Raw genomic sequence first — 49424 nt, forward strand, 5'->3', positions numbered from 1 at the left:
CTCAATTGGTAGAGCAACTGACTTGTAATCAGTAGGTTGGGGGTTCAAGTCCTCTCGCCGGCACCATCTTTACTTTTTTGAAATGTGGAGGGGTAGCGAAGTGGCTAAACGCGGCGGACTGTAAATCCGCTCCCTCCGGGTTCGGCGGTTCGAATCCGTCCCCCTCCACCATTTATATTTTTGAAAAAGTTGGACATACTTAAATTAATTACATCTTTGGGCTATAGCCAAGCGGTAAGGCATCGCACTTTGACTGCGACATGCGTTGGTTCAAATCCAGCTAGCCCAGCCAAAGAGCCATTAGCTCAGTTGGTAGAGCATCTGACTTTTAATCAGAGGGTCGAAGGTTCGAGTCCTTCATGGCTCATTTATTTTTAAATTAATATTACCGAATGTTGCGGAAGTAGTTCAGTGGTAGAACATCACCTTGCCAAGGTGGGGGTCGCGGGTTCGAATCCCGTCTTCCGCTCCATTGGGGTCTTAGCTCAGCTGGGAGAGCGCCTGCTTTGCACGCAGGAGGTCAGGGGTTCGATCCCCCTAGACTCCACCATCACACTACATATTTGCCTTAAATCATGTCAATGGTTTAAGGCTTTTTTTATTGGTTTACAGCCTCTAGACTAACAAGCTGCTCCATTCCATATTATCAATTCTCCTTTTATGCAGGTAATAAACTTAGATGCAACCACTTACCTACAGAATATTCAAAAAATAACGTATATATATACAACACTTTGTCGAGTTGAGTCATCTATATCAAAACAGTTAAAATAGTCAGTATATTAGGTAAAAGGGGAGAATGGAGATGACTAGAAAGCTGTCAATTATCGGAATGCCGATGGACTTAGGACAAATGAGACGTGGAGTAGATATGGGGCCAAGTGCCATTCGTTATGCAGGTATAAATGAACGCCTAAAGCCATTATTTGATGAAATACATGACTGGGGGGACATCCCGGTTGGCAGACCCGAAGTAGTCATTGATAAAGATTCCAATCTTAGAAACCTAGATTTAGTTGCGGAGAAAAGTGCTTTGCTTGCAGAAAAAGTTGATGAAGCTGTTCAATCGGGAGACTTTCCACTAGTACTTGGCGGGGATCACAGCATTGCGATTGGTACATTGACAGGTGTTTCGAAACATTATAAGAACCTTGGTGTCATTTGGTATGACGCACATGGCGATTTAAATACTGCTGAGACCAGCCCATCAGGAAATATCCACGGTATGCCTCTAGCAGTGAGCATGGGATTGGGGCATCCTCTATTAACTGAAATCGGAGGATATCATCCAAAAATTAAACCAGAAAACATTATAATTATTGGTGCAAGAGCACTAGATGATGGAGAGAAAGAACTAATAGAGGAAAAGGGAATGAAAGTCTACACTATGCATGAAATTGACCGTTTAGGAATGACTAAGGTAATGGAAGAAACTATTGCCTACCTAAAGGCAAATACGGATGGAGTACATTTATCACTAGATTTAGATGGTCTAGATCCAACTGATGCGCCAGGAGTAGGTACTCCCGTAATTGGAGGAATCAGCTACCGTGAAAGTCATCTTGCCATGGAAATGCTAGAGGAGGCAGGCATTATCACTTCTGCTGAATTTGTAGAAGTAAATCCAATACTGGATGAGAAAAATAAAACTGCCATCTGTGCGGTTGAATTGATGGGTTCACTTTTTGGAGAAAAATTACTATAAAAATTGACAGCTGCATATTAGCGTATGCAGCTTCCCTATTTTAACGGGTTAATAATGAATGATATTTGTTCAGTAAGCCATCAAGTTTCCTACTTACTTCAATTACCTTGTGATTAGACAGGGAAGTATCGGATGCTAATTTTACCATATGATTTCGTAGAGCCTCTATTTCCTCTTGTAATCCACGGAATGGAACGGACAAAAATCCCACCTCTTTCAGGTTTATATTATCTTTTTCCCCTGAAGTAAAATCTTTAAACATATTTTGTCCACATTAGTAAATTTTTGTTAATATAATAGATGTTGAGAAAAGTCTCTTTAAAAATTGAAACTTTTTTGGCTAGCATTCGTATATCGAATAGCGACATTGGAGCTGAGGAAACTTAATGGATAAAATAGTGAAAAAAAGAATAAAACAGGTCATCAAAGGAGATCAAGACGCCTTTGGAGAGATAGTGGAAACTTACAAAAACAGTGTTTACCAATTATGTTATAGAATGCTTGGTAATCGCCATGAGGCAGAGGATATTGCGCAGGAGGCATTTCTTAGAGCATATGTGAACATCAAGTCATTTAACCAGGATTTGAAATTTTCAACTTGGCTATTTCGAATTGCCACTAATCTATGTATTGACCGATTGCGTAAAAAGAAACCTGATTACTATTTAGATGCCGAAGTATCAGGCACCGAAGGGTTAACGATGTATTCACAAATCTCTTCAGATACTCCGCTGCCAGAGAATGAGGTAGAAAGCTTGGAGCTCCAAGAGACCGTTCAAAAGGAAATCTTAAAACTCCCAGAAAAGTATCGATCGGCCATCGTCCTGAAATACATGGAAGATATGTCCCTAAATGAAATTAGTGAAATTCTTGACCTTCCCCTAGGAACCGTTAAAACAAGGATTCATCGCGGGCGGGAAGCATTAAGGCAGCAATTAAGATACGTATAAAGAGGTGAAAGGATAAATGTGTCCTGAACAGATCATCGAACTCATGCATGATTACTTGGATGAAGAACTAGACCTAGAAAAAGAACAAATCCTAAGAGACCACCTCAAGGAATGTAAAGAGTGTGATAGCATCTTTATTGAATTGAAAAAAACAGATGCATTTGTTAAAGGAATTACACATATGCACGCACCGCCGGATTTTACAGCAGGGGTGCTTGCCCGTCTGCCGAAGGAAAAGAAAAAGGTGTGGATGCAGAGGTGGTTTACGAACCATCCTATGCTCACTGCAGCTTCTGTTTTCATCGTATTAATGATGGGAAGCTTGTTCTCTAGTTGGAGCCAGGATCGTGAATTCTCCGTTTCTAACCAAGAAAATTTAGTGGTTAAAAATCATACTGTTATCGTTCCTAAAGGTGAAACGGTTAAAGGGGATGTCGTTGTCCACAATGGTGATGTACGGATAGAAGGAGAAGTCCAAGGTGATGTGACGGTTATAAACGGAGAAAAGTATCTCGCTTCTGCCGGGCATGTAACCGGGCAAATCGAAGTAGTGAATGAAGTTTTTGACTGGATTTGGTATCATATGAAGAGTACAACTCAAAATGTGATTGATATCTTTCATTAGCCGGAGATAAAATAAAAACAAATCACTCCACCTTGAGTGATTTGTTTTTTTTAACAAGTAGATATAATAAGTTGTATGGTGAATTTATGATATAATAATTAGGTTCTTGAAATAAATGTTCTTAGAAGTTACGGAGGAAGAGACAATGCAGTTTGCAGATCTCAGTATATGGAAGTATCTAGCTAGTATTGTTGATATTGCCCTCGTATGGTACGTCATTTACAAACTGCTCAATGTAATAAGAGGCACTAAGGCCGTTCAGTTATTAAAAGGGATCATTGTTATCCTTCTTGTCAGGGTGGTCAGTGAGTGGCTTGGCTTAATTACATTAAGCTGGATGATGCAGCAGGCCATAAATTGGGGATTTCTTGCAGTTATCATTATTTTTCAGCCTGAGGTGAGGAGAGCGTTAGAGCAGCTAGGAAGAGGCCGATTCTTCTCGAGAAGCAGTACGCAGGATGATGATAACCAGGAAAAAGCAATCGAAGCCATAGTAAAGGCAACTGATTATATGGCCAAACGCCGAATTGGGGCCTTAATTTCAATTGAAAGAGAAACAGGAATGAGTGATTACATAGAAACAGGGATACAATTAAATTCTAATATCTCGTCAGAATTGCTCATAAATATCTTTATTCCAAATACACCTCTTCACGATGGTGCAGTTATACTCCAAAAAAATACTGTAGCAGCTGCGGCATGTTATCTTCCTTTATCAGAAAGCCCCTTTATCTCAAAGGAGCTTGGTACAAGGCATCGGGCTGCGCTGGGAATAAGTGAGGTCACCGATAGCTTGACGGTCATTGTTTCCGAGGAGACAGGAAGTATCTCCCTTACGAAAAATGGAGAACTCCACCGTGAGCTGAAGTTGGAGGAATTAAAGGACCTGCTTACGCGGGAAATGGTTATTCAGAATAAGTTAAAACAAGCTTCTTCAGCTCGATGGAACTGGAGGGGAAAACAAAATGGATAAATTGTTTGATAATCCTTGGTTTATAAAAATACTGGCTTTATTATTGGCAGTCTTATTATATTCCTCCATACCTCATACATCTAGTAAGTTTACGGATGTTAACGTCCCGGGGGAACAATCAACTGAAACTATAAAAGATATCCCAGTGAAAGTTTATTATGACACAGAGAACCTGGTTGTATCGGGGATACCAAACACAGTGGATGTGACCATTAAGGGGCCAATCACACATGTTCAGTCGGCAAAGGCTTTGAAGAATTTTGAGGTATATGTTGACTTGACAAATGCTAAAATTGGAAAGCAAAAGGTAAAGCTAAAGATAAGAGATCTTTCAGATAAATTAACGGCAACGATGAAGCCGACATCTGTGACTGTTAACGTTCAGGAAAAAATCACTCAAGAATTTAAGGTCGAAGCCGAATTTAATTCAGAACAAATAGCGGACGGCTATTCTGCCGGACAGCCGGTGGTAGAACCTAACAAGGTGAGAATCACCGGGGCTAAAAGTGACGTCGATCAAATTACCTATGTAAAAGCAACCCTTGCGGTCAATGGGGATTTAAAATCAACTACCACTAAAGAGGCACAGATTCAAGTACTTGATAAATCACTTAATAAGTTGAATGTAACAATCGAACCGGAAACAGTAAAGGTAACCATACCAATTAAGGCAAACAGCAAAACAGTTCCAATCAATATCGTTAAAAAAGGAACGCCTCCTGAAGGTGTGACAATTGAATCGATTGAGCTTGATGAAACGGAAGCCAAAATAACTGGAAGCGAAAGCGTCCTGGATAGTACAGAGAGCGTCCGAGTGGAAGTAGACCTAAGTAAAATAACGGAAAATACGACGCTGACACTGCCAGTGATTATATCAAATGGGGTAACCAAAGTGTCTCCGCAGCTGGTAAAAGCAACTGTTGTGGTCAAAAAAGAGGAGCCGAAGACGGAAACAAAAACCAATGCAGAAGTCCAGAAAACAATCTCAGCTATCCCGTTAAACATTCAAGGGTTAGCGGAAAATGTTACAGCGGAGATTAATGACCCTGCTGATCAGTCCGTTAATTTAGTTGTTAACGGGCCGAGTGAGTCGGTAAATGAATTGGGACCTGACGATTTTACTGTTACTATTGACTTATCTGGTCTGAACGAAGGGACTCACGATGTGGACATTCAGGTGAAAGGTCCGACAGATGTAGAATGGACCTCAGACAAATCAACAGCAAATATAACAATAACTGATAATGCCTAAAATCTAGCAATACACATGTTGAAGGAGAGATTTTTTAAGATGGGTAAATATTTTGGTACCGATGGGGTACGTGGAGTAGCTAACAGCGAATTAACACCGGAGATGGCCTTTAAGTTAGGCCGCTTTGGCGGTTATGTTTTAACAAAGGATAAGGATCGCCCTAAAGTACTAATAGGCCGGGATACACGTGTCTCAGGTCATATGTTAGAAGGCGCACTCGTAGCAGGACTCCTTTCTATTGGTGCCGAGGTTATGCGTTTAGGTGTAATCTCCACTCCAGGGGTATCATACTTAACTAAAGCGTTAGGCGCACAAGCAGGTGTCATGATTTCAGCTTCACATAACCCTGTTGCAGATAACGGAATTAAATTCTTTGGTCCAGATGGTTTTAAGCTGTCAGATGATCAGGAGTTAGAAATCGAGAATTATATTGATATGCCGGAAGATCAACTGCCACGTCCTACAGGAGAAGAACTTGGTCAGGTGATGGATTATTTTGAAGGTGGTCAGAAGTACTTGCAATATCTGAAAAATAGTGTCGATGAAGATTTCTCAGGCATTCATATTGCCTTGGATTGCGCGCACGGGGCAACCTCTTCATTAGCAAGTCATTTATTTGCTGACTTGGATGCTGACTTATCGACGATGGGTGCTTCACCAAACGGATTAAATATAAATGCAGGGGTTGGATCAACACATCCAGAAGCACTTGCCGCACTTGTTAGGGAAAAGGGAGCGGACGTTGGTCTTTCCTTTGACGGAGATGGAGATCGTTTAATTGCAATTGATGAAAAAGGGAATATCGTTGATGGCGATCAAATTATGTATATCTGCGGGAAGTATTTAAAGGAGCAGGGCCGCTTAAAGCATGGAACCATTGTTTCAACAGTGATGAGTAATCTTGGTTTTTACAAGGCGCTTGAAACTCATGGAATCCATAGTGTTCCAACAGCGGTAGGTGACCGCTATGTTGTAGAAGAGATGAAGAAGAATGGTTTCAACCTGGGCGGGGAACAATCAGGACACATTATTTTCTTGGACTACAACACTACAGGCGATGGGTTGTTATCTGGATTGCAATTAGTAAATATCATGAAGGTAACCGGGAAATCATTATCTGAGTTAGCCGGTGAAATGAAGAAATATCCGCAAAAGCTTGTCAATGTACGAGTAACGGATAAAAATCATGTGACTGACAATGAAAAGGTTAAAGCTGTCATTGAACAAGTTGAAGCAGAGATGGCTGGAAACGGAAGAATTCTTGTCCGCCCAAGCGGAACAGAACCGCTTGTTCGCGTGATGGCAGAGGCTGCAACCGAAGAGCAGTGTGAATCTTTTGTCAGCCGGATTGTTGAAGTTGTAAAAGAAGAGATGGAATTAAAGGAATAAATTCCAGAATTCGTGTGGTTTAAAAAGCAGGAAGCGTCTTCTTAGCTGAATAGAAGTGAGTTTGGATATGCATAAGGGAACGGAACGATTCCCTTATGCATATTTTATTATGTAAAGTTTATGATATGTGATGTAGTCTATTTTATTATTGACTACGATTGACAAATCGTGTAAGATTAACATGCTTGTTTCTTATAGCGAATATTTGAAGGAGGGCAGAGGTTGTTTCCGGAAAAAATAAAGCGCCTGAACTAATCAAAAGACGGTTTGATTAGTTGACGAGGAGGAGGAGTATCGAATGTTCGGCGGATACCTCCCGGTTGAAAGTGCACAACCGAAAATTCTTCTTTAAAACATAGAGGTAACTCTGTGCACAAAGAGAGGAATATGCGCATAATAACTGTAATGTTTAACAAGGTATAGACAGATGCCTTTATCAAAAACAGAGATGAGGGGGCAGGCATTGCCTCCAGAAGCATACTTGCCCCCTGAATCCAGGGAGGAAAAAGAAAATGTGCGGAATTGTTGGATATATTGGAAATAGCGACTCAAAGGAAATCTTGTTAAAAGGTTTAGAAAAGCTTGAATATAGAGGATATGACTCTGCAGGAATCGCTGTAAAAAATGAAAATGGGATTCATGTCTTTAAAGAAAAAGGCCGGATTGCGGATTTACGTGAAATTGTAGCTGAAGAGGTCAAAGCGAATATCGGAATTGGTCATACTAGATGGGCAACACACGGTGTCCCAAGTAAGTCAAACTCCCATCCACACCAAAGTGCGTCAGGACGTTTTACACTTGTTCACAACGGTGTAATCGAAAACTATGAGCTCTTGAAGCGTGAATATTTAACAGATGTTCCATTTAGAAGTGAGACCGACACTGAAGTTGTGGTACAGCTAATTGAAAAATTTGTTAATGAAGGCTCAGAGGTTATTGATGCATTTCGTAAGACACTGACCCTTTTACATGGATCATACGCAATTGCCCTTTTAGATGAACAAGACAATGAAACCATTTATGTTGCTAAAAACAAAAGTCCTCTTTTAGTCGGCCTTGGTGACGATTTTAATGTGGTTGCCAGTGATGCAATGGCGATGATTCAGGTAACAAATCAATACCTTGAATTAATGGATAAGGAAATTGTCCTTGTTACAAAAGATGAAGTGACCATTCAAAACCTGCAAGGTGATATCATTAGCCGTAAGCCATACACTGCTGAATTGGATGCCAGTGACATCGAAAAGGGAACCTATCCGTACTATATGTTAAAAGAAATCGATGAACAGCCGCTAGTCGTGCGTAAAATTATTCAAACTTATCAAAATGAGCAAGGGGCATTGACCGTTGACTCTGAAATCATAAATGCTATGAATGAATCTGACCGTGTATATATTATCGCGGCAGGTACTTCTTATCATGCAGGTCTGGTTGGAAAGCAGTTCATTGAGACGATTGCAAAACTGCCAGTTGAAGTTCATATTGCGAGTGAATTTGTTTATAATATGCCGCTTCTAACGAAGAAGCCGTTATTTATCTTCATCTCACAAAGCGGTGAGACTGCTGACAGCCGTGCTGTACTTGTAAAAGTGAAAGAACTGGGTTATCGTACCTTAACGATTACGAATGTACCAGGTTCGACGCTTTCACGTGAAGCAGATTACACGCTATTATTGCATGCTGGACCTGAAATTGCGGTAGCTTCTTCTAAAGCTTATACAGCACAATTGGCTGTGTTAGCGATCTTAGCGGATGTAACAGCGAAGAGCCAAGGAATTCCTGTTGGTTTTGACTTGGTGCATGAGCTGGGTATTATTGCTAATGCGATGGAAGTATTATGCGACTCAAAAGAGCTGATTGAACATATTTCAAGAGAGTTCTTATCTGTCACACGCAATGCCTTCTTTATCGGCCGCGGGGTTGATTATTATGTTGGGCTTGAAGGTGCATTGAAACTTAAGGAAATTTCTTATATTCAAGCAGAAGGCTTTGCTGGCGGTGAGTTAAAGCATGGTACGATTGCATTAATTGAAGAAGGTACACCAGTTATTGCCCTTGCAACTCAAGAAAGTGTAAACCTAAGCATTCGCGGAAATGTAAAGGAAGTTGTAGCCCGCGGAGCAAATCCATGTATTATTTCTATGGATGGTTTAAATATGGATGACGATAGTTTTGTTATTCCAGAAGTACATGAATTACTAACACCACTTATCTCTGTTATACCACTGCAATTAATTGCTTATTACGCAGCCTTGCACCGTGATTGCGATGTTGACAAACCACGTAATCTGGCTAAGTCTGTTACGGTTGAGTAAAAGTAATTCTATAGGCTTGGAGATGAATCAGCATTTGATTCGTCTCCAAGCCTTTTTTGTTTTTTTAAAACATTAATGTTGGCAACATCAAGATGACAAATTGAAAGTTAGTATAAATTGAACATGTACTGAAAACGTTTTATTCTAAAAACAGAAAGAAAATAAATAGCATGAAGGGAGAAAAACATGCCTTAATTCATTGCTAAAAAGAGTAGGTGAATATTTCATATTCTTCGAGAAACAATATGTTTGTCACTTTGGTTGTGACAAATATCACTTTCTACTTTATTGAATACAGAGGACTAGTACTTTACTATATATAGGGTAATAAAACAATGAAGGGATGAGAGCAAATGGCTCAATCAAATATAAAAGTAGGGGTCCAGAAATTTGGTAACTTCCTAAGCTCGATGGTTATGCCGAATATTTCCGCTTTTATAGCGTGGGGTCTTATTACGGCATTATTTATTCCAACTGGTTTCTTTCCGAATGAAAGCCTTGCCAAAATGGTCGGCCCGATGGTCAGTTACCTACTGCCGCTCTTAATTGGTTACACAGGCGGTAAGCTTGTACATGACCAGCGCGGAGGAGTAGTTGGTGCGATTGCAACGATGGGTGTTATAGTGGGGGCACCAGATGTTCCTATGTTCTTAGGTGCCATGATTATGGGACCATTCGGCGGCTGGGTGATCAAGAAATTTGACCAATTAGTAGAAGGCAAAATTAAAGCTGGCTTTGAAATGCTGGTTAATAACTTTTCAGCAGGTATTTTAGGTGGATTGCTTGCCATTCTATCATTCTTGGCAATCGGACCGGCAGTAGATGTGTTTACAGGCTGGCTTGTTGCGGGTGTGGATTGGTTAGTAAGTACAGGATTATTACCACTAACAAGTATCATCATTGAACCTGCGAAAATCTTATTTTTAAATAATGCTATCAACCATGGAGTTCTATCACCAATCGGTGTAGAGCAAGCGAAAACAGCAGGAAAGTCTTTACTATTCCTTCTAGAAGCGAACCCAGGACCTGGTATTGGTGTCTTGCTTGCCTACTGCATTTTTGGAAAAGGTACAGCGAGAAGAACAGCACCGGGTGCTGCAATTATTCAATTCTTTGGCGGGATTCATGAAATTTACTTCCCATACATTTTAATGCGCCCTATGTTGTTCTTAGCCGTTATTCTAGGCGGTATGAGCGGCGTATTCACTTTAGTTCTATTAGGCGGAGGATTACTTGCGCCAGCATCACCAGGCAGTATCCTTGCGATTATGGCAGTTACTCCGCATCATGCAGGAACATACCTAGCCAACCTAGCGGGAGTACTTGTAGCAGGAATCGTATCTTTCGTTATTTCCTCTTTTATTTTAAAAACAGGTAAAGAACAAACAGAAGATATTGAAGAAGCAGCAAGAAAAATGCAGGAAATGAAAGGGAAAAAGAGCTCAGTCTCTAATGTATTTGCGTCTAATGCCGGCACAATGCCTGAAAAAGTAAACAAAATTGTGTTTGCTTGTGATGCAGGAATGGGTTCAAGTGCAATGGGTGCTTCTCTGCTCCGTAAGAAAGTAAAAGAGGCAGGACTGAATATTTCCGTTACCAATACGGCGATTAGTAACTTGCCAGCAGATGCACAAATTGTTGTTACTCAAGAAGAGTTAACACCTAGAGCACAGAATAAATTGCCAAATGCTTATCATATTTCAGTGGATAATTTCCTCTCAAGTCCAGAGTATGATAATTTAATTAACCAACTTAAAAATCCGGAAACGGCTCAACTGCAAGAAATCGTTGAGGATGCTGAAACGAATGTTCCTGAAGCAGACAACCAAGCGGACGATGCGCTGCTTCTTGAGAAAAATATTTTCTTAAATCAAAGCTTCTCTTCGAAGGAAGAGGCGATTCGTTTTGCTGGAAGAGCGTTGGTTAATGCGGGATATGTAAAGGAAAGTTATATTGAGGCCATGATTGCGAGAGATGAAATGACATCGACTTACATGGGTAACGATGTAGCGATTCCCCATGGAACAGAGGATGCGAAAAAAGATGTCTTAAATTCTGGTTTTACCGTTCTTCAAGTACCAGAGGGCGTGGATTTTGATGGCCAAAAGGTTCGTCTTATTTTCGGTATCGCAGGGAAAGACGGTACGCATCTTGAGATTCTTTCAGGAATTGCTGTAACATGCTCAGATATGGCTAATATTGAAAAATTAGTTGAAGCAAAATCTGCTAAAGAAATTATGGATATATTAAATACTAAATAATAGGGTTATGAATAGAAAAATCGGCACCGCCGTTTTTTCTATTCAGTTTTTTATTATTTTTCCTCATTCGTCACTGAAAGGACATGCCAGACGGATCGTCCCTTTATGTTACTTTACAGAAATGAGTTGGTAGCGTGTATATTACTACAAGGGAAAAGGCAATTATTGAGCTGCTGGTTAAAACTTCGGGGAAACATACGGTAGCGTCACTTGCCAATCATTTAAATGTTAGCGTAAGGACCGTTCATCGAGATTTAACCGGGGTAGAAAAGATCCTTCAGTCGTTTGATCTTCACTTACTTCGTAATATGGAAACAGGGCTTAAAGTTGAGGGGAAAAATGAAAGTATCTTTCGTTTGATCCAAAACATAATGACTATGGATCCAATTGATCAAACTTCGGAAGAAAAGAAATTACAGCTGCTGATTGCTTTGATGCAAGAGGAAGCCTTTAAAATACAATCATTAGCAAGTGAACTTGGGGTTAGTAATGCAACGCTAACAACTTATTTAGAAGATTTGTCAAAATGGTTAGACCCTTTTCATGTGACAATCACAAGAAAGAGGGGCGTTGGTGTTGATCTCGTCGGGACGGAGTCTGCTAAACGGAAAGCACTGGCTGGCTACTTCTTTACCCATTTTAATGAGGAATTAATCGAAAGCCTATTCTTGTTGGAAAATGAAAAGAATACCCAAGAGGTGATTCTTTACTATTTTCAGCCAGAATACATTTCTGTGATTGACCAGCTGGTAAATTCTATTTTTAATCAGACACAGCAGCGCCTTGCAGATAATGATTATATTGGCCTTATTGTACATACAGGTATAACCATGCAACGGACAGAGGCTTCATATTTACTAGAAGAAGATGCAGGGACGTTCAATCATCTGACGAATGAATATAACTTAATTAAAGAAATATGTATACAGCTTGAAGCTGCCTTTTCAGTGTCGTTTACGGAACAAGATATCATCTATCTTGCTGCCATTTTAAAAGGATCTAAACTACAGTCTGTAGATGTTGTACCATATGATAGTTTAGTTTTAAGTAAAATGGTAAAAACCCTGATACAGGATGTTTCTTCCCAGCTCCATATTGATTTAACAAATGATTTTTCCTTGTATCAAGGGCTCCTTGCACACATGGAACCGTCCCTTTATCGAATGAAACAACAGATGGGATTGTATAATCCCCTCAAAGAGGAAATAAAACAGAAATATCCCTTTTTATTTTTAGCGGTAAAAAATAGCGTTGAAAACTTGTTTAGGGATACGATTTCCATACCAGATGATGAAATTGCTTTTATTGTCCTTCATTTTGGATCGGCTCTCGTATTACGGGAAGAGAAATTATCGATCCATGCTTTAGTCGTCTGTCCAACAGGTATTGGGACATCAAAAATGCTTGCAAGCAGGATAAAAAAGGAAATTATCGGCATTGATCAGATTGAAATCAAGTCTATTAAAGAAATAAAGGATCAAACAAATTTAAACAATTATGATTTGATTATCTCGACTGTAAAACTCTCATTTTTAGATATTGATTATCTCTTGGTTTCTCCGCTTTTGACAGAGGAAAATATAGCTGCCATAAAAAGTCACTTAAGAAATAATCTAAGAACCTTAACCGAAAAAAAGGAGTATTTGCCTTTTACAGATTTGACTGGTGTCTCACAGACAGCCATTACACCAAGTGGAACCATATACGATGTGCTAAATCAGCTAAAAACAGTGCAAGAAAGTATAGAGTTCATACTAACAAATTTCAGGGTTTATCGGATGGACCAATTGAATGAACACGAGAAAGTGTTAGCTGAAATGGTTATCGCCGCTCAAAAAGAAAATCTTTTAAACTCTGCTATAGATGTCCTGACCACGTTAAGGGAAAGGGAAAGAAAAGGCGGCTTAGGGATACCAGGGACTGGAATGGGGCTTTTTCATTGCAGGGATAAAAATGTTCAAACACTCATTTTTCGAATTGCCCATTTAAATGAACCAATTATGATTAAGGGGATGGATGGCAAGGATATGTTTATGAGGAATCTATTATTGTTGCTGGCTCCGGAAGAGATGCATGTCAAAGAGCAGGAAATAGTCAGCTTAATCAGTACAAGTTTGATTGAAAACAATGAATCGATGATGATTTTTTCATCATCAAATGAACAAATGATCCGCGCAAAGTTAGAGGAAATCTTTATGAATTATCTACAAACAAATTTATTAAAGGGATGATAAGAATGAAGCTAGCAGTTCATTTCGGAGCAGGGAATATTGGAAGAGGATTTATCGGAGCGCTATTTTCACAGTCTGGCTACCATGTTACTTTTGTTGATATTGCAGATCAAATTATTGATCTGTTAAATGAAAAAAAACAGTATCAAGTGAAATTAGCCACTGTTGAACAAGAAAGCATGACCATTAATAATGTTTCTGGCTTAAATAATAAAACACAAGAAAGCGAAGTAGTCGAAGCAATCAGACATGCGGAATATGTAACCACTGCAATAGGGCCAAATATCCTTCCGCATATTGCTCCGCTCATTGCCAAAGGATTAGCTGAGAGAGTAAAAACCAGTGATGAGAAGTTGTACGTCATCGCATGTGAGAATCAGATTTCAGCTACCGACCTATTAAAAGGATATATTCTTGAACATTTAGATAGTGAGACGAAGGAGAAACTAGAAGGCAGAGTGTACTTCTTTAATTCCGCAGTTGACCGAATCGTTCCACTTCAAAACAATCAAGGCTCACTTGATGTATTAGTAGAACCTTATTATGAATGGGTAGTAGAAACAAGTGAAAATATCCCTCAAGTTGAAGGAATGAGTATCGTTGCTGACTTGGCTCCATTTATTGAAAGAAAGTTATTTACTGTAAACACAGGTCATGCAGTTATTGCCTATCTGGGTTACTTAGGGAAAAAGCCTACTATTGACCAAACATTAGCAGATGATGAGATTCTAAAACAAGTTCAAGCAACCTTAGGTGAAACCGGTGCCTATCTTATCCATCAATATGGGCTAAATGCTGAAGAGCACAGCCAATACATTGATAAAATCATTCATCGTTTTGAGAATGCCTATTTAAATGATGATGTAACAAGGGTAGGACGGTCGCCAATCCGTAAGCTTGGACCTAATGACAGACTTGTTCGTCCTGCAGTTGAAGCCCAAAAAGCTGGATTATCATACACAAATTTAGCGAAGGCAATTGCTTCAGCATTACTTTTTGATAACCAGGAAGATCCGGAAGCTGTAAAACTTCAAGGGATGATCAAGGAAAATGGCCTCCTTGCTGTTTTAAAAGAGGTAAGCGGTTTGGATGAGAATAGTGAAATCACCAAAGAAGTCATTAAATCATATGACTTACTGAAGAAATAAGAAAAAGGGTCAGTCCTTCCACGGACTGACCCTTTCATGTTATGACTTACTTGTTCTCACTAACAGTTTTCTCCTTTTCAATTAGAACAATCAAGCCAGGCAGCAGGATCCCTCTGATTAAGAATGTATCTAATAAAATCCCCACCGCAACAATAAATCCAAATACAAATAACAATTGAATCGGCTGGGTCATCAAAACGGCAAAGGTGGCAGCTAGAATTACACCCGCGGATGAAATCACCCCGCCTGTCGAGGCAACGGCAATTCTAACAGCTTCTTTAACCGTATGTGTTTTTTGTTCTTCCTGAAATCTTGAGATTAACATAATATTATAGTCAATGCCGAGAGCTACTAAAAAGACAAATGCATAAAGCGGCACGCGGTCACTGATGGTGCTGATATCAAAGAACAGACTGCTTAAAAACATCCCTAATCCAAGGGCGGCAAGGAATGAAATTAAAATCGTTCCCATCATATAGATTGGCATTTTAAATGATTTGGTTAAGATAATTAACATCGCAAAAATCAGCACAGTTTCCAGCAGGACAATGATGATGACATCTCGATTATTGGTCGCGCGATCGTCCACTTTTGTGGCAGTTTCACCAGCAAAATACATTTTGCCATCCAAACCGTTATCAGCTGTGATTTTTTCCGCCTTATCAATGATTTTCTCCATTGCATCAATGGTAGAAGTGGAATATGGGTTTCCTTTAAATGTAAGGCTGTAATTAACCACTTTCTGATCCTCTGTCAAGCCGTTGACACGTACGCTGCTTACGGAAGGCTGCTCTAATAAGGCTGTCTGTAATTGTTGCTGCTGTTCGGCTGTAACTGCCTTTTTTGATTCAAAAAGGACAGTGGTTGGGGCAAGGTCGCCTTTTTCAAATTTTTCCTCTAAAATTTCATATCCAAGACGTGAAGGCATATCCTTAGGGAATGACTTCATGGTATCGAATTCATATTTCAAATTAAACATGTTACTTGCGGCGAGGAGAAGAAATACGCCGATGACAGCGACAGAAAGCCCTGGCTTTTTCGCTACAAAGCGGCCAACTTTACTCCAAAGTGAATGCTGGTTAACCGCTGAGTCTCCTACCTTTGGCACTTTAGGCCAGAAAGACTTTCGGCCAAACAGCGTAAATAAGGCTGGTACAAGGGTAATGGACGCAAGCATAATGATCAACATTGTGGTCGCAAAGGTTGGGGCAAAGTTATGATAATCACCTGATTTTGCAAAGAACAATACAAGCATTGCTGCTAATACGGTGCCCCCGGAAAAGAAAACGGGCGTGCCTGTTTCTCTCATCGCTTCTTTCATGGCATCATACTTATTCTCATATGCTTTAAGCTCCTCGCGGAAACGAGAAAAAACAAATAAAGAATAATCAATAACGGCAGCGAATAGAAGAATCGACATAATTGAAACCGTTTGGCTGGTCATTACAAGACCTGCTTTTCCCATTAGCCCCAGCGTCTGTGTAACAACTTCATAGACAAAGGCGGCTGCAAGGAGTGGAATGAGCGCCAGTAAAGGAGAACGGTAAATGACAATTAATAAAATGAGAATGAGCCCGACGGTAGAGAAAATTAACACCAAATCTGCCCGGGAGAACAGGTCAAGGGTATCAGTTGCAATGCCGGCAGGGCCTGTCACGTATAATTTTAAAGCGGTTGTTTCGTTAGTAATCTTTGTAATCTCTCCAATGGACTTTTTAATTTCCTTTGTTTCTAAGGCGGAATCAAAGGTCAACGGAATCAATGCGGTCGTCTTATCCGCAGAAAAGAAGCCAGCAGCAGCTTGAGGAGGCAAAGCAGATAGAGAGACGACTTGCTGAACTCCATTTATCTTTTTATTCTTTACTTGATCTAAAACTTGGGTGAGGTCTGAAATTTGAACCTCATTATCTTTAGCTTGGAAAACTAGAATGGCTGGAAGTCCATCATTATCCTTAAAATACTGATCTACTTTCTTTTGGGCAATGACAGATTTGGCCTCATTTGGAAGTGAAGCAATATTAGAAACCTCGTAATCTCTAACACTTGGGGCAAAGACCGCAAGTATCATGGTAACAATCAGCCAGGCAGAGAGTGTAATCCACATTCCTTTCTTGGTGGTCACACGATCGGTCAGTTTTTGTAGAAGGTTTTTCATTTTTTTGCTCCTTTCATATCGTTGGCTTTTAAAGTGACACAACTGTCACTTTAGGGGTGAGACACTTAAATCACTCAACCTCATTATCGGTTAAGGTGACATAAGTGTCAATTATTTGTTTAACATCCCGTGCTGAATCATTTCCTTGATGGAATCGACCCATTGTGAGTGGGGAATACCAAAGTGATTTGGAATCAGGATCGTTTGAAAGATGAAGCCAAGTATGAGCGGATCCGGCAGGGTTTCTCTTAATTTTGATTCCTGTCTTCCTAGGGAGATGAATCCTTGTAAATGTTCGTACATTTTCAGGTGAAGTTTCTCCCGTTTTTCATTATTTTCCTGAACCTTTTGATTGCCATTAATCGGAATGCGCCGGCCTATTTCAATCATATGCGGAATGGTTGAATTTTTGAAAATAATTTTTATTAAAAAATCAAATTTGGCATCGAATCCTTCCACTGCTTCTATTTCTTTTAATTCAGTCAGGAAGTGCTCCATCTCATAAAGCATATAATCGGTAATCAATTCTTCTTTATTTTCATAATACTTATAGACAGCCCCTCGTGAGATGTCTAATTGCTCGGCGATAAGGCTAATGGAAAACCCTTCGTATCCGTGTGTTAAAAGCATTTGTTCGGTTTTTTGAAATAGATCTTCTGTAGAGAATTTGCGTTCACGTGCCATAAACTTCACCTCACTCCTATTATAGTCCATTATTAGGGTACCTGAAAATTTTTCGCTGTTGAAAAGACTGTGAACCAGCAGTTACCTGTTTATGGTAATCTAGATTGAGGTTATACCTAAGGTTGAATTTTTTTAACTAATCGTTTGATTAAATTTTGTTAGTGGAAAAAACTAACTAAACGTTTGATTGAATTTAATTTTGTGAGAGAAAAAACTAACTAAACGTTTGTTTAAATCTACGCGAGGAAAAAATTTAAAAATAAAATCGGCCTGCTCCGATTATAAGCCATAAACTAAAGCGAAGGATGGTGTGTTAGATGAGCAGATATTCAATAGAGGAATTTGTCAATCAAACAGGGCAAGAGGATAAAGGAGAAGGCTTTTTTGAATTAGAGACACCCAGGATGCTTGAGGTGAATCTTGATGGTTTAGTTTGGGCAAAAGCGGGGTCGATGGTTGCCTACCACGGTGCCATCAAGTTTGAGCGGGAAGGGATATTGGAGCATGGTCTGGGGACGGCTTTTAAAAAAGCACTCACCGGTGAGGGTGCTGCGTTAATGAAGGCGAATGGGCAGGGGAAATTGTATTTAGCTGATGAGGGGAAAAAGGTTATTATTTTAAACCTTCGGAATGAGTCGATCTTTGTTAACGGAAATGATTTGCTGGCTTTTGAACCGAGTATCAAGTGGGAGATTAAGTTGATGAAGAAGGTTGCGGGGATGATGGCGGGCGGTTTATTCAATATTCGCTGTGAAGGAACAGGCATGATTGCGATTACGACCCATTATGAGCCGCTGGCCTTAAGGGTGACCCCAGGGCAGCCTGTTGTGACGGATCCGAATGCGACGGTGGCTTGGTCTGGAAACCTGCGGCCAGTGTTTCAAACAGATATCAGTTTGAAGACCTTTTTTGGCAGAGGCAGCGGTGAGTCGATTCAGATGAAGTTCGAGGGGGATGGGTTTGTTGTGGTGCAGCCTTATGAAGAGGTGCGTCGGGTGGAAAAAGGATGAATTCCTATCGATATGGGTGAACTGAAGGTTATAGAGGTCAAACTGGATAAGAGATTGATAGGAATATATTTAGTAAGGTTTCTTGAGGACAAGACTGATAATTGCAATAGACTGAAGTGTCTCTAATAAGGAGGGTAGAGGACAAAATTGGTGAGGAAGTGGAAGGAAGTGCCTTCAATAAGGATGGTAGAGGACAAAATTAGAGAAGCGGTGGAAGGAAGTGTCCTCAATAAGGATGATAGAGGACAAAATTAGAGAAGAAGTGGAAGGAAGTGTCCTCAATAAGGATGATAGAGGACAAAATTAGCGAAGAAGTGGAAGGAAAGTGTCCTCAATAAGGATGGTAGAGGACAAAATTAGAGAAGAAGTGGAAGGAGGTGTCCTCAATAAGGATGGTAGAGGACAAAATTGGTGAGGAAGTGGAAGGCAGTGTCCTCAATAAGGATGATAGAGGACAAAATTAGCGAAGAAGTAGAAGGAAGTGTCTTCAATAAGGTTAATGAGGACAAAACCATTCATGAAAACAATAGATTTTCCTCATTAACCCTCTCGTAGAAATGATTTTATTTTTCTTCTATCATTCGTAGTATGACCACTGACCATATCCATTTATGTTAAAGTTTCTTTCTAATACTCTTGCAATTCTCCTCTTAGATCCACCCAACCCGCACCACTCAAAAATACTATTCGTAGTAACCTTGCTGTCCGGAAACAAAAGCTGAAATTCCCTCACACTCCGTAAAACAGCTGAAGCAAGAGGTTCTTCATTACCGCAGTCCTTACAAACGCACCTGTTTCCTCGAACAAAAACAGTAAAAGAGTCACACAAAACACAAGTAATCCCTTTATTCAACTGTTCTAATGAATATTGTGGAAGGTTATTGTAAGGGGACACTTCAATGTGAAGTGAGATTAATTTGTCAGCCAGCTTTTTGTGCCCTCCATTGAGCCTGGAGGTGATACCGTCTAACCTTTTTAAATACCGATTTAATTGAGTAGGAAGAATAATAGGTTTGTCGAGAGGAGCTTGATAGAGGGTAAATTCGGGATTGATAAAAACCACCCAAGCTTCAATAGTGTAATTGTATCCGAGATTATGGAGTAATTGACGGAGCAGAGATTCGCTGCGGCTGAGCTGATTGAGGGGATTACTATATTCTATTCTAGGTCTTTTATACAATCTGTCTAACTCATAATAATAATCACCCTCAAAATTCTTTACCTCGTGTGGGATAAGAGTTTCTGCGGTAATAATCAAAGAGTCTATTTGAAACAAGTTGTTGTTTACTTTCAATAGCAAATCGTTAAGGATAAGACAATCACAAGTTAGCTTTTCAGTCATTTCATCAAACATTACCTCCCCCTCGAAGCCCTTCTTAAGTCTTAAATATTGCTTCTTGTCAGTTTCAGATAAAATCATTCGTTTGTTTAAATACCCAAGAATTCTTAATTCAGTTGATTCAAATCGGGGCTTATAGATCATATGTCACAGCCTTTCTTAAAATGTAACTTCAACTGAATTTTACAAAAAGTAACAAGCAAGTATAGTTCCTAACAATGAATTTTTTGTTAAACTTTTATCAATCAGAAAACAATTGATAAACTATTATCATTAACTTGAAAACGTTGGTTATATTGGATTAGGTGCCTGTCACCATCAATGTGTCACCATCAATGGCACTCAACAGGATCATAGTTTGTAACGGGGTCTAACCTATGTTATAGTTAAATAAAGAACATGACTGAAAAACTAATTTAGTCAGTTATTAGGAGGACTAATCGCATGGCCCCCGATAGAAGATCAATGATCGTACAAGCAGCCACAAAGTCTTTTTCTCTTTTCGGCTATAAAGCCACCACAATGGACCAAGTAGCCAAGCTCGCAAATGTCGGAAAAGGTACCATATATACCTTTTTTAAAAATAAAGAAGAACTGTTTGAAGAAATCATCTCATCACTTGTAAAAGAAATGATCGCAGAGGCTGAGGCTGTAATTGAACCGGACTTACCGTTTACAGAAAATGTACATCTAGCCCTATCCCGCTTATTAGCCTTTCGCTCCCAGCACCAGCTGATGATCAAGCTCATCCAAGAGGAAAAGGAAATGGGAACCATGGCTGTATCCGATATGCTACGGCATGTGGAGGATGAAATTATTGCTTATTTAAGAACAAAAATAGACACTGCGATTGCAAAGAAAGCTATTCCTCCGGGAAATACAGAAATCATCAGCTTTCTATTATTAAAAATGTATATTGCTCTTGTGTCTGATTGGGAAAGAAACCATGAACCATTAAGCTCAGAACAAATAGCTGACGTGATGAAAGTATTTTTACTAAAAGGTCTGCCATAATAAAAAGGACTTGCAAAAGCCACAAGTCCTACGGTCCAGCTTTACCCCCAGCGGCTAATAAATCCGCAGTGGCAGGCCGGTTAGTGTATTAATAGAAAAATTGACGTGATGAACGTGCCAGCGCTGTATTTCCTTTACTAGCCAGAGTGTACTCTTCCATTAACCCTAAAAAGATTCCAAGAAGGAAAAGAACAACTGAAGAAGCGGTTAAGCCGATGCCCAATCCGAGCGCAAGGTTGAAACCGTTTACAAAAAGGCTGAATAAAAGAAAAATGATTCCGGATCCCCCAACGTAGGCTGATGCCGTTTTAAAAGTCTGTAAATTCTTTACATATTTTTCATGCATATCCACCAACTCCTTATACTGAATATTCTACCAATTGTCACAAATTTGTCAAACTTTTTTTAAAATAATTTAGGAGCCTTGACAAGTGGCTCCATTCATTTACTGTCTTTTACTTAAGTTTTCCTGTGCCATCTTAACGAGCTCCCGGACCATGCTGCCGCCCAGTCTGCCGCCGACCCTTCCGGCCTGCTCGGATGTAAGCTGGCCGTTGTAGCCTTTTTTCAGAGGAACTCCAACTTCTTCTGCCGCTTCAAATTTAGCATCCTCAGGATTGCCTGATTGAACCACCCTTGCTTTCAGGGCATCTAACCCGTTACGGGCTCCAGGAACAAGTATTTTATTGCGTCTGGCCATTAATATCCCCCCTTTAACAGTAAGATTCCCAAATAATCAACATCTATAGATAAATCGGCGGGGCTTTTTAATTTTAGAGAAACTACGGGAGGTTAATAAAAAGGACTGGCAGCCAATCTCCATGAACTGCTTCATCAGGAAATATCTAAATGCAGGTGCATCCCGTTTAATAATTACCTATTGATGGTATAAAATAGAATCGTTGGTTTTAAGTAAGGATGCAGAGCATTTATTTAAGAATGTTCAACTTAAAAGGTCGTCTCTATTGTAAGAAAAAACGACCTTTCATCCATCCGTGAGAAGGAGAATTCAATTTATATGGAAAAACAACTGCAGAAAGAAAAGATATTTACCAAAGACTTTGTTCTGATCTGTTTGGCGAATTTCTTTATCTTTCTTGGGTTCCAAATGACACTGCCGACCATTCCGCTGTTTGTGGAAGAACTAGGCGGTAATGATCAACTAATTGGCTTTGTGGTTGGGATTTTTACATTTTCTGCGTTATTGCTCCGTCCTTATGCCGGTAATGCGCTCGAAACTAAGGGAAGAGGCTTTGTTTATTTACTTGGCCTGGCTATCTTTGCTCTTTCAGTTGGTTCGTTTGGCTTTTTAACGAGTATCGGCTTGTTATTTTTAATGCGGGTTGTCCAAGGTGTTGGCTGGGGCTTCTCGACTACAGCTTCAGGTACAATCGCCTCAGATTTAATTCCTGTAACAAGGAGAGGGGAGGGGATGGGCTATTACGGGCTATCGGGTAATTTAGCCTTGGCATTTGGCCCCTCACTAGGGTTGATTTTAACAGGAGTCATCTCCTTCAGTTCATTTTTCCTTATCTGCGCAGGATTAGGGTTAGTAGCACTCATCTTATCTTCAAGAATTACTTATAAAAAAGTAGAGCAAAAACCTGTAAAAGAAAAAGGAAAACTTGACCTTTATGAAAAAGGGGCCTTAAAGCCATCCATTCTTATGTTTTTCATAACGGTCACCTTTGGGGGGATCGCCGCTTTTCTCCCGCTCTTTGCTGCCGATAAGCATATTTCGGGAATTCAAATTTATTTCCTTTTATATGCGCTGGCACTGATGATAACGAGAACGTTTGCCGGACAGCTGTATGACAGAAAAGGCCATCAAGCAGTCTTTATACCGGGGACATTACTTATTTTAGCAGCGATGATTCTCTTAGCTTGGCTGCCTAATAGCCTGGTTTTATATGTTGCAGCGATTTCTTATGGATTAGGGTTTGGGATGGTTCAGCCGGCGCTCCAAGCGTGGTCGATTGAAAAAGTACAAGTAAATAGAAGAGGCATGGCTACCGCTACCTTTTATTCCTTCTTTGATCTGGGAGTTGGTATTGGGGCTATGGCTTTCGGGCAAATAAGCCATCTGTTTGGCTATAGCAGCATCTATCGTACATCTGCTGTCTCCATTGTTATCTCGATGCTGCTTTATTATATATTCTTATTTAAAGACAGGAGAATAAGTAAATAATAGAAAGGGTAACTAAGAGGCAGGGGAGCTATTCCCTGCCTCTTTTATAATTGATGGATGATTCCTTCTGGAACGGGGAAAGTAATGATAGCTATTGGACAAAGCTGCAGGGCGCTTACATGAAAATCGTTCATGGAAATGTAAAATATTCCACCGTTTTTTTACGAAAGGCTTCATATTGTTTATACGGTTATGATAAAATCAATCGGTAATTCTACTTTAAAAATTGGTAGGTGAAATCACGTGCTATCTGCATTTAAGCGGTTTTTAATCGGCAGGCCGTTAAAATCAACCGAATTAGGCGAACAAAAGTTAAGTATTTTAAAGGCACTAGCGATACTATCTTCAGATGCTTTGTCATCAGTAGCATACGGAACCGAACAAATACTGATTGTATTAGCAACCATTAGTGTGATTGCCTTTTGGTACTCTGTCCCGATTGCTGTCGGGGTTTTATTCCTTTTAGCTGCACTGATTTTATCTTATCGGCAGATTATTTATTCGTATCCTATGGGCGGAGGGGCCTATGTCGTTTCAAAAGAAAATATTGGGGAAAAAGCAGGTTTAATCGCCGGAGGCTCCTTATTAGTAGACTACATACTAACGGTGGCGGTAAGTGTGACGGCCGGTACCGATGCGATTACATCCGCTTTTCCGGCCTTACACACACACACAGTTTCTATTGCATGTGTATTGGTTGTTTTTATAACCATCTTAAATCTGCGTGGGATAACCGAGTCAGCCTCCATATTGGCTTATCCTGTCTATTTATTTGTCATTGCACTCTTTCTATTAATAGGTGTAGGTATTTTTAAAATTATGACGGGGAACATATCTCCGGCCGTGAATCATGCGCCAATTGGTGCTCCTGTTCAGGGGATTACTTTGTTTTTACTGCTTCGTGCGTTTGCATCTGGATGTTCGGCTTTAACGGGAGTTGAGGCGATCTCTAATGCCATTCCGTTTTTTAAAGATCCTGCACCAAAAAATGCAGCAAAAACCTTGGTTTTAATGGGCAGTCTGCTAGCGCTATTATTTTCAGGTATTACGTATTTGGCCTATTATTATGGAATAGCACCAAAGGTTGAAGAAACGGTAGTCTCGCAAATTGCTGAAGAAACCTTTGGCAGAAATTTTGTTTATTTCTTTGTGCAGGGTACAACTGCCCTCATCCTGGTTTTAGCTGCAAATACCGGCTATTCAGCCTTTCCACTGCTGGCATTTGCCTTAGCAAAAGATAAATACATGCCAAGGATGTTTACGATTCGCGGCGACCGTCTCGGTTATTCTAACGGGATTGTATCCCTTGGAGTCGCATCCATTATTCTTATCATTGCTTCAAAGGGTCAGACGGAACACTTGATTCCGCTGTATGCGGTAGGGGTATTTATTCCATTTACCCTATCACAAACGGGAATGATCATTAAATGGCTGCGTGAAAAACCAGCTGGCTGGGTGGCCAAATTAACGGCTAATTTAATTGGTGCTCTTATTACTTTAACCGTATTAATTATTTTCTTTGTTACAAAATTCGGCCAGGTTTGGTTTGTGGTAATCTTCTTGCCAATCATTGTCCTTATGTTCCTTCGGATTCATTCCCATTATGATTCCGTCGGGGAACAATTACGGATGCATCCAGAAGATGTCGCACCCCCTATCCAAGGGAATGTGATTATCGTACCAGTAGCGGGTATAACCAAGGTGGTTGAAAACTCGATAAGTTATGCGAAGTCATTAACCGATCAAATCTTTGCTGTTTATGTTTCTTTTGACCGGGAGGACGAAAAGCGCTTCGAAGAAAAATGGCAAAAATGGCAGCCTGACGTTCGGCTGGTAACCTTACATTCGCACTATCGCAGCATTCTGCAGCCTTTATCAAAATTCATTGATACAGTTGAACATAAAGCGAGTGAAAACAATTATCGTGTGACTGTGCTGATTCCGCAGTTTATTACGAAAAAAAGCTGGCATAATATTTTACACAACCAATCCAGTTTTTTAATTCGTGCCTATTTAATTTTTAAGAAGAGGGTCATTGTATCGACACTTCCTTACCATTTTAAAAAATAGGTATTATATAAGTGCAGAAGCGAAATAATCTTATAAAAAAGTTTTCTAGGGTTCCGTGGCAGGATGCCAGGCTGGTCCGAGAGGAAACGTACAGAAAACCTGCTTTTCTGTATACACGGAAGGAGAAAAGCCTGGGAGAAATGATCGTACATCGATCTTTCTTTCAGGTTTTTTTATTATGGGGAGGAGTTTACCTTTGGAATTTTTGGTGGAGAACAAATGGCTGATATTAGTTAGTCTTGAGGTACTGGCATGGGCATCGACGTTTTTTCTTTTATACGCAAGGTATCGATTAAAATCAAACCTTTGGTTTAAGGTGGCGACTGTTTTGTTTGCCTTAACAGGCGTGATCCCGCAAGTATTAATGGGGATCATCAACTTTATCTCAACAAGAAAGGTCGATTTGTATACACTTATTATTGTCTTACTGCTTTTATATGGTTTTACGATTGGGAGAAAGCATGTGAAAAAGCTCGATGCCTGGGCCCAGAAGAAATTTACTAAGCAAACAACTGAAAACCACCGGCATTAGTCGGTGGTTTTCTTCGTTCTTTTTACTAAAAAATAGATAGCTGCTAAAACAATAGCGGCAATTATGAGCGGCAATACATATGGATGTGCAACCTCTTTGATATGTGACCAGTTGCTGCCTAACACCTTTCCAAGGTAAAGGAAAATGATTGACCAAGGAAGTACGGCTGCCACCGTGTAGAGAGTAAATTTCCCAGCAGGCATTTTAGCGATCCCTGCAGGTATTGAGATTGCGTGTCTGACAACGGGGATAAAACGGGCTGAGAAGATAACTCCAGCTCCATACTTTTTAAACCATCCTTCGGCTACATCGATATGTTTCTTTTTAATAAGTACGTATTTTCCGTATTTCTCAAGGAAGGGCCTTCCGCCATAATAACCGGCCCAATATAGGAAGAGCTGGGCAATCGTCCCGCCTATGGTCCCGGCAATGACAGCACCAATAAAATTCATATGTCCCTGTGACACCATATATCCGCCATAGCCTAAAACAATTTCACTAGGAATGACTTCCAGCATTAGTCCCAAAGCAATCCCCAAGTAACCTAGCTGTGATAAAAATTCCAAGATTGAGTTAATATATTCTGTCATAGTTCACCTTCGCTTATTTCGTGTTTAACTTATTTTATACCAGTTTGTCTCATATTGAAATTAATATGGCGGAACGGACGGAATCATGCTTATTAATAACTGTCATGCGGCTAAACTGAACGTTTCCGTTATATTACTAACGAATAGACAGAGGAAAGGTTTCATATTTTTTCATTAATCTCTATTTCCTGCAGAAATAAAGGCTGCTTAGATAGCAGCCTGGCGCAGAAGCCTGTTTACATTAAATGCTTCAAAAACATCGTTGCAATCCCGAAGTAAGTCATTAGTGAAAAAATATCATTTAGAGTAGTAATCAGCGGCCCTGAGGCAACAGCGGGGTCAATATTCACTCTATATAAGATCAGCGGTATAATCGTACCGGCAAGGGTCCCGATAATTAAGGTGAAGAAGAGTGAGGCGCCAACAACAGCCCCAAGAATCAAATTTCCCTGCCAAATATAAGCAATAATTGCAATAATAATTGCGCAAATGATCCCTATTGTAATACCAACACCAAGTTCTCTTGAAATTAATCGCTTAATAACCCTGCGGTCTATATCTTGTGTAATCAGGCCTCTCACTACCACCGCAAGAGATTGAGTGCCGGTGTTCCCTGTCATCCCGGCAATCATCGGCATAAAAAAGGCAAGGGCCACCACTCGCTGCAAGGTCTCCTCAAAACTGCTGATAATCCTTCCTGAGATGACCCCGATAAATAGCAGTAAAATCAGCCAGGGCAGGCGCCTGGCGGCAGCTACTAATGTCTTTGTTTCAAAGTCAATCGACTTTCCTGAAGCAGATAGCTTCTCAATGTCCTCATTGGCTTCCTGGATAACGACATCAATGATGTCATCAACCGTTACAATCCCGACCAAAATATTATTCTCATCAACAACAGGAACAGCTAAGAAATCATACCGCTCAGCGGTTTGGGCAACGACTTCCTGGTCTGTGGTGACCGAAACGGAAATGACCCGTTCGTACATGATCTCGCGAATCTTTTCCTCAGGTTCTGCCAGTAGTAAATCCCGGTAGGACACAACACCAACCAGCTTCCTGGCTTCATCTATCACATACAAATAATTAATTGATTCAGCAAACTCGGCAAATATTTTAAACTTGTCAACGGCTTCCCTGACAGTAAAATAGTCGCGGATCCACACGAATCGGTTGGTCATAATTCGCCCGGCTGTTTCCGGAGGGTAATTCATAATCCCTTGAACCGCACTGGATTCCTCCTTTTTCATCCCGGATAACAGTGAGTCCTTTTTCTCAGGGGACAATTCATTTAATAGCAGCGCCAAGTCGTCATTATCCATTAAATCCAAGACTTCGCTGGATTTTTCAATTCCAAGGATATTTAATAATTCGAGCTGCTCCTCTTTATCCAGCTCTTCCATTAAATCGGCCAGCTCATCCGCACTTAAAAAAAGTAAGAATCTCCCTTTGTGCTTTTCTGGCAATTCTTCATAAATTTTAGCGATATCGTAGGGCTGAAGCTCCTTAAGAATCGTTTCAAATTCTAACCTTTTGTTTTCCTTTAAGGTTTTAATAATATAAAGATTTATTTCATCCGCTGTCATATCTTTTATCATATAAATGCCCCTTTCTGTGGGTGCCGTTTAAAAATGATAGATGAACAAATAATAAGAAAGAAGATATATTACTTAGTATGTGTAACTGATGAAAATTTTTTGTAAAAGAAATGAAATATGCTATTTGGCCTATTATTTGATAAAATAAGGAAGTGATTTAAAAAGTATTTGGAAGTTTCTTGGAAACTGTCCATTAAGTATATTACATATGGCTGATCGGAGGAGTTTGGCTTTGAAAAAGCATCATCAAGACATACGGGATCTCATCTATGTACATTTAAATCAATCAGATCAGTATGTAATGTCCTACGGTATCGAATTCAGCGAATTTGCTGCTGCTTTTTCAGGTTCATTAAATCATTTGCTTTTATTAAAGCACCGTTTTGATGATGCTGATTTTAATATGCATACACTGCTCGAATATTGCCCGGATGATCGAATTGATAAGTTAGCAGCAGAAGATGTCTATGGGTACGGAGACTTTTGCTGGATCGATTTTACCGAAGAAGAGGGTCTGAATGAACTATCTGGCCAAGAATTGGCAGAATTGTTATATCTCGGACACCAAAAACAGCATTTAAGAGTACCCTTTTATAATAAACTAGGCAATCGTTTTGTGTATTTGGCCCATGATGATGGCTGGTTTAATAAAATCTATTATCGAAGCTTTAAAGACTATTTTCACTTGCTTAGTGAAGTGATTGCAGGTAAGATGGGTGAATTGAAACTTGAAAAAACCATCTTGGGAATCAGAAAAAAACGGACCTATCCGCAGGTTAATAAGGAAATTCTGCTTTCATTAACACCATTTATGAAAGAGGGAATTTGTTTCTCCTTGCGTGATGCGGAACACCAGCGGACACGAATTGATATACCAATCTGGGTCATGGGTGACTTTGACAATATGGACGACATGTATGAGGAATACCAAGAAATAGCCAACAAGCCTTACCATGCCAAATTAATCTTTGATAAAAGAACAAAAGAGTGGAAACTCAATGTAATCTAAAGAAAACAGTCCTTTTTATCAAAGGGACTGTTTTTTTATACGCTTGTTAGATTTTACAAAATGCTTATCGGTTGTATTGAAGCAAGCATGAAGTATCATAGAATATGGAATAAGAAAAAACATTTAAAAACCTGTTTGCTACATTTCCTTTCTTAATTAGTAAAATGTTAAAATAAACTGTGAATGAGAATCTGGAGGAATAAAAATGAAAACAAGATTAGGTTTGTTATATGGGGGAAAATCTGCTGAGCATAAGGTTTCTCTGCAAACAGCACTTGCTGTTATTCGAGCATTAGACCTAGAAAAATTTGAAATCTATCCTATTTACATAAATGTTGAGGGTCAATGGATTAAAGGACCTCAGTTACTTGAACCGGTGGAAAATGTTCAGGCATTGGAATTTACAAGTGCAACGCCATTATCACCATTAGCATTGGCTCCATCCCTTTTCCAAGCTAATGAGCAAGAGGCTGCTCCTCTTGATGTTATTTTTCCATTATTACATGGCCCAAATGGCGAAGATGGAACGGTCCAAGGCGTCTTAGAGCTGCTTAATTTACCATACGTAGGAAATGGTGTTCTAGCCTCAGCTGCTGGAATGGATAAAGTCCTGATGAAGAACATTTTTGCACAAGCAGGGCTGGCTCAAGTAGACTATGTTTCTTTTATCAAAAGTGAATGGGCTAAGGCGAAGGAAGAGGCCTATGCTCGTGTAGAAGAACAGCTTGGTTTCCCGTGCTTTGTAAAGCCTGCCAACCTCGGTTCTAGTGTGGGCATTAGTAAATGCACGAATCGTGCAGAATTAGATGCCGCTTTTTCTGAAGCTTTCCAATTTGACCGTAAAGTCATTATTGAGGAAGGTGTCGTCGCCCGTGAGGTAGAAATTGCTGTGCTAGGCAATGATGAGCCTGAATGTTCCGTAGCAGGTGAAATCGTTCCGAAGAAGGATTTTTATGATTATAAAGCGAAATATGAAGATGGGGATACTGCGTTGATTATCCCAGCGGATATAAGCCAAGAGGAATATGCGCAAATGAAGGAGATGGCCGTTCGTGCGTTTAAGGCGCTGGATTGCTCCGGACTTGTTCGTGCCGATTTCTTCTTAACAAAGGATGGCAAAGCGATAATTAACGAGGTAAATACGATGCCAGGATTTACACCGTTCAGTATGTTCCCATTACTGTGGAAGCATTCCGGATTAGAGTATCCGCAATTGATTGAACGTCTTGTTCAGCTTGCACAAGAACGACATGCGGAGAAACAGCAGATTAAGTATACGTTTTAGTGAAAATACCAATAGACACGGCTTATCTGCCGTGTCCGTTTTCAATTTAAGAAATGCAGGATAGATTTAGTAAAACAAAAGGAGGGTATCCAATTGATCAAACGTTCTTTAAAACAGATTTCAGAAATGGCCTCCGCCATAAATGATATCACCCCTTTTGCAGATGTTCTTATTCAAGGGGTTACCATCGATTCAAGAAAAATACTGCCAGGAAACTTATTTGTACCCTTTAAAGGCGAACATGCAGACGGTCATAAATATGCAGCTGAAGCCATCAAACAAGGTGCAGCAGCGGCTCTTTGGCAAAGTGACGTTCCGAATCCGCCGCAAGGATTACCTATCATCATTGTCGAGGACTGCCTGACAGCCCTGCAAGAGATGGCGAGAAAATACCGCCAGGAATTATCCGTAAAAGTAGTTGGCATTACTGGAAGTAATGGGAAGACAACTACGAAGGATATGACCGCAAGTTTACTTTCGACCCAGTATAAAGTTCAAAAAACTGAGGGTAATTATAACAACCATCTCGGTCTGCCATTAACGGTTTTAGGGTTGAAGGAAGATACGGAAATTGCTGTACTGGAAATGGGGATGAGCGGAAGGGGAGAGATTGCCTTCCTAACAAAACTTGCTTGTCCAGATGCTGTTGTGATTACGAATATAGGAGAATCCCACTTACTTGACCTTGGTTCAAGGGAAGGGATCGCTGAGGCGAAGCTTGAGATTCTGCAGGGGCTGCGAGCAGACGGACTTGCTGTTCTTCATGGGGATGAACCTCTATTAATGGAGCGGATTTTCAAATATAAAGGCAATATCAATATTCAAACGTTTGGCCGAAATGCGACCAACGATCTTTACCCAAAGGATATCACCCAAATTGAACAGGGCAACTCCTTTAAGATCAGTGCTTCCGATACAGTTTTTGAGTTACCGGTCCTTGGTACTCATAATATTTTAAATGCACTTGCCGCTATGCTGATTGCCCATTATTTTTCTATTCCTTATGAAAAAATGAACGCTGGCTTAACTGGGATTAAGTTAACCAATATGAGAATGGAGCTTGTCGAGGGAAAACATGGCGAGAAGATTATTAATGATGCATATAATGCCAGCCCTACGTCTATGATGGCGGCAATTGAACTAGTATCAAACCTACAAGGTTATAAACGGAAAATCCTGGTATTGGGTGATATGCTTGAACTTGGTCCACAGGAAGAACAGTATCATTTGCAAATTGGTACGGGGCTTGATCCGGAAAAGATTGATTATCTATTCACTTATGGAGAGTTAGGTGGACATATCGCTAAAGGAGCGAACGAGTCCTTAGGTGATGATAAAGTGTTTGCTTTTAAAGATAAAACGAAACTTATTGACCAATTAAAGAAGTATGTAGATGAATCCACCCTTGTTCTTGTTAAAGCTTCCCGCGGTATGAGACTGGAAGATATTGTTCAAGCTTTGCAAAAAAAGTAAAGGGGATTGGCAGGTGAGAATATGATTGGCTGCTTACTGATCCATGGCTTTACAGGTGCTCCTTATGAAGTAGAGCCGCTGGCAGAGTATTTAAAGGAACGAACAAATTGGAAGTTTAAGGTTCCGACACTGCCGGGACATGGTGTTCCCGGCTCCTTAAAGGGAGTAGAGTACCACGAGTGGATTGACCATGCTGAAGCTGAATTGACAGAACTGATAGATTCCTGTGATGTGGTATATGTCATTGGTTTTTCAATGGGCGGAATGATCGCAAGCCTGCTCGCCGCCAAATACCCTGTGGACAAGCTTATTCTTTTGAGTGCCGCTGCTTATTACCTTAACCCAAAACAGTTATTTGCGGATATTAAAGACATGATTAAAGATTCCCTCCACGGAAACTTGCTGGAAAATGAATTATTTCTCCGTTATAAAAGAAAAATAACAGAAACACCTTTTGCGGCGATATTACAATTCCGTAGGCTTGTTTCTTTTATTAAACCTCTCTTGCATCAGGTAAATGTGCCAACCTTTATTGCACAAGGGGAATGTGACGGGATTGTTCCGCCAAAAAGTGCTGAATATTTATTCCATACCATAAGTGCCAAGCAAAAAAAACTCACCTATATCAAACATTCCAAGCACCATATATGTCACTGTGAGGAAAGGGAAACCTTATTTTCTCAAGTGTGGGACTTTTTAAACGAGAAAAAGTCTGTTTAAGGCTTGAAGCTCTGTTTAAAAGACAACTTTATTGCAAAATACTAGTAACAGTGGTATGATATTCATCAACGTGTCTAAAGAACGATGATTGAAGGCATACTCTTTTGGAGAGTGTCTTTTTTTTGGTAAAATAAAGAAGTAAAATTACCGCATGTTGATGCGTAAATTTGTATATATTCAGCAATTATATACCAAATATTTTCATATAGATGAAGGAGAATGAAAACATTGACAAAGTTTGAAGATTTAGGCCTAAGTCAGGCCACATTAAAAGCTGTTCTCAAAATGGGCTTTGAGGAAGCTACACCAATCCAATCAGAAACAATTCCGTTGGGGCTAAAAGGTATAGATTTGATCGGGCAAGCTCAAACAGGAACAGGTAAAACAGCTGCATTTGGAATTCCGTTGGTGGAAAAAGTTGATACAAAAATGGATGCGATTCAAGGGATTATTATTGCGCCAACTCGTGAATTAGCGATTCAGGTTTCAGAAGAGCTATATAAAATTGGGTCAGGAAAAAGAGTCCGTGTACTTCCAATTTATGGAGGGCAGGATATCAGCCGCCAAATTCGCTCATTAAAGAAAGCACCACATATCATTGTCGGAACTCCTGGACGTGTGCTAGACCATATTAACCGTAAAACCATGCGTCTTGATACTGTAAATACGGTCATCCTTGATGAAGCAGATGAAATGTTGAACATGGGATTCATCGAAGATATTGAATCCATCCTTGCTGCAACACCTGCAGAGCGCCAAACGCTATTGTTCTCTGCGACCATGCCGGGACCAATTCAAAGAATGGCAGAAAAATTCATGAAGGACCCGCAAATTGTTCGTGTAAAAGCGAAAGAAATGACCGTTCCTTTAATTGAGCAATATTACATTGAAGTGCAAGAAAGAAATAAATTTGACGTGTTAACAAGACTTCTTGATATTCAATCACCGGAACTTGCCATTGTTTTTGGTCGGACCAAGCGTCGTGTCGATGAATTATCGGAAGCATTGACTTTAAGAGGATATACTGCAGAAGGTATTCATGGTGATTTAACCCAAGCGAAGCGTATGTCGGTCCTTCGAAAGTTTAAAGAAGGAACAGTTGATGTCCTTGTTGCAACTGACGTAGCGGCAAGGGGTCTGGATATTTCCGGCGTTACACATGTATATAATTTCGATATTCCGCAGGATCCTGAGAGCTATGTTCATCGTATCGGCCGTACAGGTCGTGCCGGAAAGACTGGTGTTGCGATGACTTTCATCACACCACGTGAGAAATCTTACCTTGCCGTTGTGGAAAAAACAACGAAGAGGAAGATGGAAAGAATGCATGCTCCAACCCTTGATGAAGCACTAGAAGGTCAGCAACGTGCAGTTGTAGATAAAATTGTTCAAACAATTGAATCCAACAACCTTCATTATTACAAAGCAGCAGCACAAGAATTACTAGATGGCAATGATGCTCAAACGGTTGTGGCTGCAGTGTTGAAGATGTTAACAAAAGAGCCGGATACTACTCCTGTAAAATTGACAGAAGAAGCCCCTATGCCACAAAAAAGAGATAGAAAACAGTTTGACCGTGGGGACCGTAGAAGAAGAGACGATTCAAGAGGCTCATACTCTGACCGTAACCGCAAAAAGGCACCTGTAAAGCCAAGAAGTGGCGAAAAGAGAACAGGCGGCAAGTCATCAAAGCCAAGAAGCTATAATCATCAATAAAAACCAATAGTACGACCTCAAAGCATGAACATTTTGTTCATGCTTTTTTTGCCTAAAAGGGAATAGTAAAAAAGAGTCTTTTCTATGGAGTGATATTTATGACGATTGTCCGTCTGGGGTATGTAGCGATGAGTGTCGAACTGCAGCAGGCATCACCCTCCCAAACAATGACGTTTGCTCAATTTTCAAAGATCAAAGACCGTGATGCGGCGATTCGCAAGTTAGAACGTATTGCCGTATCCAATTTAGAAAATTGTTTACGTCTGTTAAAGCATAATGCAGGGAATGATATTCAGTTTTTTCGATTTAGTTCTCGGCTTATTCCGCTTGCCAATCATGAGGAGCTGCGGGATTGGAATTATATTAAACCTCTTAAGGAGGCATTAGCGAACCTTGCTGAGTTTTTACGGGAGCATCCGATAAGGGTTGATTTCCATCCGGATCACTTTGTTGTGCTAAATTCTTTGGACAAGGATATTTTAAAAAACTCGCTAAAGACATTAAGTATGCATGAGGCGTTGTTGCGAGGGATGGATATAAATCCGGAGCACCGCTGTGTATTGCATGTCGGCGGGGGATATGATGATAAGGAGAAGGCATTAGAGCAGTTTATTCATAATTGGGCATTTATTAGGCCGGATATTCAAAAGATGATTATGCTGGAGAATGATGATACCACTTTTACGGTTAAGGAGGCGTTATATCTTTGTGAGAAGTTAGGAGTTCCCTTTGTTTTTGATTACCATCATCATTTGGCCAATCATGAAGACGAAGATTGGGTGTCAGATTGGGAGCGGATGGTGTCTACTTGGAGTCATTCGCCGCTTCCTGTTAAAATGCATATTTCGAGTCCCCGTTCCGAGAAGGAGTTTCGAGCACATGCCGATTATGTTGATCCTGAGATGTTTCTGAGGTTTTTACATGAAGTAAAAGGAAGTGTACCGGAGATTCATTGTATGATTGAAGCGAAACAGAAGGATGCTGCATTGTTTCAATTGGTTAGGGATTTAAAGGAGCGCGGAGGGGTAAAATGGCTGGATCAGACGAATTTTGTGATGGAATAGGTTCCATTGATAAAAAGCTGAAACGGTATCGTGCAAGGTTGATTTTAAATAGTTGTATTGAGGACAGTTTAAGCGGGATGAAGAATGAGATTTTCCTCAAGAGGATGCATTGGAGACAGTTCGAGTTGAATTGAGGAAAGACCTGTCCCCAAGCCGTTGTATTGAGGACGGTTCACGCGGAAGTGAATAGAGGAATGTCTCCAAGCTGTTGTATTGAGGACAGTTTACGCACAATCTAGAAGGGAATTGTCCTTAAAAAGAGGTATTGAGGACAGTTCACGCGGAAGTGAATAGAGGAATGTCTCCAAGTAGTTGTATTGAGGACGGTTTACGTACAATCAAGAATAGAATTGTCCTTAAGAAGAGGTATTGAAGACAGTTCACGCGGAATTGAATAGGGGGATGTCTTCAAGCCGTTGTATTGAGGACAGTTCATGCGGAATTAAAGAGGAGGTTGTCCTCAAGGAGTACGATTAAAAGAAATCCTCCTAGCCTCAACCTAAAGTGCATCTCCCCATAAAACGAAAAAGCCCTCCACGATGAAGGGCATCTTCAAAAAACAATCTTTAAGCACGATAACTCCGGCTGTATACCGTAAACTTATTAATTTTCTCAATACTAGGTTCATAACCAATTCCCGGTGAAGTCGGAACGGTAATCGTTCCGTTCTGGACAGTGACCTCAGGCTCAATAATATCCTCCGCCCAATAAAGCGAAGAAGCCGCCGTATCACCTGGGAGAGAAAAATTTGGCAGTGAAGTAATTGCGATATTATGGGCGCGGCCCACCCCAGATTCAAGCATGCCGCCGCACCAAACCGGGATATTGTTAGCCTGGCAAAAATCATGCAGCTTCCTTGCTTCCGTTAACCCGCCAACACGACCAATCTTGATATTAATGATCTTGCAGCTTCCAAGCTTTAACGCCTTCCGTGCATCTTCCACAGAGTGAATACTCTCATCCAAACAAATAGGAGTCTTCATCCGGGCCTGCAAGTCAGAATGATCAATAATATCATTATGAGCCAGTGGCTGTTCAATCATCATTAACTGATAATCATCTAAAGCCGCTAACCGATCTGTGTCATCCAAAGTATAAGCTGAGTTAGCATCAGCCATTAGAGGAATATCAGGGTAAACTTGACGAACACGGTCAATTAATTCGACATCCCAGCCGGGTCTGATCTTTAATTTAACCCGCTTATAGCCTTCCTCTAGACGCTGCCCAATCGTTTCAAGCGTTTCTTCGATTGAATCCTTAATTCCAATGCTGACGCCGACATCAATCGCAGATCGTTCACCGCCCAGAGCGCTCGCTAAAGAAATATTCTGCTCTTTTGCATACAAATCCCAAACAGCGCCCTCAATGGCTGCCTTAGCCATGTAATTGCCTCGGAGATGGGCAAACCATTTCTCAAACAATTCATCAGGATGCTGAATCTCATTTTTTAAAACGATCGGAATTAAATAATCCTCTAGGATATGCCAATTGGTTTTGACAGTTTCTTCATTATATAACGGATCCAGCATGGCCACCGATTCAGCCCAGCCAGACAGGCCATCATCGTTTTTAACTTCCACCAAAATAAAATCCTTGTCATACTCCGTTCCAAAGCTGGTGGTAAAAGGATGCAGTAAATCAAGCTTGAGATGCCTCAAAATGACTTGCTTAATCTTCATTACAAAAATCTCCTTTAGGCGCAGGTCTAGTAAGAATATAGAAATTGACAGGAATCCCCGGATCGTTGATTTTTTTAAACCCGCTGACTTGCCAGCCTTGCTTAAACAGCTCAGAAAAAGCCATTCTGGTGTGCATTCGCCAATTGGTGGCAAGCTCGAGATTCGTTTCGCGAATGATGCGATAGTTCTTTGGGATGGGTACAAATTGAACGTGATTGTTATGTAAGCCTTCAAGTTGTAAAGGGGCTGTAACCGGCTGCCCATTTTCATTGATATCCCACTTTAGAAACGAGCTTCCTAAAACAAAATCTTGTTCGTATTCTGTTCCAAAAGTATCGACTTGTGCAGTATCACCAAAATGCCATTCGACAAGGAAGCGGTCAGAAGGGAGCCCGCTATTTAATAGATCTTCCATCTCCCCGTAGCAGTTTGGAATATAAGTTGAAACAACTCCGCCAAGTTTCCCGATATTTAAATATCCATTGATGCTCTCAAGCGGATCATAAGTCCAAGTGATCAGTGAGTAACCAAGCTTTAACGCCTCATCGCGCTGGGCTTGCTTTAATTTCTCTCCTATCCCTTTGTTACGAAATTGTTCATCTGTCCCTAATATATGTGAGCAGAGATAGACAGACTGGCCGTTAAATCCGGGAAAGCTGTATTGAAAGGCAATCAATTTTCCCGCGTAATAGGCACCAAGCACTAAACCGCCGTTTTTGACGGCGGTAATCGTTTGGTGTGTGGGAATGGAGTCAGACTCCCCCCAAATTTTACTTTCTAGTCTGCGAACCTCTTCAAGCTCTTCAATCGTAGATAGGGAACGGATTTCAATTGCCTCTGTTCTCAAAGCAATTCCCCCTTTAAAAATTATTCACGGCTGAAATCAGCATCTTGCAATGGGACCAACTTTGTCTTTTTTACAACCTTATAGCCAAAATAAGCTAACAGGAACAGCGGAAGGCCAATATATGAAACCAATGCACCGTACCAGTCAATATTTGGACCAAAGAAGGCGCCATAATTTTGTCCGAAAACAGCAACTAAGCATAATACAGTAGCTAAGATGGGTCCAAGCGGGAACCATTTTGCTACGTATGGTAAATCTGATAAGCTTCTGCCTTGGGCAATGTAAGCTTTACGAAAGCGGTAATGTGAGATCGAAATTCCTAACCAAGATAAGAACCCTGCTAAACCAGAAGCGTTCAATAACCAGCCGTAAACTGTACCATCACCGAACAGAGAAGTTAAAAAGCATAACATACCAATCACTGTTGAAACTAACAAAGCATTTGTTGGCAACCCTTTTTTACTTACTTGCTTTAAGAAAGCAGGGGCTTTTCCTTCCTTCGCCAATACCCATAACACACGGGATGCAGCATACAGGGCAGAGTTACCTGCAGAAAGTACAGCAGTAAGAATAACGGTATTCATTAAGGCAGCAGCAAAAGCAAGGCCGGCATTTTTAAATACAAGTGTAAACGGACTAACTGCAACATCTTTGACATCCGTGCTTAATAATAATGGATCTTTATAGCTAACTAAACAGCCAATAATAAAAATCGCTAAAACATAGAACAATAAAATTCTCCAGAAGATTTGTTTGATTGCTTTTGGCATGTTCTTTTCTGGGTTCTCACTTTCACCGGCCGCAACTCCGACAAGCTCCGTTCCCTGGAACGAAAAACCTACAATCATAAACACGCTTAAAATGGAAAGGAATCCGCCTTTAAATGGTGCTTCACCTTTCGTAAAGTTTTCAAAGCCGCCAGTATGGCCCTTCATAATACCAAAAATCATTAATAAACCTAACACAATGAATATAATAATCGTAGCAACCTTGATAATAGCGAACCAGAATTCAGATTCACCATAACCTTTTACGGATAAAATATTTAATCCAAAAATCAACACAAGGAAGATGGCGCTCCAAATGATTCCGGGAACATCTGGGAACCAGTACTTCATAATCAGCGAGGAAGCTGACAATTCAAGGGCGACAATGATGGCGTTGTTATACCAGTAATTCCAGCCAATCGCAAATCCTAAAGCAGGATCGACAAAACGGTCGGAATACGTGCTAAACGAGCCAGTGATAGGAATAAACGCAGACATTTCCCCTAAGCTTGTCATAATAAAATAAACCATAATACCAGCAATTAGATAGGCAGTAAGGGCTCCGCCAGGTCCTGCATCAGCAATGGTGGCACCACTTGCTAAAAATAGTCCTGTACCAATCGTCCCGCCAATGGCAATCATCGATAAGTGTCTTGTTTTTAACTTTCTTTCCAATGGTTCTTGAGCTATATGCTGCTCAACTGTTGTATCTATTTTATGAGCTGTATTTTCCATCGTACACCTCTCCTAATTGTTATTTGTTGTTTGTAATGCGTTTAGTATAGTTTGTGTTAAAATCTTCGTTCCATAAATCAATGCATCGAGATTAAATTTCATTTCGGGATGATGTAAGCCTGGAGTCAAACCACAGCCTAATCCAACCATCGTTGCGGCAAGGCCGGGATTATTTGCTGTGTAAAAATGAAAGTCCTCGGCACCCTGGGAGATGCATATCGGGACGAGATTTTCTCTGCCGAGTATCTCAACAATCGCCTTTTCAGCAATCTTCATTGCCTTTTCATTTTTACTAGCGGCCGGAACAAATTCCTTCATAGACCAGGTGAAGGCTGCTCCGGTTTGGTCCCCGGCTTGCTCCATCGCGGTTTTAGCCCGCTGTTGAAGTACAGACATGACCTCGTTTGATTGTGCCCTCACATCAAGGGCAAATTGTGCCGTTTCCGGGATGACATTGGTTGCATCACTTTCCGTATGCAGCTGTGTCATTTTAATGGAATAGGGAACTTCTGTTTGTAAGTCAATCTCTTTTAAGTTTTGTACCAAAAGGGCCGCTGCCTCAATCACATTGATTCCTTCGTTCGGACGCGCTGCATGAGCCTGGCGTCCTTTTATGATCCCCCGAATGGTTCCTGCTGCTCCATGAATGATCACAGGAGAGGCAGTCATATAGGGGAGTTCACTGATTGGCCGCACATGGGTGCCAAACAACAATTGGACATTTTCCAATGCTCCATCGTCCATCATCTTTAGAGCGCCTGCTCCTTTTTCTTCGGCAGGCTGAAAAATAAATCGCAGTGTATACTCCGGATTCAGCCCGCTTGCTGCGAATGCAAGTGCTGTGTATAGGACCATTGTGCTGTGTCCATCATGACCACAAGAGTGATTGGGCCTAACGGTACCATTTACTTCTTGCACCAGTGCATCCATATCTGCACGAAGAGCGATGACTTGATTGGATTCACCTGGTATTTCAGCAATGAGTCCGTAATGGTCCTTAAACCGGTTGAGTTTAAAACCGGCCGTTTGCAGTTTTTCGGCAATATAGCTGGATGTCTTTTCTTCTCCCCAGCTTGGTTCCGCCAGGTCATGAAGATCTTGATAGGTGCGCAGTAATTCATTTTTATGTTGTTCTATAAAATCTAACGGATTCAATCCTATTCACCTCTTAAACTTCGAACCTTATTCATTAAATACCCCAAATGTCGAATAGAGCCGTTCAAGCTTTTTTTGGTATTTAAGGATCCGTTCATTGTCTTTTTGTTGAATTCCTTCTATGACTAAGTCCAATAAGCTAATCACCGATGCAATGGAATTCGTACCGGATTCTGCATTTTCCTCAGTGGTTAATACAATGTCGGAAATCCTTCCGGCAGGAGATAAAAGCCGGTCCGTGATAGAAATCAAGGTAATTCCATTTTCCACAGCACTTTCAGCAATTTTAATCGTTTCATTGGAGTAACGTGGAAAAGAGAAAACGACCACCACTGATTGGTTAGTCAGATTACAAAACTTTTCAAAAAAGTCCCCGGACGTTGAACATAAATGGACTTGATTACGAATGGTACCGAGCATATAGGAGAACCAATATGCGGCTGCATGAGAGACTAGGTGGCCTGCAATTAAAATTTGGTCGGCCTTAATTAATACATCAACTGCTTTCCAGATTTCTTCGATGTTAGCAGAATCTAAAAGATTCCTTAAAATATCAATCTGATTTTCTATCACCTTTGTAAACACGCGGCTTTCGCTCGAACTAGATAAATCAATATTTGAGACTGCAGTTTGATTCTGTAATAACATCTGCCGCTGAATCCGCTCCTGCATTTGGCTAAAACTCTGAAAACCTAAGCTATAGGATAGACGAATGACAGTCGTTTCGCTGACCGTTGCCTGCTTCCCAATCTGGAACGCTGTTTGAAAGGCAGCCTTTTCTATATTATCGATAAGGTAGTTTGCTACCTTTTTTTGTCCTGTTGAAAGTTGATTAAAATGATCTTTAACCAATTGTTTAAAAGGAAGTGGTTCCATCTTACCAACCTTTCCAAAAGGAGGAAATCCTTCACTTTGTGTAAATGTTGCAGTAAATCCTTTTTTCATTTTTATACATTATCATAAGTAAATATGAATGAAAAGATGATTTTTAAAAAAGTTGCTGGATATAAATGCAAAAAAAAAAACCAGGGAACGGCCCAATATCAAATTGAACCGCTACCTGGTTTTAACGAGGTATAATTATTTCCAAAATCCTAAGACAGCCAAGATGATAATCATCGCCCAGATCAATACTTTTACTGGAGATTGAAAGGAGACATTTCTCCTTTGGCTGCCGGCCCATGACGTCGTACTTCGGAAAGAATCGGACAGGCTTTCTTTATTAAAGTAAGGAATTGCCCCGATTAAAAAGCCGCCTAATAAACCAAATAGGTGGGCAATCACATTGATATTTGGCTGCAGGAAGGTCATGATTAAACTGACGGCACAGAGAACGAGGATAATTTGACTATTTGGTTGGGATATCAGCCTCTTCCTAAAGATGATGATGGCAATATAATAGCCAAATAAGCCGAATATCGCTCCGCTTGAGCCGACATGTGTATAGGTTAACGGCTCGAACAACAAAGTAGCTACATTTGCCAGGACTCCTGAGAAAAGGTAAATGAATAGAAATTTGCGGCTCCCGAGCAGGCGTTCTAATGCGGGTCCAAATAAAATTAATGAAATACTATTAAACAGCATATGTGAAAAACCGCTATGCATAAAAGTGGGAGTGATTAGCCGCCAAACTTCTCCTTCCTTAATATAGAGATTAACGCCAGAAAAATTTTCAATGAACCAGTTGTTTGGGAATATAGGAAGAATGGTTAAAAGATATAATACTAAGTGAATAGCAGCGATGATTGAGACCATCGGATAATAGCGGATAAATTCGCGAAAGCTTTCTGTTCTGGTAAAAATGGTTTAAACCTCCTTTCATTGACATCTTAAACAGTTTTTTGGTTTTGTACACTATTATGCGGATAGTAATTTAAATAGAAGGAATGATGACATGTGATCAAAGGAATTGGGATTGATATTATCGAACTGCATAGAATTTTTGAAATAATTAGCAGGAAAGGTAAGTTAGTTGACCGGATATTGACCGCCAACGAAAAGAAGGTGTTTGATGAGTTGTCTAAAACACGGAAAGTGGAGTTTTTAGCAGGGAGATTCGCTGCAAAGGAGGCATTTTCCAAGGCCATTGGCACCGGTATTGGAAAAGAATTGTCTTTTCAGGATATTGAAATTGAGACAGATCGTTTTGGCAAGCCCTTTTTTAAAAAACCAGAAGTTCAAGCCCATTTATCTATCTCACACAGCAGGGATTATGCTGTTGCGCAGGTGGTCATAGAACAGTAGTAGTTTAAAGACACAACCTTTAATTTTTCCGCTGCATGGCTCTTTGTAAGAATATTCCCCAGGGTTGTCTCATATATTCATAGGGAAATAGGAGAGACAAGGTCAGCTATGGTTGATAAGCCTGATTCCTGCCTTTCTCTTCTTTGATAATCATATGAAATGAGACAAGAAGGGGTTGAAGGAATGAGGAAAAAGTTTTTGATGCTTATTACAGGGCTAATGATGATTTTCGTTCTAGCTGCCTGTGGATCAAAATCACAAGATGATGTGGTAAAGGAACTTAGGAGCAAGCAAAGTGACTTAACCAGCTATAAAGTAAATGCGAAAATGACATTAAAAATGGGTGCCGATTCGCAAGTTTATAATGTAGAAATCTGGCATAAAGATCCTACATTCTATCGGGTGAATTTAAAAAATGCGGAAAAAGACCAAAGTCAAATGATCCTTAGAAATAAAGAAGGTGTCTTTGTTCTAACGCCGGCATTAAATAAAAGCTTCCGTTTCCAAAGTGACTGGCCGCAAAATAGCAGCCAAGCCTATTTGTACGAATCCTTAATAAAGGATATTGTCGCAGATAAAGAAGCCAAGTTCTCTTCCACAAAAGACTATTATATCTTTGAAACCAAGACTCGTTATCAAAATAATAGTATGCTTCCAATCCAAGAAATTAAGCTGAATAAAAGTGATTTATCACCTGCGATAGTAAAAGTAATGGATCCGGATCGAAATGCCCTTGTGACAGTTGAGTTCTCCAAGGTGAAATTTAATGCTGACTTTGACAAAGACGACTTTGATATGAAAAAGAATATGACCCGGGCGCAGTTGAACTTACCAGCCATGGCGAGTGGTAAAGACAAGGACCAAACATTCTCTGTTAAGTATCCAACATTTGAGTTAACAGGAACAAAGCTAATCGAAGAAAAAACAGTGAAGATGGAGGATGGCAAGCGGGTGGTACTCACCTATGATGGCAAAAAATCCTACACACTTGTCCAGGAGAAGGTAACAGCTAAGGCAGCATCTGCTAGTCCAACTCCAATGGAAGGGGATATCGTTGATTTAGGTGCGACAATTGGAGCGTTGTCTGATCATTCACTCTCCTGGTCACAGGGCGGTATCGATTATATGATTGCCTCGAATAAACTGACTAGAGAAGAAATGGTTGAAGTAGCAAAATCGGTTCAAGGTGAATCAGTTAAATAATTATCTAAACAAAACAGGCCGCGTGCCTGTTTTTTGTTTGAAAAAGTAGTATGATAATTTTGTAAAAGTTAAGCGGGTAACTCCGCTATATAGAAATTATATAATCCAATTTTGCGGTATAATATAAAAATGCATTTAATTAGGAAGTGGAATGATGGAAGAACAAGTATCTTTTTACCGGGATACATGGGCAGAAATTAATTTGGATTTTATCGCGGAAAATGTCTCCGCCATAAAGAAACATGTAGCAGATCAAGTGGAAATCATGGCAGTCGTAAAAGCAAATGCCTATGGCCATGGAGATGTTCAAGTGGCTGAAACTGCCCTCTCTGCAGGGGCAGGTTATCTTGCTGTGGCAATAATGGATGAAGCGATCGCGCTTAGACAAAAAGGGATTTCTGCTCCTATTTTGATTCTAGGGGTAACCCGGCCGCAAGACGTTCAAATCGCAGCCAAGCTGAATATTACCCTTACTGTTTTTCAAAAGGAATGGCTTCAAGAAGCACAAAAATATTTAAAGGATGGGGAGCGGGTTTCCCTGCACATTAAAGTAGATACAGGCATGGGCAGACTTGGTGTGCGTACCCGTGATGAATTATCAACCGTAGAACAATTCATTTTAGGGGATCCCCGGTTTTATTTTGAAGGGATTTTTACTCATTTTGCCACGGCTGATGAATTGGATGCCGGCTATTTCAACCAGCAATTAACGTTATTTGAGGATCTGCTAAAGGTGTTAACAAAGCGGCCAAAGTATATTCATACCAGCAATAGTGCGGCTGCGATAAGATTTCCTCATGCTTATTTTAATATGGTCCGGATTGGAATTGCCATGTATGGATTAACACCATCACAAGAAATGGAAAAAGAGATTCCCTTTCCATTGAAGGAGGCTTTTTCACTGCAAACAAGACTTGTTCATGTGAAGCAGATGAAGAGAGGGGATAAGGTTAGCTACGGGGCTACGTATGAAAGCGATGACGATGAGTGGATCGGAACAATCCCAATTGGCTATGCAGACGGATGGATTCGCAAGCTGCAAGGACAAGAAGTGTTAATTGAGGGAAAGCGTTCGCCGTTAGTCGGGAGAATATGTATGGATCAGTGCATGGTACGTCTTCCTTCAAATTTGCCAGTTGGAACATCCGTCACTCTAATTGGCCGGCAGGGAGAGGAATTTATTTCTGTCAATGAAGTGGCAGCTAAGCTTGAGACGATTAATTATGAAGTTCCATGTATCATTACCAGCCGTGTTCCAAGGGTTTATAAAAAAGGCGGTAAAATTATCGACTTGAAAAATGACGTGCTAAAGAATTCACAGGCTTAAATATAGAAATTTGAACATATTTATGATATTGCGGTAAATTGTGCATAAAAGCACCTTTTATTGGCTTATAATACAGTAGAATTATATTTAGTCTATGAATTGGGCTTGATTAGTGTTATTATTAAATATGGTACAGTATCAAATCTAAAACTCGCTTTTGACTCCTTAGGGGGACATAGACAGAAGTGCAGTTAAATTTAAGCATCAGAATGCAATTCTGGTTAGATAAAAATGGTGTGTAGTGATGGTGGAGGTGTATGTTTGTGTCTGAAACTGGCGCAACTACGGAAATCTTAGTGAAGTTACCGCAACATCTTTTAACAGAGTTAGATGGTTTTGTTAAGCAAGAGAATGTAAACCGTAGTGAGTTTATTTACCAAGCGACCAAAATGTATTTGCGCGAACGCAAAAAGAGACAAATTCGCGAGTCGATGAGACGTGGATACATGGAAATGGCAAAAATCAATCTTAGAATTGCATCAGAAGCATTTTTAGCAGAATATGAGGCAGAACACACAGTTGAACGTCTTGTAAGCGGAGGGTAATCCTTTGATTGTCAAGCGTGGTGACGTTTATTTCGCGGACCTATCCCCAGTTGTTGGTTCTGAACAAGGCGGCGTCCGACCTGTACTTGTCATCCAAAACGACATCGGGAATCGGTTTAGTCCCACAGTGATTGTTGCAGCGATTACAGCTCAAATTCAAAAGGCTAAGCTTCCTACTCATGTCGAAATTGATGCGAAGCGCTACGGATTTGAACGTGACTCGGTCATTCTGCTAGAGCAAATTCGTACAATTGATAAGCAGCGGTTAACCGATAAAATCACCCATCTCGATGACGAAATGATGGAAAAAGTGGATGAAGCCTTACAGGTAAGTTTAGGTCTCATCGAATTTTAGTTAAAAGTACGCTCTTTTAAAGAGCGTTTTTTCATACATATCCTGCCTCTTGATTTTTCTGCCAATCAGCAAGCTAATCTTAGCTTGCTTTTCTTTTTTTACGGCAAAAGTCTTAGGGGCTTTAATGAAACCTTTCGTTTAATTTGATAAAATGAAATGAAAAAAGGATGGAGGATTGCTTTGTGAATGATACAGTTGTAAAAGATGATCAGCTCTTAGGTAAAATCGCCAGTGAGCTGTCTATCCCCTGTAAACAAGTGAAAAGTGTTATTTCGTTACTTGATGAAGGAAATACCGTCCCGTTTATTGCTCGTTATCGGAAAGAAATGACCGGCGCCCTTGATGAAGTTCAGATACGTACCATTTTAGAGCGCTGGCAGTACATACAAAACCTTGAACAAAGGAAAGAAGAAGTTCTTCGGATCATCGAAGAACAAGGGAAATTAACCGATGACCTAAGTAAGTCCATTACAAAGGCTGAAAAACTCCAAGAGGTGGAAGACCTTTATCGTCCTTTTAAGCAGAAAAGAAGAACGAAGGCTACTGTGGCGAAAGAAAAAGGATTAGAACCGTTTGCTGATTGGCTGATGACTTTTCCGAAAGACGATATACAACAAAAGGCTAAAGGATTTATATCTGAGGAAAAGCAAGTTCTTACGGTAGAAGAAGTAATCGCTGGTGCTAAAGATATTATTGCGGAAATGGTTTCTGATGATGCTGAAGGCCGTAAATGGATTCGTAAAGAGACGCTTAAGACTGGTACGGTTGCATCTGTTGTTAAAGATGCGGAGAAAGACGAAAAAAATGTCTATGAAATGTACTATGAATATGAAGAACCTGTAAATAAAATAGTCCCACACCGCATTCTCGCTTTAAACCGCGGAGAGAAGGAAGATATTTTGCGGGCTTCAATTAAAGTAAATTCGGATCTTATTATTGCTCAATTAACGAGAAAATGGGTACGTGCTCCACACTCACCTGCTGCACCGATTGTTCAAGAGGCTATAGAGGATGGTTATAAAAGACTAATTCAGCCTTCCATCGAACGGGAAATTAGAGCGGAGTTAACGGAAAAAGCAGAAGAGCAAGCGATCCATATATTTTCGGAAAACCTGCGTAATTTACTGCTTCAGCCGCCATTAAAGGGGAAAGTGGTTATAGGTGTCGACCCTGCTTATCGGACAGGCTGTAAATTAGCTGTCGTGGATGAAACGGGGAAGGTGTTAAAAATTGATGTCATCTATCCGCATCCGCCTGTTTCCAAAACGAAAGAAGCTCGAGAAAAGTTTATTAGCATTTTACGTGAGTACAAAGTAGAAATGGCTGCCATTGGAAATGGGACAGCTTCGAGGGAAACGGAACAGTTTGTCGCTGATATCTTAAAAGAGATGGATGAAGAAATTTTTTATCTAATCGTTAACGAGGCTGGGGCTAGTGTCTACTCTGCTTCTGACATAGCTAGAGAGGAGTTTCCAAATTTCCAAGTAGAAGAAAGAAGTGCAGTATCGATTGCACGGCGCCTGCAGGATCCATTAGCTGAGCTGGTGAAAATCGATCCTAAATCAGTAGGGGTTGGTCAGTACCAGCATGATGTTTCCCAAAAACGCCTATCCGGATCTCTGCATTTTGTCGTTGAAACGGCTGTTAACCGGGTAGGGGTGAATGTAAATACAGCCTCTTCTTCCTTATTGCAATATGTGGCAGGTTTGAACAAGACAGCCGCCAATAACATCGTCAAAAAGCGCGAAGAGGAAGGGAAGTTTACGAGCAGGACGGAGTTAAAGAAAGTTCCTCGTCTAGGGGCAAAAACTTATGAGCAGGCAATTGGGTTCTTACGTGTACTGGATGGTAAACAGCCTCTTGACCGCACAGGAATCCATCCTGAAAACTATAATGAAGTGAAAAAGTTATTAACAAGTCTAGGTTTTACAGCTAATGACTTAGGGACAGAAGAGTTAAAGACGGCCCTGAATGCACTAGACTTAAAGGCGGTTTCCGAAGAATTAGCAATTGGTGAGTTAACCTTAAAAGATATAATAGATGCTTTAGTGAGACCAGAACGAGATCCTCGGGACGATTTACCTCGCCCGCTCTTAAAAAAGGATGTTCTAAAGCTAGAAGATTTAAAAGCGGGAATGGAGCTTCAAGGAACAGTCCGGAATGTGGTTGATTTCGGAGCGTTTGTTGATATTGGTGTTAAACAAGACGGGCTTGTTCATATTTCTAAACTTAGCAATCGTTTTGTTAAGCATCCATTGGACATTGTATCAGTGGGTGATGTCGTTACTGTTTGGGTCGACTCTGTGGATATGAAAAAGGGCCGGGTAGCCTTAACCATGCTGCCGCCATCATAGGGCTTGAGAGGCGTCCCGGTCTAGAAGACTTAGATTTTGGCGCCAATTTTAAGGAACACTGCTTTTAAGAGCAGTGTTTTTTTCTGTAAAAAAACCAGCACTGGTTAAGAAGTTTAATTTGATAGCGGTCCTTCTCATAGAAAGCCCTTTTCATTTGGTTTTGCAGCCAATTTGGCATAGTGTGATACCTCCCGAAAAGTAGTGCATCATTGATTAAGGGTATATACAATATATGCTATAATAGGTTGTCACGTTCGCTAGAAAGTGAGGAACTGTAAAAATGGATCAGCAGGAACTTCAAGGATTAGTCGAAAAGATATCTGATGATTTTTTTGAAAAGCCCTTTTTGCATAAAGCATCGTTTAATTCAAGGTTAAGATCAACCGGTGGAAGATATCTTTTAGGTACGCATAATATCGAAATTAACAAAAAGTATCTGGAACAACTGGGCGAGGAAGAATTAATCGGTATCATTAAGCATGAGCTTTGTCATTACCACCTGCATCTTGAAGGCAGAGGTTATCAGCATAAGGATCAAGAGTTTAAAATCTTATTGAAGAAAGTAGGGGCACCACGCTTCTGTAATCAGCTTCCTGAGAAAAAGTCAAAACGTACAGTAAGGAAAATACTTGTTTATCAGTGTACGAACTGCCAGCTTACATACCAAAGAAGAAGAAGTATAAATACTTCTAGATATGTGTGTGGTAAATGCAGAGGAAAATTATTAAAAGTGAAAGAGATGGAGTTATAAATAAGTAATGATTAGTTAATAATTTTCATATAAAAATAATGTTGACTTTCTAGTGTGAGGTCTATATAATGTAAAGAGTCGACAGGGCAAACGCCTTTGGGACAAGCAATAAATCATTATTCCGCAGTAGCTCAGTGGTAGAGCTATCGGCTGTTAACCGATCGGTCGT

43 protein-coding genes, 5 tRNA genes and 1 riboswitch are annotated in these 49424 nt (G+C 40.3%); of the genes, 33 read left to right on the forward strand and 15 right to left on the reverse strand.

What is annotated here, in order from left to right; translation table 11 throughout:
- Positions 1 to 86 precede the first annotated feature (86 nt).
- The 6 genes from GXK58_RS23985 to rocF all read left to right on the forward strand — a co-directional run bounded on the left by GXK58_RS23985 (position 87) and on the right by rocF (position 1705).
- Positions 87 to 171: transfer RNA gene (locus GXK58_RS23985), tRNA-Tyr, on the forward strand.
- Between the two features lie 46 nt (positions 172 to 217).
- Positions 218 to 292: transfer RNA gene (locus GXK58_RS23990), tRNA-Gln, on the forward strand.
- A 2-nt stretch (positions 293 to 294) separates the two neighbouring features.
- Positions 295 to 367, forward strand: a tRNA-Lys gene (locus tag GXK58_RS23995).
- A gap of 30 nt (positions 368 to 397) precedes the next feature.
- Positions 398 to 472 (forward strand) — tRNA-Gly (locus tag GXK58_RS24000).
- Positions 473 to 474: 2 nt separating this feature from the next.
- Positions 475 to 550, forward strand: a tRNA-Ala gene (locus tag GXK58_RS24005).
- A 255-nt stretch (positions 551 to 805) separates the two neighbouring features.
- Entirely contained in the window at positions 806 to 1705 is a 900-nt protein-coding gene (rocF, locus tag GXK58_RS24010; RefSeq protein ID WP_160725700.1) for an arginase, read from the forward strand.
- A 40-nt stretch (positions 1706 to 1745) separates the two neighbouring features.
- On the opposite strand, the gene GXK58_RS24015 is transcribed toward rocF, so the two are convergent.
- Positions 1746 to 1967 carry an aspartyl-phosphate phosphatase Spo0E family protein gene (locus tag GXK58_RS24015; RefSeq protein WP_160725701.1) on the reverse strand — a complete coding sequence of 74 codons (222 nt, stop codon included), beginning with the start codon at positions 1965 to 1967 and terminating at the stop codon, positions 1746 to 1748.
- A gap of 124 nt (positions 1968 to 2091) precedes the next feature.
- Between GXK58_RS24015 and sigW the strand changes: the two genes are divergently transcribed.
- The 9 genes from sigW (at position 2092) to GXK58_RS24060 (ending at position 14849) form a co-directional block, all read left to right on the forward strand.
- Positions 2092 to 2655: an RNA polymerase sigma factor SigW gene (sigW, locus tag GXK58_RS24020; RefSeq protein ID WP_160725702.1), complete on the forward strand. Its 564-nt coding sequence runs from the start codon at positions 2092 to 2094 to the stop codon at positions 2653 to 2655.
- Between the two features lie 16 nt (positions 2656 to 2671).
- Positions 2672 to 3280, forward strand: coding sequence for an anti-sigma factor family protein (locus tag GXK58_RS24025; RefSeq protein ID WP_160725703.1), 609 nt, complete (start codon positions 2672 to 2674; stop codon positions 3278 to 3280).
- Between the two features lie 145 nt (positions 3281 to 3425).
- Entirely contained in the window at positions 3426 to 4253 is an 828-nt protein-coding gene (cdaA, locus tag GXK58_RS24030) for a diadenylate cyclase CdaA (protein WP_160725704.1), read from the forward strand.
- The gene (locus GXK58_RS24035) at positions 4246 to 5505 is read left to right on the forward strand and encodes a CdaR family protein (RefSeq protein ID WP_160725705.1); all 1260 of its coding nucleotides are present in this window, start codon (positions 4246 to 4248) and stop codon (positions 5503 to 5505) included. Before cdaA ends, GXK58_RS24035 begins: the two co-directional genes overlap by 8 nt.
- A 39-nt stretch (positions 5506 to 5544) precedes the next feature.
- Positions 5545 to 6894 (forward strand): phosphoglucosamine mutase, encoded by a 1350-nt coding sequence (gene glmM, locus GXK58_RS24040; protein ID WP_160725706.1) that lies wholly within the window; start codon positions 5545 to 5547, stop codon positions 6892 to 6894.
- Between the two features lie 512 nt (positions 6895 to 7406).
- On the forward strand, positions 7407 to 9209 hold the full coding sequence (gene glmS / locus GXK58_RS24045) for a glutamine--fructose-6-phosphate transaminase (isomerizing) (RefSeq protein WP_160725707.1): 1803 nt from the start codon (positions 7407 to 7409) through the stop codon (positions 9207 to 9209).
- Between the two features lie 353 nt (positions 9210 to 9562).
- The gene (locus tag GXK58_RS24050; protein ID WP_160725708.1) at positions 9563 to 11470 is read left to right on the forward strand and encodes a PTS mannitol transporter subunit IICBA; all 1908 of its coding nucleotides are present in this window, start codon (positions 9563 to 9565) and stop codon (positions 11468 to 11470) included.
- Positions 11471 to 11604: 134 nt separating this feature from the next.
- Positions 11605 to 13701 (forward strand): BglG family transcription antiterminator, encoded by a 2097-nt coding sequence (locus GXK58_RS24055; RefSeq protein ID WP_160725709.1) that lies wholly within the window; start codon positions 11605 to 11607, stop codon positions 13699 to 13701.
- A 5-nt stretch (positions 13702 to 13706) separates the two neighbouring features.
- Positions 13707 to 14849 (forward strand): mannitol-1-phosphate 5-dehydrogenase, encoded by a 1143-nt coding sequence (locus GXK58_RS24060; protein ID WP_160725710.1) that lies wholly within the window; start codon positions 13707 to 13709, stop codon positions 14847 to 14849.
- Between the two features lie 46 nt (positions 14850 to 14895).
- Here the strand turns inward: GXK58_RS24060 and GXK58_RS24065 are convergent, their stop codons facing one another.
- Positions 14896 to 17004, reverse strand: a complete 2109-nt coding sequence (locus GXK58_RS24065; RefSeq protein ID WP_160725711.1) for an MMPL family transporter — start codon at positions 17002 to 17004, stop codon at positions 14896 to 14898.
- A gap of 111 nt (positions 17005 to 17115) precedes the next feature.
- The gene (locus GXK58_RS24070; protein WP_160725712.1) at positions 17116 to 17688 is read right to left on the reverse strand and encodes a TetR/AcrR family transcriptional regulator; all 573 of its coding nucleotides are present in this window, start codon (positions 17686 to 17688) and stop codon (positions 17116 to 17118) included.
- Positions 17689 to 18005: 317 nt separating this feature from the next.
- Here GXK58_RS24070 and GXK58_RS24075 point away from each other — a divergent pair, with 317 nt between their 5' ends.
- A complete protein-coding gene (locus GXK58_RS24075; protein ID WP_160725713.1) occupies positions 18006 to 18698 on the forward strand; it encodes an AIM24 family protein in 693 nt (230 codons plus the stop codon).
- Positions 18699 to 19275: 577 nt separating this feature from the next.
- On the opposite strand, the gene GXK58_RS24080 is transcribed toward GXK58_RS24075, so the two are convergent.
- Positions 19276 to 20181 carry a nuclease-related domain-containing protein gene (locus GXK58_RS24080; protein WP_160725714.1) on the reverse strand — a complete coding sequence of 302 codons (906 nt, stop codon included), beginning with the start codon at positions 20179 to 20181 and terminating at the stop codon, positions 19276 to 19278.
- A gap of 300 nt (positions 20182 to 20481) precedes the next feature.
- Here GXK58_RS24080 and GXK58_RS24085 point away from each other — a divergent pair, with 300 nt between their 5' ends.
- Positions 20482 to 21051 carry a TetR/AcrR family transcriptional regulator gene (locus GXK58_RS24085; RefSeq protein ID WP_160725715.1) on the forward strand — a complete coding sequence of 190 codons (570 nt, stop codon included), beginning with the start codon at positions 20482 to 20484 and terminating at the stop codon, positions 21049 to 21051.
- An 88-nt stretch (positions 21052 to 21139) separates the two neighbouring features.
- Here GXK58_RS24085 and GXK58_RS24090 read toward each other — a convergent pair whose 3' ends face one another.
- Positions 21140 to 21397, reverse strand: a complete 258-nt coding sequence (locus tag GXK58_RS24090) for a hypothetical protein (protein ID WP_160725716.1) — start codon at positions 21395 to 21397, stop codon at positions 21140 to 21142.
- 99 nt (positions 21398 to 21496) lie between these two features.
- On the reverse strand, positions 21497 to 21751 hold the full coding sequence (locus GXK58_RS24095) for an alpha/beta-type small acid-soluble spore protein (RefSeq protein WP_160725717.1): 255 nt from the start codon (positions 21749 to 21751) through the stop codon (positions 21497 to 21499).
- Positions 21752 to 22069: 318 nt separating this feature from the next.
- On the opposite strand from GXK58_RS24095, the gene GXK58_RS24100 reads away from it, so the two are divergent.
- From GXK58_RS24100 to GXK58_RS24110, 3 genes are all read left to right on the forward strand, one after another.
- Positions 22070 to 23239 carry an MFS transporter gene (locus GXK58_RS24100; protein WP_160725718.1) on the forward strand — a complete coding sequence of 390 codons (1170 nt, stop codon included), beginning with the start codon at positions 22070 to 22072 and terminating at the stop codon, positions 23237 to 23239.
- Positions 23240 to 23482: 243 nt separating this feature from the next.
- Positions 23483 to 25309: an APC family permease gene (locus tag GXK58_RS24105; RefSeq protein WP_160725719.1), complete on the forward strand. Its 1827-nt coding sequence runs from the start codon at positions 23483 to 23485 to the stop codon at positions 25307 to 25309.
- A gap of 34 nt (positions 25310 to 25343) precedes the next feature.
- A riboswitch (guanidine-I (ykkC/yxkD leader) is annotated at positions 25344 to 25449 on the forward strand.
- A gap of 56 nt (positions 25450 to 25505) precedes the next feature.
- Complete coding sequence (locus GXK58_RS24110; protein ID WP_160725720.1) at positions 25506 to 25841, forward strand: hypothetical protein; 336 nt, start codon at positions 25506 to 25508, stop codon at positions 25839 to 25841.
- On the opposite strand, the gene GXK58_RS24115 is transcribed toward GXK58_RS24110, so the two are convergent.
- Both GXK58_RS24115 and mgtE read right to left on the reverse strand, forming a co-directional pair.
- Entirely contained in the window at positions 25838 to 26431 is a 594-nt protein-coding gene (locus GXK58_RS24115) for a DedA family protein (protein WP_160725721.1), read from the reverse strand. The genes GXK58_RS24110 and GXK58_RS24115 overlap by 4 nt on opposite strands.
- A gap of 236 nt (positions 26432 to 26667) precedes the next feature.
- Entirely contained in the window at positions 26668 to 28026 is a 1359-nt protein-coding gene (gene mgtE / locus GXK58_RS24120) for a magnesium transporter (RefSeq protein ID WP_160725722.1), read from the reverse strand.
- Positions 28027 to 28258: 232 nt separating this feature from the next.
- Between mgtE and GXK58_RS24125 the strand changes: the two genes are divergently transcribed.
- From GXK58_RS24125 to uvsE, 6 genes are all read left to right on the forward strand, one after another.
- A complete protein-coding gene (locus tag GXK58_RS24125; RefSeq protein ID WP_160725723.1) occupies positions 28259 to 29035 on the forward strand; it encodes a hypothetical protein in 777 nt (258 codons plus the stop codon).
- Positions 29036 to 29240: 205 nt separating this feature from the next.
- Entirely contained in the window at positions 29241 to 30320 is a 1080-nt protein-coding gene (locus tag GXK58_RS24130; RefSeq protein ID WP_160725724.1) for a D-alanine--D-alanine ligase, read from the forward strand.
- Between the two features lie 93 nt (positions 30321 to 30413).
- Complete coding sequence (locus tag GXK58_RS24135) at positions 30414 to 31793, forward strand: UDP-N-acetylmuramoyl-tripeptide--D-alanyl-D-alanine ligase (protein ID WP_160725725.1); 1380 nt, start codon at positions 30414 to 30416, stop codon at positions 31791 to 31793.
- 21 nt (positions 31794 to 31814) lie between these two features.
- Positions 31815 to 32513 (forward strand): alpha/beta hydrolase, encoded by a 699-nt coding sequence (locus tag GXK58_RS24140; RefSeq protein WP_160725737.1) that lies wholly within the window; start codon positions 31815 to 31817, stop codon positions 32511 to 32513.
- Between the two features lie 228 nt (positions 32514 to 32741).
- Positions 32742 to 34229, forward strand: a complete 1488-nt coding sequence (locus GXK58_RS24145; protein ID WP_160725726.1) for a DEAD/DEAH box helicase — start codon at positions 32742 to 32744, stop codon at positions 34227 to 34229.
- A gap of 98 nt (positions 34230 to 34327) precedes the next feature.
- Positions 34328 to 35293: a UV DNA damage repair endonuclease UvsE gene (gene uvsE / locus GXK58_RS24150; RefSeq protein ID WP_160725727.1), complete on the forward strand. Its 966-nt coding sequence runs from the start codon at positions 34328 to 34330 to the stop codon at positions 35291 to 35293.
- A gap of 566 nt (positions 35294 to 35859) precedes the next feature.
- Here the strand turns inward: uvsE and menC are convergent.
- The 6 genes from menC to GXK58_RS24180 form a co-directional block, all read right to left on the reverse strand.
- Entirely contained in the window at positions 35860 to 36972 is a 1113-nt protein-coding gene (menC, locus tag GXK58_RS24155) for an o-succinylbenzoate synthase (protein WP_160725728.1), read from the reverse strand.
- Positions 36962 to 37819 (reverse strand): GNAT family N-acetyltransferase, encoded by an 858-nt coding sequence (locus GXK58_RS24160; RefSeq protein ID WP_160725729.1) that lies wholly within the window; start codon positions 37817 to 37819, stop codon positions 36962 to 36964. The genes menC and GXK58_RS24160 overlap by 11 nt, the downstream gene beginning before the upstream one ends.
- A 20-nt stretch (positions 37820 to 37839) precedes the next feature.
- The gene (locus tag GXK58_RS24165; RefSeq protein ID WP_160725730.1) at positions 37840 to 39321 is read right to left on the reverse strand and encodes an amino acid permease; all 1482 of its coding nucleotides are present in this window, start codon (positions 39319 to 39321) and stop codon (positions 37840 to 37842) included.
- 12 nt (positions 39322 to 39333) lie between these two features.
- On the reverse strand, positions 39334 to 40476 hold the full coding sequence (locus GXK58_RS24170) for an amidohydrolase (protein WP_160725731.1): 1143 nt from the start codon (positions 40474 to 40476) through the stop codon (positions 39334 to 39336).
- Between the two features lie 27 nt (positions 40477 to 40503).
- A complete protein-coding gene (locus GXK58_RS24175) occupies positions 40504 to 41421 on the reverse strand; it encodes a MurR/RpiR family transcriptional regulator (RefSeq protein WP_237389766.1) in 918 nt (305 codons plus the stop codon).
- A 135-nt stretch (positions 41422 to 41556) separates the two neighbouring features.
- Complete coding sequence (locus tag GXK58_RS24180; protein WP_442862503.1) at positions 41557 to 42060, reverse strand: rhomboid family intramembrane serine protease; 504 nt, start codon at positions 42058 to 42060, stop codon at positions 41557 to 41559.
- A gap of 312 nt (positions 42061 to 42372) precedes the next feature.
- On the opposite strand from GXK58_RS24180, the gene acpS reads away from it, so the two are divergent.
- The 6 genes from acpS to GXK58_RS24210 all read left to right on the forward strand — a co-directional run bounded on the left by acpS (position 42373) and on the right by GXK58_RS24210 (position 48504).
- Positions 42373 to 42720, forward strand: a complete 348-nt coding sequence (gene acpS / locus GXK58_RS24185; RefSeq protein WP_160725732.1) for a holo-ACP synthase — start codon at positions 42373 to 42375, stop codon at positions 42718 to 42720.
- Between the two features lie 183 nt (positions 42721 to 42903).
- Complete coding sequence (locus GXK58_RS24190) at positions 42904 to 43923, forward strand: LolA family protein (protein WP_160725733.1); 1020 nt, start codon at positions 42904 to 42906, stop codon at positions 43921 to 43923.
- Between the two features lie 154 nt (positions 43924 to 44077).
- The gene (gene alr / locus GXK58_RS24195; RefSeq protein WP_160725740.1) at positions 44078 to 45250 is read left to right on the forward strand and encodes an alanine racemase; all 1173 of its coding nucleotides are present in this window, start codon (positions 44078 to 44080) and stop codon (positions 45248 to 45250) included.
- A 263-nt stretch (positions 45251 to 45513) separates the two neighbouring features.
- A complete protein-coding gene (locus GXK58_RS24200) occupies positions 45514 to 45795 on the forward strand; it encodes a CopG family ribbon-helix-helix protein (RefSeq protein ID WP_098531723.1) in 282 nt (93 codons plus the stop codon).
- Between the two features lie 4 nt (positions 45796 to 45799).
- The gene (gene ndoA, locus GXK58_RS24205; RefSeq protein ID WP_007083556.1) at positions 45800 to 46150 is read left to right on the forward strand and encodes a type II toxin-antitoxin system endoribonuclease NdoA; all 351 of its coding nucleotides are present in this window, start codon (positions 45800 to 45802) and stop codon (positions 46148 to 46150) included.
- A 167-nt stretch (positions 46151 to 46317) separates the two neighbouring features.
- Positions 46318 to 48504, forward strand: a complete 2187-nt coding sequence (locus GXK58_RS24210; RefSeq protein WP_202171446.1) for a Tex family protein — start codon at positions 46318 to 46320, stop codon at positions 48502 to 48504.
- Positions 48505 to 48568: 64 nt separating this feature from the next.
- Here the strand turns inward: GXK58_RS24210 and cmpA are convergent, their stop codons facing one another.
- Positions 48569 to 48682 (reverse strand): cortex morphogenetic protein CmpA, encoded by a 114-nt coding sequence (cmpA, locus tag GXK58_RS24215; RefSeq protein WP_160725735.1) that lies wholly within the window; start codon positions 48680 to 48682, stop codon positions 48569 to 48571.
- Positions 48683 to 48784: 102 nt separating this feature from the next.
- Between cmpA and GXK58_RS24220 the strand changes: the two genes are divergently transcribed.
- Entirely contained in the window at positions 48785 to 49255 is a 471-nt protein-coding gene (locus GXK58_RS24220) for a SprT family protein (protein WP_160725736.1), read from the forward strand.
- The last annotated feature ends 169 nt before the right edge of the window (positions 49256 to 49424 follow it).

It is taken from the genome of Bacillus sp. USDA818B3_A, from assembly GCF_009928415.1.
Lineage (GTDB): Bacteria > Bacillota > Bacilli > Bacillales > Cytobacillaceae > Neobacillus.

Coding starts and splice junctions, on each gene's coding strand:
- rocF (WP_160725700.1), top strand. CDS start 806: ATGACTAGAAAGCTGTCAATTATCGGAATGCCGATGGACTTAGGACAA.
- GXK58_RS24015 (WP_160725701.1), bottom strand. CDS start 1,967: ATGTTTAAAGATTTTACTTCAGGGGAAAAAGATAATATAAACCTGAAA.
- sigW (WP_160725702.1), top strand. CDS start 2,092: ATGGATAAAATAGTGAAAAAAAGAATAAAACAGGTCATCAAAGGAGAT.
- GXK58_RS24025 (WP_160725703.1), top strand. CDS start 2,672: ATGTGTCCTGAACAGATCATCGAACTCATGCATGATTACTTGGATGAA.
- cdaA (WP_160725704.1), top strand. CDS start 3,426: ATGCAGTTTGCAGATCTCAGTATATGGAAGTATCTAGCTAGTATTGTT.
- GXK58_RS24035 (WP_160725705.1), top strand. CDS start 4,246: ATGGATAAATTGTTTGATAATCCTTGGTTTATAAAAATACTGGCTTTA.
- glmM (WP_160725706.1), top strand. CDS start 5,545: ATGGGTAAATATTTTGGTACCGATGGGGTACGTGGAGTAGCTAACAGC.
- glmS (WP_160725707.1), top strand. CDS start 7,407: ATGTGCGGAATTGTTGGATATATTGGAAATAGCGACTCAAAGGAAATC.
- GXK58_RS24050 (WP_160725708.1), top strand. CDS start 9,563: ATGGCTCAATCAAATATAAAAGTAGGGGTCCAGAAATTTGGTAACTTC.
- GXK58_RS24060 (WP_160725710.1), top strand. CDS start 13,707: ATGAAGCTAGCAGTTCATTTCGGAGCAGGGAATATTGGAAGAGGATTT.
- GXK58_RS24065 (WP_160725711.1), bottom strand. CDS start 17,004: ATGAAAAACCTTCTACAAAAACTGACCGATCGTGTGACCACCAAGAAA.
- GXK58_RS24070 (WP_160725712.1), bottom strand. CDS start 17,688: ATGGCACGTGAACGCAAATTCTCTACAGAAGATCTATTTCAAAAAACC.
- GXK58_RS24075 (WP_160725713.1), top strand. CDS start 18,006: ATGAGCAGATATTCAATAGAGGAATTTGTCAATCAAACAGGGCAAGAG.
- GXK58_RS24080 (WP_160725714.1), bottom strand. CDS start 20,181: ATGATCTATAAGCCCCGATTTGAATCAACTGAATTAAGAATTCTTGGG.
- GXK58_RS24085 (WP_160725715.1), top strand. CDS start 20,482: ATGGCCCCCGATAGAAGATCAATGATCGTACAAGCAGCCACAAAGTCT.
- GXK58_RS24090 (WP_160725716.1), bottom strand. CDS start 21,397: ATGCATGAAAAATATGTAAAGAATTTACAGACTTTTAAAACGGCATCA.
- GXK58_RS24095 (WP_160725717.1), bottom strand. CDS start 21,751: ATGGCCAGACGCAATAAAATACTTGTTCCTGGAGCCCGTAACGGGTTA.
- GXK58_RS24100 (WP_160725718.1), top strand. CDS start 22,070: ATGGAAAAACAACTGCAGAAAGAAAAGATATTTACCAAAGACTTTGTT.
- GXK58_RS24115 (WP_160725721.1), bottom strand. CDS start 26,431: ATGACAGAATATATTAACTCAATCTTGGAATTTTTATCACAGCTAGGT.
- mgtE (WP_160725722.1), bottom strand. CDS start 28,026: ATGATAAAAGATATGACAGCGGATGAAATAAATCTTTATATTATTAAA.
- GXK58_RS24130 (WP_160725724.1), top strand. CDS start 29,241: ATGAAAACAAGATTAGGTTTGTTATATGGGGGAAAATCTGCTGAGCAT.
- GXK58_RS24140 (WP_160725737.1), top strand. CDS start 31,815: ATGATTGGCTGCTTACTGATCCATGGCTTTACAGGTGCTCCTTATGAA.
- uvsE (WP_160725727.1), top strand. CDS start 34,328: ATGACGATTGTCCGTCTGGGGTATGTAGCGATGAGTGTCGAACTGCAG.
- menC (WP_160725728.1), bottom strand. CDS start 36,972: ATGAAGATTAAGCAAGTCATTTTGAGGCATCTCAAGCTTGATTTACTG.
- GXK58_RS24165 (WP_160725730.1), bottom strand. CDS start 39,321: ATGGAAAATACAGCTCATAAAATAGATACAACAGTTGAGCAGCATATA.
- GXK58_RS24175 (WP_237389766.1), bottom strand. CDS start 41,421: ATGAAAAAAGGATTTACTGCAACATTTACACAAAGTGAAGGATTTCCT.
- GXK58_RS24180 (WP_442862503.1), bottom strand. CDS start 42,060: ATGCTGTTTAATAGTATTTCATTAATTTTATTTGGACCCGCATTAGAA.
- GXK58_RS24190 (WP_160725733.1), top strand. CDS start 42,904: ATGAGGAAAAAGTTTTTGATGCTTATTACAGGGCTAATGATGATTTTC.
- alr (WP_160725740.1), top strand. CDS start 44,078: ATGGAAGAACAAGTATCTTTTTACCGGGATACATGGGCAGAAATTAAT.
- GXK58_RS24210 (WP_202171446.1), top strand. CDS start 46,318: ATGGAGGATTGCTTTGTGAATGATACAGTTGTAAAAGATGATCAGCTC.
- cmpA (WP_160725735.1), bottom strand. CDS start 48,682: ATGCCAAATTGGCTGCAAAACCAAATGAAAAGGGCTTTCTATGAGAAG.
- GXK58_RS24220 (WP_160725736.1), top strand. CDS start 48,785: ATGGATCAGCAGGAACTTCAAGGATTAGTCGAAAAGATATCTGATGAT.